53 protein-coding genes and 1 tRNA gene (2 of these 54 only partly in view) are annotated in these 56329 nt (G+C 62.8%); 19 read left to right on the forward strand and 35 right to left on the reverse strand.

Going from position 1 to position 56329, the window contains the following annotated elements; genetic code table 11:
* The 6 genes from zwf to CQ017_RS02225 all read left to right on the forward strand — a co-directional run.
* Positions 1–387, forward strand: the 3' end of a protein-coding gene (zwf, locus tag CQ017_RS02200; protein WP_105552302.1) for a glucose-6-phosphate dehydrogenase. It extends 1134 nt beyond the left edge of the window; only the last 387 of its 1521 coding nucleotides appear in the window; its start codon lies beyond the left edge, outside the window; it ends in the stop codon at positions 385–387.
* Positions 384–1325: a glucose-6-phosphate dehydrogenase assembly protein OpcA gene (locus CQ017_RS02205; RefSeq protein ID WP_105552303.1), complete on the forward strand. Its 942-nt coding sequence runs from the start codon at positions 384–386 to the stop codon at positions 1323–1325. Before zwf ends, CQ017_RS02205 begins: the two co-directional genes overlap by 4 nt.
* On the forward strand, positions 1315–2055 hold the full coding sequence (gene pgl / locus CQ017_RS02210; RefSeq protein WP_105552304.1) for a 6-phosphogluconolactonase: 741 nt from the start codon (positions 1315–1317) through the stop codon (positions 2053–2055). The genes CQ017_RS02205 and pgl overlap by 11 nt, the downstream gene beginning before the upstream one ends.
* A gap of 73 nt (positions 2056–2128) precedes the next feature.
* On the forward strand, positions 2129–3109 hold the full coding sequence (locus CQ017_RS02215; protein WP_105552305.1) for an FAD-dependent oxidoreductase: 981 nt from the start codon (positions 2129–2131) through the stop codon (positions 3107–3109).
* 212 nt (positions 3110–3321) lie between these two features.
* Entirely contained in the window at positions 3322–4689 is a 1368-nt protein-coding gene (locus CQ017_RS02220; RefSeq protein ID WP_105552306.1) for a TrkH family potassium uptake protein, read from the forward strand.
* Entirely contained in the window at positions 4682–5377 is a 696-nt protein-coding gene (locus tag CQ017_RS02225; protein ID WP_219843897.1) for a TrkA family potassium uptake protein, read from the forward strand. Before CQ017_RS02220 ends, CQ017_RS02225 begins: the two co-directional genes overlap by 8 nt.
* Positions 5378–5449: 72 nt before the next feature.
* Here CQ017_RS02225 and secG read toward each other — a convergent pair whose 3' ends face one another.
* The 12 genes from secG to uvrA form a co-directional block, all read right to left on the reverse strand.
* A complete protein-coding gene (gene secG / locus CQ017_RS02230; protein ID WP_096285146.1) occupies positions 5450–5701 on the reverse strand; it encodes a preprotein translocase subunit SecG in 252 nt (83 codons plus the stop codon).
* Between the two features lie 22 nt (positions 5702–5723).
* Positions 5724–6539: a triose-phosphate isomerase gene (gene tpiA, locus CQ017_RS02235; protein WP_105552307.1), complete on the reverse strand. Its 816-nt coding sequence runs from the start codon at positions 6537–6539 to the stop codon at positions 5724–5726.
* Positions 6540–6543: 4 nt separating this feature from the next.
* A complete protein-coding gene (locus tag CQ017_RS02240) occupies positions 6544–7770 on the reverse strand; it encodes a phosphoglycerate kinase (protein ID WP_105552308.1) in 1227 nt (408 codons plus the stop codon).
* A 16-nt stretch (positions 7771–7786) separates the two neighbouring features.
* Entirely contained in the window at positions 7787–8794 is a 1008-nt protein-coding gene (gene gap / locus CQ017_RS02245; RefSeq protein WP_096285152.1) for a type I glyceraldehyde-3-phosphate dehydrogenase, read from the reverse strand.
* 199 nt (positions 8795–8993) lie between these two features.
* Positions 8994–9623 (reverse strand): superoxide dismutase, encoded by a 630-nt coding sequence (locus tag CQ017_RS02250; RefSeq protein ID WP_105552309.1) that lies wholly within the window; start codon positions 9621–9623, stop codon positions 8994–8996.
* Between the two features lie 63 nt (positions 9624–9686).
* Positions 9687–10667, reverse strand: a complete 981-nt coding sequence (gene whiA / locus CQ017_RS02255; protein WP_105552310.1) for a DNA-binding protein WhiA — start codon at positions 10665–10667, stop codon at positions 9687–9689.
* A 27-nt stretch (positions 10668–10694) separates the two neighbouring features.
* Positions 10695–11720: a uridine diphosphate-N-acetylglucosamine-binding protein YvcK gene (gene yvcK, locus CQ017_RS02260; RefSeq protein ID WP_105552311.1), complete on the reverse strand. Its 1026-nt coding sequence runs from the start codon at positions 11718–11720 to the stop codon at positions 10695–10697.
* Positions 11721–11726: 6 nt separating this feature from the next.
* The gene (gene rapZ / locus CQ017_RS02265; RefSeq protein ID WP_096285160.1) at positions 11727–12620 is read right to left on the reverse strand and encodes an RNase adapter RapZ; all 894 of its coding nucleotides are present in this window, start codon (positions 12618–12620) and stop codon (positions 11727–11729) included.
* 9 nt (positions 12621–12629) lie between these two features.
* The gene (uvrC, locus tag CQ017_RS02270) at positions 12630–14567 is read right to left on the reverse strand and encodes an excinuclease ABC subunit UvrC (protein WP_105552312.1); all 1938 of its coding nucleotides are present in this window, start codon (positions 14565–14567) and stop codon (positions 12630–12632) included.
* Positions 14568–14569: 2 nt separating this feature from the next.
* Positions 14570–15241, reverse strand: coding sequence for a 1-acyl-sn-glycerol-3-phosphate acyltransferase (locus CQ017_RS02275; protein ID WP_105552313.1), 672 nt, complete (start codon positions 15239–15241; stop codon positions 14570–14572).
* Complete coding sequence (locus CQ017_RS02280) at positions 15241–15939, reverse strand: HAD hydrolase-like protein (RefSeq protein ID WP_258133478.1); 699 nt, start codon at positions 15937–15939, stop codon at positions 15241–15243. Before CQ017_RS02280 ends, CQ017_RS02275 begins: the two co-directional genes overlap by 1 nt.
* Before the next feature lie 97 nt (positions 15940–16036).
* On the reverse strand, positions 16037–18907 hold the full coding sequence (uvrA, locus tag CQ017_RS02285) for an excinuclease ABC subunit UvrA (RefSeq protein WP_105552314.1): 2871 nt from the start codon (positions 18905–18907) through the stop codon (positions 16037–16039).
* A gap of 397 nt (positions 18908–19304) precedes the next feature.
* Here uvrA and CQ017_RS02290 point away from each other — a divergent pair, with 397 nt between their 5' ends.
* Positions 19305–20135 carry an SDR family NAD(P)-dependent oxidoreductase gene (locus tag CQ017_RS02290; protein WP_105552315.1) on the forward strand — a complete coding sequence of 277 codons (831 nt, stop codon included), beginning with the start codon at positions 19305–19307 and terminating at the stop codon, positions 20133–20135.
* 166 nt (positions 20136–20301) lie between these two features.
* Here CQ017_RS02290 and CQ017_RS02295 read toward each other — a convergent pair whose 3' ends face one another.
* Positions 20302–20679: a GntR family transcriptional regulator gene (locus CQ017_RS02295; RefSeq protein WP_105552316.1), complete on the reverse strand. Its 378-nt coding sequence runs from the start codon at positions 20677–20679 to the stop codon at positions 20302–20304.
* Positions 20680–20761: 82 nt separating this feature from the next.
* Between CQ017_RS02295 and CQ017_RS02300 the strand changes: the two genes are divergently transcribed.
* Entirely contained in the window at positions 20762–21415 is a 654-nt protein-coding gene (locus tag CQ017_RS02300) for an MBL fold metallo-hydrolase (RefSeq protein ID WP_105552317.1), read from the forward strand.
* A 28-nt stretch (positions 21416–21443) separates the two neighbouring features.
* On the opposite strand, the gene CQ017_RS02305 is transcribed toward CQ017_RS02300, so the two are convergent.
* Complete coding sequence (locus CQ017_RS02305) at positions 21444–21923, reverse strand: GNAT family N-acetyltransferase (protein WP_105552505.1); 480 nt, start codon at positions 21921–21923, stop codon at positions 21444–21446.
* Positions 21924–21963: 40 nt separating this feature from the next.
* Positions 21964–22755 (reverse strand): methyltransferase domain-containing protein, encoded by a 792-nt coding sequence (locus CQ017_RS02310; RefSeq protein WP_105552318.1) that lies wholly within the window; start codon positions 22753–22755, stop codon positions 21964–21966.
* A gap of 77 nt (positions 22756–22832) precedes the next feature.
* Here CQ017_RS02310 and CQ017_RS02315 point away from each other — a divergent pair, with 77 nt between their 5' ends.
* Together CQ017_RS02315 and CQ017_RS02320 are read left to right on the forward strand one after the other, a co-directional pair.
* Positions 22833–25361 carry an RNA helicase gene (locus CQ017_RS02315; RefSeq protein ID WP_105552319.1) on the forward strand — a complete coding sequence of 843 codons (2529 nt, stop codon included), beginning with the start codon at positions 22833–22835 and terminating at the stop codon, positions 25359–25361.
* A gap of 245 nt (positions 25362–25606) precedes the next feature.
* On the forward strand, positions 25607–25810 hold the full coding sequence (locus CQ017_RS02320; protein ID WP_105552320.1) for a hypothetical protein: 204 nt from the start codon (positions 25607–25609) through the stop codon (positions 25808–25810).
* A 58-nt stretch (positions 25811–25868) separates the two neighbouring features.
* Here CQ017_RS02320 and CQ017_RS02325 read toward each other — a convergent pair whose 3' ends face one another.
* The gene (locus CQ017_RS02325) at positions 25869–26873 is read right to left on the reverse strand and encodes an NAD-dependent epimerase/dehydratase family protein (protein WP_105552321.1); all 1005 of its coding nucleotides are present in this window, start codon (positions 26871–26873) and stop codon (positions 25869–25871) included.
* Positions 26874–27023: 150 nt separating this feature from the next.
* Here CQ017_RS02325 and CQ017_RS02330 point away from each other — a divergent pair, with 150 nt between their 5' ends.
* Complete coding sequence (locus tag CQ017_RS02330) at positions 27024–27596, forward strand: dihydrofolate reductase family protein (RefSeq protein WP_105552322.1); 573 nt, start codon at positions 27024–27026, stop codon at positions 27594–27596.
* Here CQ017_RS02330 and CQ017_RS02335 read toward each other — a convergent pair.
* Positions 27593–28345, reverse strand: a complete 753-nt coding sequence (locus tag CQ017_RS02335; RefSeq protein ID WP_105552323.1) for a metal-dependent hydrolase — start codon at positions 28343–28345, stop codon at positions 27593–27595. The genes CQ017_RS02330 and CQ017_RS02335 overlap by 4 nt on opposite strands.
* A 62-nt stretch (positions 28346–28407) precedes the next feature.
* Between CQ017_RS02335 and CQ017_RS02340 the strand changes: the two genes are divergently transcribed.
* From CQ017_RS02340 to CQ017_RS02350, 3 genes are all read left to right on the forward strand, one after another.
* Complete coding sequence (locus CQ017_RS02340) at positions 28408–28884, forward strand: GNAT family N-acetyltransferase (protein ID WP_105552324.1); 477 nt, start codon at positions 28408–28410, stop codon at positions 28882–28884.
* Positions 28881–30167: an alpha/beta fold hydrolase gene (locus CQ017_RS02345; protein ID WP_105552325.1), complete on the forward strand. Its 1287-nt coding sequence runs from the start codon at positions 28881–28883 to the stop codon at positions 30165–30167. Before CQ017_RS02340 ends, CQ017_RS02345 begins: the two co-directional genes overlap by 4 nt.
* Positions 30168–30361: 194 nt before the next feature.
* On the forward strand, positions 30362–31033 hold the full coding sequence (locus CQ017_RS02350) for a hypothetical protein (protein WP_105552326.1): 672 nt from the start codon (positions 30362–30364) through the stop codon (positions 31031–31033).
* 74 nt (positions 31034–31107) lie between these two features.
* On the opposite strand, the gene CQ017_RS02355 is transcribed toward CQ017_RS02350, so the two are convergent.
* From CQ017_RS02355 to coaE, 6 genes are all read right to left on the reverse strand, one after another.
* The gene (locus CQ017_RS02355; protein ID WP_105552327.1) at positions 31108–32385 is read right to left on the reverse strand and encodes an MFS transporter; all 1278 of its coding nucleotides are present in this window, start codon (positions 32383–32385) and stop codon (positions 31108–31110) included.
* A 50-nt stretch (positions 32386–32435) separates the two neighbouring features.
* Positions 32436–32888, reverse strand: a complete 453-nt coding sequence (locus CQ017_RS02360) for a MarR family winged helix-turn-helix transcriptional regulator (protein WP_105552328.1) — start codon at positions 32886–32888, stop codon at positions 32436–32438.
* Between the two features lie 135 nt (positions 32889–33023).
* A complete protein-coding gene (locus tag CQ017_RS02365; protein WP_258133463.1) occupies positions 33024–34079 on the reverse strand; it encodes a TerC family protein in 1056 nt (351 codons plus the stop codon).
* Between the two features lie 292 nt (positions 34080–34371).
* A complete protein-coding gene (gene uvrB, locus CQ017_RS02370) occupies positions 34372–36453 on the reverse strand; it encodes an excinuclease ABC subunit UvrB (protein WP_096285200.1) in 2082 nt (693 codons plus the stop codon).
* Between the two features lie 62 nt (positions 36454–36515).
* The gene (locus CQ017_RS02375) at positions 36516–36773 is read right to left on the reverse strand and encodes a hypothetical protein (RefSeq protein ID WP_105552329.1); all 258 of its coding nucleotides are present in this window, start codon (positions 36771–36773) and stop codon (positions 36516–36518) included.
* The gene (gene coaE, locus CQ017_RS02380; RefSeq protein WP_105552507.1) at positions 36773–37363 is read right to left on the reverse strand and encodes a dephospho-CoA kinase; all 591 of its coding nucleotides are present in this window, start codon (positions 37361–37363) and stop codon (positions 36773–36775) included. The genes CQ017_RS02375 and coaE overlap by 1 nt, the downstream gene beginning before the upstream one ends.
* 26 nt (positions 37364–37389) lie before the next feature.
* Here coaE and CQ017_RS02385 point away from each other — a divergent pair, with 26 nt between their 5' ends.
* From CQ017_RS02385 to CQ017_RS02395, 3 genes are all read left to right on the forward strand, one after another.
* The gene (locus CQ017_RS02385) at positions 37390–38061 is read left to right on the forward strand and encodes a YigZ family protein (protein ID WP_105552330.1); all 672 of its coding nucleotides are present in this window, start codon (positions 37390–37392) and stop codon (positions 38059–38061) included.
* A complete protein-coding gene (locus tag CQ017_RS02390) occupies positions 38058–39176 on the forward strand; it encodes a class I SAM-dependent methyltransferase (RefSeq protein WP_181148235.1) in 1119 nt (372 codons plus the stop codon). Before CQ017_RS02385 ends, CQ017_RS02390 begins: the two co-directional genes overlap by 4 nt.
* A 62-nt stretch (positions 39177–39238) precedes the next feature.
* A complete protein-coding gene (locus tag CQ017_RS02395) occupies positions 39239–40858 on the forward strand; it encodes an HNH endonuclease signature motif containing protein (RefSeq protein ID WP_105552332.1) in 1620 nt (539 codons plus the stop codon).
* On the opposite strand, the gene CQ017_RS02400 is transcribed toward CQ017_RS02395, so the two are convergent.
* From CQ017_RS02400 to polA, 5 genes are all read right to left on the reverse strand, one after another.
* Positions 40855–42168: a hypothetical protein gene (locus tag CQ017_RS02400; protein WP_105552333.1), complete on the reverse strand. Its 1314-nt coding sequence runs from the start codon at positions 42166–42168 to the stop codon at positions 40855–40857. The two genes, CQ017_RS02395 and CQ017_RS02400, sit on opposite strands and share 4 nt — an antisense overlap.
* 232 nt (positions 42169–42400) lie before the next feature.
* A complete protein-coding gene (rpsA, locus tag CQ017_RS02405; RefSeq protein ID WP_105552334.1) occupies positions 42401–43882 on the reverse strand; it encodes a 30S ribosomal protein S1 in 1482 nt (493 codons plus the stop codon).
* Positions 43883–44100: 218 nt separating this feature from the next.
* Positions 44101–45414, reverse strand: coding sequence for a GNAT family N-acetyltransferase (locus CQ017_RS02410; RefSeq protein WP_105552335.1), 1314 nt, complete (start codon positions 45412–45414; stop codon positions 44101–44103).
* A 67-nt stretch (positions 45415–45481) separates the two neighbouring features.
* Positions 45482–46384, reverse strand: coding sequence for a polysaccharide deacetylase family protein (locus tag CQ017_RS02415; RefSeq protein ID WP_105552336.1), 903 nt, complete (start codon positions 46382–46384; stop codon positions 45482–45484).
* A 101-nt stretch (positions 46385–46485) separates the two neighbouring features.
* Positions 46486–49188 (reverse strand): DNA polymerase I, encoded by a 2703-nt coding sequence (gene polA / locus CQ017_RS02420; protein ID WP_105552337.1) that lies wholly within the window; start codon positions 49186–49188, stop codon positions 46486–46488.
* Between polA and CQ017_RS02425 the strand changes: the two genes are divergently transcribed.
* Positions 49187–49672 carry a hotdog fold thioesterase gene (locus tag CQ017_RS02425; protein ID WP_105552338.1) on the forward strand — a complete coding sequence of 162 codons (486 nt, stop codon included), beginning with the start codon at positions 49187–49189 and terminating at the stop codon, positions 49670–49672. The genes polA and CQ017_RS02425 overlap by 2 nt on opposite strands.
* Before the next feature lie 7 nt (positions 49673–49679).
* On the opposite strand, the gene CQ017_RS02430 is transcribed toward CQ017_RS02425, so the two are convergent.
* From CQ017_RS02430 to CQ017_RS02445, 4 genes are all read right to left on the reverse strand, one after another.
* Positions 49680–50225 (reverse strand): dihydrofolate reductase family protein, encoded by a 546-nt coding sequence (locus tag CQ017_RS02430; RefSeq protein ID WP_105552339.1) that lies wholly within the window; start codon positions 50223–50225, stop codon positions 49680–49682.
* 71 nt (positions 50226–50296) lie between these two features.
* Complete coding sequence (locus CQ017_RS02435) at positions 50297–50533, reverse strand: hypothetical protein (RefSeq protein ID WP_105552340.1); 237 nt, start codon at positions 50531–50533, stop codon at positions 50297–50299.
* Positions 50530–51771, reverse strand: coding sequence for an inorganic phosphate transporter (locus CQ017_RS02440; protein WP_105552341.1), 1242 nt, complete (start codon positions 51769–51771; stop codon positions 50530–50532). The genes CQ017_RS02435 and CQ017_RS02440 overlap by 4 nt, the downstream gene beginning before the upstream one ends.
* Before the next feature lie 310 nt (positions 51772–52081).
* A complete protein-coding gene (locus tag CQ017_RS02445; RefSeq protein WP_096285230.1) occupies positions 52082–52699 on the reverse strand; it encodes an ANTAR domain-containing response regulator in 618 nt (205 codons plus the stop codon).
* 188 nt (positions 52700–52887) lie between these two features.
* On the opposite strand from CQ017_RS02445, the gene CQ017_RS02450 reads away from it, so the two are divergent.
* Positions 52888–52969 (forward strand) — tRNA-Leu (locus CQ017_RS02450).
* Between the two features lie 183 nt (positions 52970–53152).
* Here CQ017_RS02450 and pyk read toward each other — a convergent pair.
* The 3 genes from pyk to gltB form a co-directional block, all read right to left on the reverse strand.
* The gene (gene pyk / locus CQ017_RS02455) at positions 53153–54664 is read right to left on the reverse strand and encodes a pyruvate kinase (protein ID WP_105552342.1); all 1512 of its coding nucleotides are present in this window, start codon (positions 54662–54664) and stop codon (positions 53153–53155) included.
* An 83-nt stretch (positions 54665–54747) separates the two neighbouring features.
* Positions 54748–56217 (reverse strand): glutamate synthase subunit beta, encoded by a 1470-nt coding sequence (locus CQ017_RS02460; RefSeq protein ID WP_105552343.1) that lies wholly within the window; start codon positions 56215–56217, stop codon positions 54748–54750.
* A protein-coding gene (gene gltB / locus CQ017_RS02465; protein ID WP_374954984.1) for a glutamate synthase large subunit crosses the window boundary here: on the reverse strand, positions 56210–56329 show its final stretch. Its footprint extends 4494 nt past the window's final position; the window shows 120 of its 4614 coding nt (coding positions 4495–4614); its start codon lies beyond the right edge, outside the window; it ends in the stop codon at positions 56210–56212. Before gltB ends, CQ017_RS02460 begins: the two co-directional genes overlap by 8 nt.

The following is a 56329-nucleotide window of genomic DNA, read 5'->3' on the forward strand; positions in this document are numbered from 1 at the left end:
ACCGACCACGCGGATGACGAGTTCGGGCAGAACGCCTTCGTGATCCGCGTGCAGCCCGATGAGGGCGCGACCATCCGCTTCTCCTCCAAGGTGCCCGGCACCCAGATGGAGATCCGCGACGTGACCATGGACTTCGGCTACGGCAACGCGTTCACCGAGTCCTCCCCGGAGGCCTACGAACGCCTGATCCTCGACGTGCTGCTCGGCGAACCGCCGTTGTTCCCGCGCCACGAAGAGGTCGAACAGTCCTGGCGCATCCTCGACCCGTTCGAGGATTACTGGGCCGCACAGCCCGAACAGCCAGACCCCTACCTGCCCGGCTCCTGGGGCCCGGCCAGCGGCGATGAGCTGATGGCCAAAGACGGAAGGACGTGGCGACGCCCATGATGATCGATCTTCCCAACACGACCACCTCGAAGGTGGCCAAGAAGCTGCTCTCCTCGCGCCGCACCCACGGGGTGGTGGCCCTGTCCCGGGTGCTGACCCTGGTGGTCATCACCCGCGAGGGGTTCGCGGAGAACGCCATCGAGGCGGCCAACCTGGCCAGCCGCGAACACCCCTGCCGCATCATCGTGGTGGTGCGCGGCTCGGAGAAGGGCGAGAACCGGCTCGACGTGCAGATCCGCGTCGGCGGTGACGCCGGCGCCTCCGAGGTCATCGTGATGCGCACGCATGGCCCGGATATGGCCGCCGACGAGGCGCTGATCTCCGCGCTGCTGCTGCCCGACGCGCCGATCGTGGCCTGGTGGCCGCACGGGGTCCCGGCCGACCCGTACAACACCGCGCTGGGCAAGCTGGCGCACCGGCGGATCACCGACTCGAACGAGACCAAGGATCCTACCGAGGCGCTCTTCCAGCGCGCGAGCACCTACCGCGCCGGGGACACCGACCTGGCGTGGACCCGCATCACCCTCTGGCGCGCCCAGCTGGCGAGCATTATCGATTTGATCGGTACCGAGGGCTTGAGCGGCATCACCGTGAAGGGTTCGGAGAACTCTCCGTCCACCTCGCTGCTGGCGGCCTGGCTGACCATGCGCCTGGACGTCCCGGTGACCATCGCGGCGGATAAGTCCACCGGCGGGCTCTCCAGCGTGCGTCTGGCTCGTGAGGATGGCGACGTGGAGCTTTCCCGTCCCTCCGGAGCCGTGGCCCACCTCTACCTGCCCGGCAGCGCGCCGCAGCGCATCTCGCTGCCGCGCCGCTCGGTGGCCGAATGCCTGGCCGAGGAGATGCGCCGCCTGGACGCGGACGATGTCTTCGGCGAGGTCATCACCCGCGGGCTGAACCTGACCAACCTAAGGAGCATCATTCCCAGTGATCGCTAGACAGATTGTCATCCATGAAGACACCGCCGCCACCGCGCACGGGGTCGCAGCCCGGCTGATCACCTCCATCGCCGATGCGATCGCCGCCCGCGGGGTCGCCCATGTGGTGGTTACCGGCGGCACGCTGGGCATCGCGGCGCTGGTTGCCGTGGCGCAGAACCCGGCGAAGGCTTCGGTGAATTGGTCCCAGGTGCACTTCTGGTGGGGAGATGAGCGCTTCGTCGCCGCCGGCAGCACCGAGCGCAACGCGGTGCAGGCCGAACCGCTGTTCGCCGCCCTGGACGAGCTGGGCCTTGACCGTGGCACCGTCCACGTGATGGGTGACAGCGACGCTTACGCCAGCGCCGAGGACGCGGCTGCCGCCTACACGCGGCTGCTCGCCGAGGAGGCCGGCGACGGCGCGGCGAACCCGGTCTTCGACGTGCTGATGCTCGGCATGGGCCCGGATTCGCACGTGGCCTCGCTGTTCCCGGACCACACGCGCTCCACCGAGCTCGGGGCGATCGCGGTGCACGACTCCCCCAAGCCGCCACCGCACCGGGTGTCGCTGACCATGAGCACCATCAACACGGCCCGCGAGGTCTGGTTGCTGGTCTCCGGTGCGGAGAAGGCGCCAGCCTTGGCCGCTGCACAGCACGAGGTCAACGAGGCCAAGGTGCCGGCAAGCGCCGTGCAAGGCACCGAGGCTACCCGCTGGCTGATCGACCGCAGCGCCGCGACGCTGCTCTAAGCATCACCGCAGACCGGTGCCGCCCCAAAGCAATGGGCGGCACCGGTCTTGGTGATTTGAAAGGACCCTAGACATGACCGCGCAGCAACAGCCGGCAGAGGCTCAGCGCATCACGGTGATCGGCGCCGGAGTGATCGGGCTGTCCACCGCCCACGAGCTGGCCCGCGCCGGCCACCGCGTCACCGTCATCTCGGATCAAGAACCATGGCAGACCGTCTCCGCCGTGGCCGCCGCCATCTGGTTCCCCTACCACTCGGAGAACTCCCCCGCCGCGGATCTGCTGCTGGCACGCTCGCTGGCGCGGTTCGAAGAACTGGCGTCCATCCCCGAAACCGGAGTGGACCTGCGTTCGGGTCTAAACGTGGATCACCTGCCCGGGGCCGACCGCTCCTGGACCAGAATCGTTGCGAAGACAATCGAAGCGCCAAAGGCAGAGCTGCCCGAAGGTGCCCACGCCGGAGTCTACGCGCGCCTCCCGATCATCACCATGACTACCTACCTTTCGTGGCTGCGCACTGAGGTCGAAGCGCTCGGGGTGGTTTTCATCCACGCTACGGTCAAGGAACTAACCGAGCTTAATGGCAGCGCAGATCTTGCGGTCATCGCCGGCGGGCTGCGCGGCGGACAGCTATTGGGCGATGATGATTCCGTCTACCCGATCCGCGGCCAGGTGGTACGCCTGGCCAACACGAAAAAGCTCACCGACTGGCTGTGCGACGACGACTACCCCGGCGGGGTCAGCTACATCATTCCCCGGCGCGAGGACATCATTGTCGGCGGCACCGACACGGCGCATGATTGGAACCGCGACGTCGAGCCGGAGACCGCGGCGGCAATTCTGCGCCGCGCCACCGAGCTGGTGCCAGAACTCGAAGGGCTGGAGGTCCTGGAGCACAAGGTGGGACTTCGCCCGGCGCGCGATGCCATCCGCCTCGAACACGTTACGGGACACCGGATTCCGGTCATCGCCGCCTACGGCCATGGCGGCGCGGGAGTCACCCTGTCGTGGGGCACCGCGCAGCGCGTCGTCGAGCTGGTCGGCGAAAGCCACTAGCCGCTCGCGTTCCCCGAAGATCCTCGAAGGCAAATCCCGATTATGCGGTTTGACTTCGGGGATCAACGCTTTAATCCCGATCGTCGACGCACCGGGCGGCCCGATTCGATGAGATGCATATCACGGATTAATACCTTGAAGACAGGCGTAGTATTTCATTCGTTACACGCGCTCGCGCTTCCGCACGGCGTCACTACGACCAATGTGAAATCATGCTCGCAAAGAAGTCCGGACTCCAAGTGAGCCCTCGCCACAATTCCCTGGCCCGGCCAGCGCAACTCGTCGCCCTGGGGTTTCTGGGCGCTATCCTGATCGGTGGCTTGCTGCTCGCCACACCGTGGGCACACACCGATGGAAAATTCACCCCACTGATCGACGCGCTCTTCACCGCCACCTCGGCGGTCTGCGTCACGGGCCTGACCGTGGTGGACACCGCAACCCACTACACGCTCTTCGGCAAGATCATCATCTTGGCGCTCATCCAGCTCGGCGGGTTGGGCATCATGCTTGTCGCCTCCCTGCTGAGCATGCTGCTCATGGGCAAGATCGGGCTGCTCACCCGGCAGTCCTCCCAGCGCGAAAGCAAGGCCCTGAGCGGACAGGACGTCCGCACAGCCACGAAAACCATTCTGCTCTTCTCCCTGTTCCTCGAAGCCATCACCGCGGTGCCACTGGCCCTGCGCTTCTGGTTGGGCTACGACTACGATGCCCCCTCGGCCCTGTGGCACGCGGTGTTCCATGCGGTGTCCGCGTTCAACAACGCAGGATTCGCGCTCTATTCGGACAGCCTCATGGGTTTCGTGGACGACCCCTGGATCAGCTTGCCGGTCAGCTTCGCGATCATCCTCGGCGGACTCGGCTTCCCGGTACTCGTTCAGCTGCGCCGCTACGGACGCAACACGCTCAAATGGAGCATGAACACCCGACTCGTGCTGCTCATGACCGCCCTGCTGTTGCTCGGCGGTACGGTGTTCATCACCGCCATGGAGTGGAACAATCCGGAAACCCTTGGCACCTTGGACCCGGCGGCACGCGTGCTTGCCGGCTTTTTCCACTCGGTGCAAACTCGTACCGCCGGGTTCAACTCCATCGATATCGGTGCCATGCACCCGGCCTCGTGGCTCGGCATGGATGTACTCATGTTCATCGGCGCCGGCCCGGCCGGCACCGCCGGTGGCATCAAGGTCACCACCGCGGCGGTGCTGCTATTTATCATCCTCACCGAGCTGCGCGGCGAAACGGCCGTCAATGTGCTGGGCAAACGGCTTTCGCGGTCCATTCATCGCCAAGCGCTGACGGTCACGCTCTTGGGCACCGCCGCGGTCTTCTCGGGCACCATGGGATTGTTGCTGCTGACGCCGTATTCGCTGGATCGTTGCCTCTTCGAGGCGACCTCGGCCTTCGCCACCGTTGGCCTGTCCACCGGCATCACCCCCGACCTGCCCGATGCCGGCAAAACCATTCTGATCGCGCTCATGTACTTAGGGCGCGTCGGAGTGCTCTCGCTCGGCTCGGCCCTCGCCTTGCGCGACCGCAAGGCCCTCTACGAACTCCCAAAAGAAAGGCCCGCAATTGGGTAAGCTACTGAATTTCCGCTCAGATTCGAAGAACATTGCCGCCGCGGACTCGGTCGCGGTGATTGGCTTGGGGCGCTTTGGCGCTTCGCTCGCCATGGAATTGATGAAATCGGGCACCCATGTGCTGGGCATCGACTTGAACGAGGATAATGTCCAGGCGTTGAACGGTGAGCTGACCCAGGTGGTGCGGGCGGACGCCGCACGCCGCGAGGTGCTCGAGCAGCTTTCAATTCACGACTTTGACCGCGTAGTGGTCGCCGTAGGCAGCCATCTGCAGTCCTCCATCCTGTGCTGCTCGCTGCTGGTCAGCATGAACATTCCATTGATTTGGGCGAAGGCTCAGGATGACCGGCACGGGCTGATCCTCGAACAACTTGGGGTGCACCACATTGTCTACCCCGAAAAGGATATGGGCCGGCGCGTAGCGCATCTGGTGCGCGGCTCGATCATGGATTACGTGGAGGTCGACCCGGGCTACGCCCTGGTGAAGATGACCGCACCGGCTAGCCTGCATGGGATGCGGTTGAGCGAGATGGGGGTCCGGAAGAAGTACCGGGTCACCATCGCCGCGAAAGCCAATGCGTCCGGCGTTTGGCAGAATACCGATGCGGACACGGTGCTGGTCGAAGGGGACCGCGTGCTGGTGCTTGGATCCACCGCGGACACCGATCGCTTCGGCCAGCTGCGCTAGGCGGCAAAAGCGAATCCAGGCTTAACTAGGAAAGGGGACCCACTGTCGTGGGTCCCCTTTCCTAGTTGTCTGCTATGACTCGATGCTGAAGCGCATGACCAGGGCTAGGCCGATAATGACCGCGCCCCAGACCAGACCAAGAACAATGGTGATGCGATTCAGGTTGCGCTCGGCAACACCGGACGAACCCATCGAGCTGGTCATGCCGCCACCGAACATGTCGGACATACCGCCGCCTCGACCCTTATGGAGAAGGATCAATAGGGTGAGCAGGACACTGGTGATACCCAGCAGTACCTGCAGAATGATCTTGATGATATCCAAGTCGACGGTTCCTTAATTAGATTCAGTCGGTGACGAGATGGTGCTCGAACCTAACAATATTAGCAAACTCTTCGGCATCCAAACTAGCACCGCCGACCAGCAGGCCATCAACATCGCGTTCACGCATGATCTGCGCGGCATTTGCGGCCTTGACGCTTCCGCCATAGAGCAGGCGCGCCTTCTGCGCAATCTCCTCGCCGAAGCGCTCGACCAATGCTCCGCGAATCGCGGCGCACAGCTCCTGCGCATCGGCCGGGCCCGCCACCTCGCCGGTTCCGATAGCCCACACCGGCTCATAGGCGATGACCAGCGTTTCGGCCTGTTCGGCGGTGACGCCTTCCAGGGACTCGGCAAGCTGGTTCAGCGTGTAAGCAACATGCTCGTTCGCCTGGCGTACCTCAAGGCCTTCGCCGACGCAAAGCACCGGGGTCAGCTCGTGGCGGTACGCGGCGGCAAGCTTCGCGGCAATCACGGCGTTGGACTCGTTGTGGTACTCGCGGCGCTCCGAGTGGCCGACCAGCACGTAGCTGCAGCCAAGCTTATTCAGGAACTGGCCGGAGATCTCCCCGGTATAGGCTCCCGAGTCCTGTGCGGACAGGTCCTGTGCCCCGTAGACGACGTCCAGCTTGTCGCCCAGGGTCAGGGTCTGCACACCGCGGATGTCGGTGAACGGTGGGAACACCGCAACCTCGGCACGGTCGTAATCGTGCTGCGCATCCTTCAGCGTCCACGCGAGCTTCTGCACCAGGGTGATGCCCTGGACGTGGTCCATGTTCATCTTCCAGTTGCCCGCAATCAGCGGCTGGCGCACGTAGGCGCCGTTATTCGACATCGTCATAAATTTAGCCTTCCAAAGCGGCAACACCCGGCAGGGTCTTGCCTTCAAGGTATTCGAGCGACGCTCCGCCACCGGTGGAGATGTGGCCGAAGTCGTCCTCCGAGAAGCCCAGGGCACGTACCGCGGCGGCTGAGTCGCCACCGCCTACGACGCTAAACGCCTCGGAACCTGCCAATGCCTGGGCCACCGTGCGGGTGCCCTCGGCGAAGGCCGGGATCTCGAAGACGCCCATTGGGCCATTCCAGAACACGGTGTTTGCGCTCGTGATGTAGCTTGCGAACAGTTCGGCGGACTTCGGTCCGATATCGAGGCCGAGTCCGTTCGAGCCGAAGCTGGCTTCTTCGATCTTGTCGGCGGCAAGCACCTCGTGCTCGGCGTCTGCCCCGAACTTGCTGGCAACGACGACGTCCGATGGAACGATGATGTCGCAACCGAGCTTTTCGGCGCGGGCCAGGTATTCCTGGCAGACCGAGATCTGGTCTTCTTCAAGCAGCGAGCCGCCGATGGCGTATCCCTGGGCCTTGAGGAAGGTGAATGCCATGCCGCCACCGATCAGCAGCTGATCGGCCTTGCCTAGCAGGTTGTCGATGACCGCGAGCTTGTCCGAAACCTTCGACCCGCCCAGTACGACCACGTAGGGACGCTTTGGCGCTTCGGTCAGGGTCTTGAGGACCTTGACCTCGGTTGCCACCAGGTCGCCCTGGTAGCTTGGCAGCAAGGCTGCGATGTCGAATACCGAGGCATGCTTGCGGTGCACCGCACCGAAGGCATCGTTGACGTAGGCGCCGTTGTCACCGGTCAGTGCGGCCAGCGCCGTGGCGAATTCTTCACGCTCGGCGTCGGCCTTGGAGGTCTCGCGGGCGTCGAAGCGCACGTTCTCGAGGACCAGCACCGCACCCTCGGCCAACGCGGCGGCGGATTCGCGAGCCGAAGCTCCTACTACGTCCGTTGCCACGGTGACATCGAAGTCTGCAAGTTCGTTCAAGCGGCGAGCGGCAGGCTCGATGGAGTACTTCGAATCGACCTGGCCCTTAGGGCGACCCAGGTGTGCCATCACGATGACCTTGGCGCCAGCCTCGGTCAGTTTGGTGATGACCGGAAGGGACGCGCGCACGCGTCCGTCATCGGTTACGGTCGCCCCGTCGAGCGGTACGTTCAGGTCGCTTCGGACCAAAACGTACCGCCCGCGGACACCGTCAGCGAGTAATTCGTCGAGAGTGTGAGAAGACATGTCTCTAGGTTATCGACTAGAGGCTTGATCCCACGAATTCAACAAGGTCAACAAGTCGCGAGGAGTAGCCCCACTCGTTGTCGTACCAAGCCACAACCTTGACGGTGTTGCCAATCACGGAGGTCAGGCCGGAGTCGAAAATGGCGGAGTGCTTGTTCGTCACAATGTCGGAGGAAACCAGCGGATCGGTCGAGTACTCGAGGTAGTCGGCCAGCTTGCCTTCGGTGGCAGCCTTTTCGAAGGCGGCGTTGATTTCTTCAACGGTCGCGGTGCGAGCCAGGTTGACGGTCAGGTCGGTGGCCGAGCCGGTTGGTACCGGTACGCGCATTGCGTAACCGTTAAGCTTGCCCTTCAATTCCGGAAGCACCACGCCGATGGCCTTAGCGGCACCGGTGGAGGTCGGGATCAGGTTCAGCGCTGCGGCGCGGGCACGGCGCGGGTCGCTGTGCGGTGCATCCTGCAGGCGCTGGTCGGCGGTGTATGCGTGGATGGTGGTCATCAGGCCGTCGACAATGCCGAATTCATCGTTCAGAACCTTGGCCATTGGGGCCAGGCAGTTAGTGGTGCACGATGCGTTCGAGATGATGTTGTGCGTGGCTGGATCGTACTTGTCGTGGTTGGCGCCCATCACGATGGTGATGTCTTCATCGCTGGCCGGAGCCGAGATGATGACTTTCTTTGCACCGGCGGTGATGTGCTTGCCAGCGTCGGCAGCCTTGGTGAAGAATCCGGTCGATTCGATGACAACGTCGACGTTCAATTCGCCCCATGGCAGGTTTGCCGGGTCGCGCTCCGAGAGCACCTTGATGCGGCGCTCTCCGACGACGATGGTGTCGCCATCTACGGATACCGCTTCGCCGACTGGGCCCAGAACGCTATCGAACTTCACCAGGTGAGCCAGTGCATCGATGGAACCGAGGTCGTTGACTGCAACGATTTCGATGTCTGCCTTGTGCGCCAGAGTGGCACGCAGGAAGTTGCGTCCGATACGACCGAAACCATTGATTCCAACACGAGTAGTCATGTGGCTATCTCCTCTAAATGGGATGATTGCGCCACTGCCGTGCTTTTCACGGAAGTGGCCTGCTTATCTAAGAGGACACTCCGTTGTGTCGTGAGTTGCAGACCTCGTGAAACACGAGGTCTGCAACACACCTGATACATCCTACGCGAAATTCGCGGAGAATGTGAGCTGAATTACCAGAAGGTTAATTCGGCAATAATTACTTACCTGGAACCACCAGCGAAGCAGCGCCAGTGCGAGCGGCTTCGAAGCGAGCCTGGACGTCGGCCCAGTTCACGATGTTCCAGAAGGCCTTGACGTAGTCAGCCTTGACGTTGACGTAGTCCAGGTAGAAGGCGTGCTCCCACATGTCCAGCATCAGCAGCGGGATGGTTCCCACTGGGACGTTGCCCTGCTGATCGTACAGCTGCTCGATGACCAGCTGGCCACCTAGCGGCTCGTAGGCCAGAATTGCCCAGCCCGAGCCCTGCAGGCTCATGGCCGAAGCGGTGAAGTGACCGCGGAATCCGTCGAAGGAGCCGAAGAACTCGTCGATGGCCGCTGCCAACTCGCCTACTGGCTTGTCGCCACCCTCTGGTGAGAGGTTGTTCCAGAAGATCGAGTGGTTGGTGTGTCCACCCAAGTGGAACGCCAGGTCCTTCGAAAGCTTCGGGATGTTGCCGAATTCGCCCTTTTCGCGGGCTTCTGCCAGCTGCTCCAACGCCGAGTTAGCGCCTGCAACGTAGGTTGCGTGGTGCTTCGAGTGGTGCAGCTCCATGATGCGAGCCGAGATGTTCGGCTCCAGTGCAGCGTAGTCATACTGCAGTTCTGGCAGTGAATAGACAGCCATGATTCTCCTCAATCTTCTCAATTGGTTGAATCTCCGCGGAAGGTCTGCCGCGGGGACACTTTTTTACTGTTCCAGTTCATCTACTGGAACACTGGACTCGGTACCAGGTATTCCCAGATCACCAGCTTTTTTATCCGCCATAGCTAAGAGCCTGCGGATCCGGCCGGCAATCGCGTCCTTGGTCATTGGAGGTTCGGCCATGCGGCCCAATTCATCCAGCGACGCTTGCTTGTGCTCCAGGCGAAGCACCCCGGCGTAACGCAGGTGCTCAGGCACCTCGTCGCCAAGAATCTCCAGTGCGCGCTCCACGCGTGCACCGGCAGCCACAGCAGCTTGCGCGCTGCGGCGCAGGTTCGCATCGTCGAAGTTCGCCAGCCGATTTGCGGTGGCGCGGACTTCTTTGCGCATGCGGCGTTCTTCCCACACCATCAGTGCGTCGTGTGCGCCCATGCGTGTCAGGAGTTGGGCGATGGCATCGCCATCGCGAATCACCACTCGGTCCACCCCGCGTACCTCACGCGCCTTGACGGTCAGGTCCAGGCGTCGAGCCGCACCGACCAGGGCGAGTGCGGCCTCTGGGCCGGGACAGGTAATTTCAAGTGCCGAACTGCGACCCGGTTCGGTTAGTGAACCGTGGGACAAGAACGCGCCACGCCACACCGCTTCGGCGTCGGCCGTGGAACCGTTGACGATGACCGAGGGCAGACCACGTACCGGCCGTCCACGTTGGTCGAGAAGCCCGGTTTGGCGTGCCAAAACTTCGCCGTCCTTAGCGACGCGCACGATGTATCGGCTGCCCTTACGGATGCCGGAACCGGAGACCATGACAATCTCCGCGTCGTGTCCGTAGAGCTCGCCAATGGCGACCTTGAGCCTGCGAGCGGTCGCAGCTAAGTCAACCTCAGCCTCGATTACTATTCGCCCGGAGACAATATGCAGTCCGCCGCTGAAGCGGAGCATGGTCGAAACCTCGGCTTTGCGCACCGATGGCTTGCGAATCTCAACCCGCGACAGCTCGTCTTTGACGGAAGCCGTCAATGCCATGAATCAAACTCCCTTACATAGATCCGATTAGGATCCTATTGCGGTAAACACCTCATGATAGGCCGCCGCTAAGCGCAACGGGTCGTGCTCGGCACGACCGTCAGATACACCTACTCTACTAAAGAAGACACGTGCCCCGAGTTTTTGCGCTGCCAGCTCAAATCTCTCCTTGTTACGAACCCGCGATTCATCAGCGATAATCGCGTCGAATTGAACGTTCGGGGCGTAACGTCCCAAAACCTCTAGATGCGCGGCGGCATCCATTCCGGAGGTCTCGGCAGTATCGACGGATAGATTCATGGTCAACAGTTTTTTCGCCGTGGTATCTGCGATGGCTTGACGCATATCGGGCAGCAACAAGTGCGGAAGCACCGAGGTGTACCACGACCCTGGACCCAGAATGATCCAGTCGGCCAATTCGATCGCGTCCAACGCCTCGGGGCAGGCCGGAGCTCCGTCAGGTTCCAAATACACCTTGGAGACCAGTCCCCCGCCACCCGCCGCGGCCAACTGCGCCTGGCCATCTATGCGACGCTTGATCAGGGTATCGGTGACTTCGTCCGCTTCAAGAACTTCACCATGGATCGACAGCGGAACGGTGCTCATGGGCAGCACCTGGCCACGTGCGCCCAGCAACGCGCCGGCCCAGCGCAGTCCAGCTACCGGGCTATCAAGCAATTCCCAGAGCGCGAGAATCAGCAGGTTGCCCACCGCATGGCCGTTCAGCGGCTCTTCTGGATGCTCATCCGATTGGAACCGGTGCTGCATGACATCGCGCCAGGTGCGGCCCCAGTCATTATCGTCACATAAGGCGGCCAGCGCCATGCGCAGGTCCCCCGGGGGAAGCACATCGAAGGAACCGCGCAGCCTTCCGGAACTTCCACCGTCATCGGCCACGGTCACCACGGCGGTCAGTTCCGTGGTGAGCCGGCGGAGCGCCGAAAGCGAGGCAGACAGGCCATGCCCACCACCCAACGCAACCACCGAGGGGTTGCGCATATCATCGGGCCGGGTAAGACCCTGAATCGGGATTGGTCCCGTTGCGAATGCCATCGAAGACTACTCCCGGCCTAAATCACGGTGCGTGATATTCACTCGCACATTGGGCAGCTGCGCCAGTCGGCGCCCCAATTCAATGGTCGTTGCCACGGAGCGGTGCTTGCCGCCGGTGCAGCCAACGGCAATCGTCGCGTAGTGCTTATTCTCTCGCCGATACCCCTCGAACACTGGCTCCAGTGCCTTAAGGTAGTTTTCGATAAATTCATTGGTCCCCGGCTGACGCAGGACGTAGTCCGAGACTTCCTTGTCCTTGCCGGTTTGCGGACGCAATTCCGGAACCCAGTGCGGGTTCGGAATGAAGCGCACGTCGGCCACGTAGTTGGCGTCGGTGGGCAGGCCGTATTTGAACCCGAAGCTCATAACGTTGATCCGCAAAATGATCGGACCCGATTCGGCAAATAGCTCATTCGCCGAACGCGCCAGGTCATGCACCGACATGGATGAGGAGTCCAGAATGAGTTCAGCGGCTTCACGCAACGGTCCAGTCACGTCCCGCTCTCGCTTGATGCCGTCGACGATCCGCCCGTCGCCCTGCAACGGGTGCGGACGGCGACCCTGTTCGAAGCGCCGGACCAGGACCTCATCGCTGGCGTCCAAGTAGACCAGGCGGTACTTCACCCCGCCGCTGGTGAGCAGCGCCAGAGATTCACGAATCTCTGGAAAGAGATCTTTGGAGCGCACATCCATGACCACTGCCAATCGTGGAATGGTTCCTTGGGAACGGCTCATCAGCTCGGTGAGCATACCCAGCATGGATGGCGGCAGGTTCTCCACCACATACCAGCCAAGGTCTTCGAGTGCGTGGGCCACCGTGGTTCGACCGGCGCCTGACATGCCGGTGACGATCACGAGTTCGGATTCCGGAGGTTTTACAGCTTCATACTCGGTGGTCATACCTCAAGGCTAGTCGAGAATTTCACCGGCAGTCATGTTCACACCCGCACGTGAAGTATCTTCCAAGGATTCTTTGATGGAAGTCGCAAGCTTTTCCCCGACTCCAGAGACCTCCATGAGCTGCTCCAAGGACGCGGCCCGGATCTTTTTCATCGATCCAAAGTGCTTACGGAGCGCTTCCTGTTTCGATTTGCCTAAGCCCGGAACGGCATCCAAATCCGAGGAAATCATCGACTTCGAACGCTTGGCGCGGTGGAAGGTAATGGCAAAGCGGTGTGCCTCATCGCGCAGGCGCTGCACCAGGTACAACGCCGCCGAAGCACGCGGCAAGATCACCGGGAATGGGTCCTCCGGCAGCCAAAGCTCTTCGAGCCGCTTCGCCAAGCCAACGACGGGAATATCATCAATCCCCAAGTCATCGAGGGCTTTTTGAGCCGCGGCCACCTGCGGCGGGCCACCGTCGACGATCACCAAGGACGGCGGGTAAGCAAATTTCTTCACTTCGCTGGTTCCGGGCTCAACCTCGCCGGTGCTGAAAGTGTCCGGGTCGATTTTTTCCTTCAGGTACCGGCTAAAGCGTCGGTGGATCACGTCGTACATGCTCGCGGTGTCATCACGCGCGGCATCACCGGTAATCGAGAATTTTCGGTATTCGCTCTTCTTGGGCAGCCCGTCCTCGAAAACCACCATCGAGGCGACAACGTTGGTCCCCTGCGTATGCGACGCGTCGTAACATTCGATGCGCAACAGGGCGGTTTCGGCACCGAGCGCTTCTTGCAGTTCCTGCATCGCGGCCGAACGGGTCGAAATATCACCGGCACGTTTGGACTTGTGCAGGCGCAGCGCCTGCTCGGCGTTCTCCACCACGGTTGAGGCCAGCGCCGCCTTGTCACCACGCTGCGCAACGCGCAGGGAAACCTTCGAGCCACGCAGTTCGGTCAGCCAGGTGGTGACATCTTCAATGTCATCGGGCAAGGTGGGCACCAGAACTTCACGCGGGATCCGGTCGGCATGATCGGCATAAACCTGGGTGAGCAGCTGCTCGACGAATTCAGCGTCCGTCAGGTCGGCGACCTTTTCGACCACCCATCCGCGTTGCGAGCGGATACGGCCGTCGCGCACGTGGAAGACCTGCACCGCGGCTTCAAGCTCATCGGCATGAATGCCGAAGATATCCGCTTCGGTGCTCTCGGCAAGCACCACCGCATTGCGCTCGAAAACCCTGTTCAGGGCGGCGATGTCGTCACGGTAGCGGGCTGCTTGTTCGTATTCAAGATTGGCGACGGCAGCCTGCATCTGCGCGGTCAGCTCGCGGGTGAACTTCCCTGCTTCGCCACCCATGAAGGTACACAGGTCATCGGCCAGGGCTCGGTGGTCTTCTGGAGAGATCCGACCGACGCAAGGCGCGGAGCATTTATCGATATACCCCAGCAAGCACGGGCGGCCCGAGGCTTCGGCACGCTTGAAGACCCCTGGCGCACAGGTGCGTACCGGGAAGACGCGCAAAAGCGTATCGAGAGTTTCGCGGATCGCCTTGGCCGGATAAAACGGGCCGAAATACTTCACGCCCTTGCGCTTGTCCCCGCGCATGACCAGGGCGCGCGGGAATTGTTCGTCCATCGTGATGGCCAGGTACGGATAGGTCTTATCGTCGCGGAAGACAATATTGAATCTCGGGGTGTATTCCTTGATCCAGGTGTACTCGAGCTGAAGCGCCTCCAGCTCGGATCCGACGGTTGTCCATTCGACGCTGGCCGCGGAGAACACCATCGTGCGGGTTTTAGCGGTCAGGCGTTCCGGGTTGATGAAATATGAGGCCAAACGATTGCGCAGGACACGGGCCTTGCCCACATAGATGACCCGGCCGTGCTCGTCGCGGAAGCGGTAGACACCCGGTTTAGTGGGGATATCCGATGATTTCGGACGGTAGCTGGCTGGATCTGCCATGGCTACTTCGCGTCCGGTGGCAACTGGTTGTACGAGTCCACACGTTCCTGACCGCTCAGCTCGGCGATCGCGTCAACGATCCGGTCCGTCGCGCGGCGGCGTTCGGGCAGCGGATGCTTGCGGCCCAGCTGGTCAAAGTACAGCGGCTCCCCGTAGTGAATGGAGAACTTCGTCGGGCGAATGCCCTTGGTGTCGGCCGGCTGCAGCTTCTCGGTGCCGATCAGTCCCACCGGGATCACCGGGACACCCGTGGTCAGGGCCAGCCAGCCCACTCCGGTCCGGCCACGGTAGAGCTTGCCGTCGCGTGACCGGGTGCCCTCCGGGTAGATTCCGATGCCGCTTCCGTTTTCGATGATCTCCACCAGCGAGTCCAGGGCCGCCACGGAGGCCGCCTGCTCACCGCGCTGCACCGGGATGGACCCTACGGATTCGAAAAAGGTCTTCATGGCTTTGCCTTTGAGGCCGGGGGTGGTGAAGTATTCGGCCTTGGCGAAGAACGCGACATCGCGTGGGGTCAACGCCTGCACGATAATCGAGTCGAGGAACGACAAGTGGTTGGAGGCGACGATGAAGCCGCCTTCCTTGGGAACGTTGTGGACCCCGGTAATCTCCGGACGGCACAGGGTGTGCAGCATGCCGCGGATCGAGGAGCGGGTCATGGTGTAGAGGCTCATTAGTTCAGGCCCTCCTGCATCGGCTGTCCGTTGAGCGCCGCAGCACGTTCTTCACCCAGCAATAGGACGGCGAGCTCAGGCACGCTATCGGCCAGGTGGTCTGCCGCGTCCAACTCGTTGGGAAGCGCAAAACCCCAGCTGACACCAATCGATGCCACCGAGTTTTCACGCGCCGCATCCAGGTCGTAGTAGCGATCGCCGACGACCACGGTGCGTGCCGGATCCAGCTCGCCCGCCTGGAGCGCGGCCCGGACGATATGCGTCTTGCTCGAACCCAAGGATCCGTGCTCCGAGGCGTTGCCGAAGATGGCGTCCAGCGCGGAATCCAGCCCCTGCTTGGCGATCAGGTCCCGTGCAATGGGCTCCGGCTTGGCCGTCGTCACTGCCACGTAGATTCCGGCCGCGCGGAGCGCAGCCAACAGTTCGCGCAGTCCCGGGTAAACCCGCGAGGCGGCCATGCCCACCGCCGCGTACCTGGCACGGTATGCGGCGATGATCTGATCGATATTCTCGTCGGTGACACCGTCCAGGGTGCGCAGACCGATTTGCAGCGGTGGACCCACCAACGCCTCGACGGCTTCCTCTCCGGGATCGGTGACATCATGCGCCACGAGGGCATGACGAATTCCGGAAGTAATGGAACCTGCGGGGTCCACGAGAGTCCCGTCCAGATCAAAGAGCACGCTTGTTACCGACATATTCACTTAGACATCATCCCATGAAGCGGACTCACGTTAGGAATCCATAACTGAAAACGCATATTCAGCGGGTCCGCCTCGCTCGGGATTTGAGGTTCTAGAGAATTTCGGCCAGGTACTTTCCGGTGTGCGATTCGTCGACCTTCGCCACGGATTCCGGGCTTCCGGTGGCCAAAATCGTTCCGCCGCCCGAGCCGCCTTCCGGCCCCAGATCGATCACCCAGTCGGCCGACTTGATGACGTCCAAGTTGTGCTCGATGGTCAACACGGTGTTTCCCTTGTCCACCAGTCCTTGCAGAACCAGCAGCAGCTTGCGGATGTCTTCGAAGTGCAGACCGGTGGTCGGTTCGTCGAGCACGTAGATGGAGCGGCCGTTTGAACGCTTCTGCAATTCCGCGGCGAGCTTCACACGCTGCGCCTCGCCGCCGGAAAGCGTGGTGGCCGGCTGCCCCAGTCGCACATAGCCCAGTCCCACATCGACCAGGGTCTTCAGGTGGCGGGCGATCGGGGTGAACGCGGCGAAGAACTCGGCGCCCTCGGAGATCGGCATATTCAGCACGTCCGAGATGTTCTTGCCCTTGTAGAGCACCTGCAGGGTTTCGCGGTTGTAGCGCTGGCCCTGGCAGACCTCGCACGGCACGTAGACATCCGGCAGGAAGTTCATTTCGATCTTCAGCGTGCCGTCACCCGAGCAGGACTCGCAGCGCCCGCCCTTGACGTTGAAGGAGAATCGGCCCGGCTGGTAGCCGCGCAGCTTCGCCTCATTGGTCTCTGCAAAGAGCTTGCGGATGTTGTCGAAGACCCCGGTGTAGGTGGCAGGGTTCGACCGCGGGGTGCGCCCGATGGGCGACTGGTCCACGTGCACGACCTTGTCCAGGTGCTCCAGGCCCAGCACCCGGGTGTGGCGTCCGGGAACCTGCTTGGCGCCGTTGAGCTTATTGGCCAGCACCTTGTACAGGATGTCGTTGACCAGCGTCGACTTGCCCGAACCCGAGACACCGGTAATCGCGGTCAGCACGCCCAGCGGGAACTCCACGGTGACGTCCCGCAGGTTGTTTTCCTTCGCGCCCACCAGCTTGAGCATGCGCTTCTTGTCGGCCTTGCGGCGCTTTTTCGGCAGCTCGATCTGCTTGCGTCCGGAGAGGTAGTCGCCGGTCAGCGAGCGGGTGTTCTCCTTCAGCCCCTCCAGCGAGCCGGAATGGACTACCTCGCCGCCGTGCTCCCCGGCACCCGGACCGATATCCACGATCCAATCCGCCTCGGCGATGGTGTCCTCATCGTGTTCGACGACGATCAGCGTATTGCCCAGCGAACGCAGATGCAGCAGGGTTTCGATCAGCCGGCGGTTGTCGCGCTGATGCAGGCCGATGGAGGGCTCGTCCAGCACGTAGAGCACGCCGACCAGGCCGGAACCGATCTGCGTGGCCAGGCGGATGCGCTGCGCCTCGCCACCGGACAGGGTGCCCGCGGCGCGTTCCAGGGTCAGGTATTCCAGGCCCACGTCCAGCAGGAACTTCATGCGCGCGCCAATTTCCTTCAGCACCTGGGTGGCGATCTGCGCCTCGCGGTCGCTCAGCTCCAAGGTGGTGAGGAATTCGGCCGCCGCGCGCAAATCCATGGCCGCCACCGCCGCGATCGACTTGCCGCCGATCAGCACCGACAGCGAGGCCGGGTTCAGCCGGGCGCCGCCGCAGGTAGGGCACGGAATCTGGCGCATGTACTGCTCGTAGCGATCGCGCGCGTGATCCGATTCGGTTTCCTCATGCTTGCGGTGCACGTAGGAGATGACGCCTTCGAACCCGGTGGAGTACTTGCGCTCCCGGCCGAAACGGTTCTTGTACTGCACCACGACCTTGTGGTCCTTGCCGTTCAGGATCGCCTGGCGCGCCGGTGCCGGCAGGTCCTTCCAGGCGGTGTCCATGCTGAAGCCCAGCTCCTTGCCGAGCCCCTCGATCAACCGGTTCCAGTATTCGGTGGTCGCCTTGCCCAAGGACCACGGCGCGATGGCCCCGTCGGCCAGTTTGACCTCGGCATCCGGGACGATCAGGTGCTCATCGACTTCGAGCTTGGTGCCGATGCCGCTGCAGGCCGAACAGGCGCCGAAGGGGTTATTGAAGGAGAAGGTTCGGGGTTCGATCTCATCGATGGCCAGCGGGTGCTCGTTCGGGCAGGCGAGGTTCTCGGAGAACGCGCGGACGCGCTTCGGGTCGTCCTCTTCCAGATCCACGAAGTCCACCAGCACGCGGCCCTCGGCCAGGTTCAGTGCGGTTTCCACCGAGTCGGTCAGCCGCTGGTGCACCGTGTCGTTAATGGCGAGGCGGTCAACGACCACCTCGATGGTGTGCTTGACCTGCTTGGCCAGCTTGGGCGGCTCGGTCAGCTGAATGGTCTTGCCGTCGACCCGGGCACGGGAGAATCCCTTGGAGGATAGCTCGGCGAACAGGTCCACGAACTCGCCCTTACGGGCGCGCACCACCGGGGCAAGCACCTGGAAGCGGGTCTTCTCCGGCATCTCCAGCAGCTGGTCGACGATCTGCTGCGGCGACTGCTTCGAAATGGGTTCCCCGCATTCGGGGCAGTGCGGGCGTCCTACGCGGGCCCAGAGCAGGCGCATGTAGTCATACACCTCGGTGATGGTGCCCACGGTGGACCGCGGGTTGCGGCTCGTGGACTTCTGGTCGATCGACACGGCCGGGGAAAGCCCTTCGATGAAGTCCACATCCGGCTTGTCGACCTGGCCCAGGAACATGCGCGCATAGGCGGACAGGGATTCGACATAGCGGCGCTGCCCCTCGGCGAAAATCGTGTCGAAGGCCAGCGATGACTTGCCCGATCCGGACAAGCCGGTAAAGACGATCATCGCGTCGCGCGGAAGATCCACGTCTACGTTCTTCAGGTTGTGCTCGCGCGCACCCTTGACGATCAGACGGGACAAATCCAGTTTTTTGCTTTCTGCAGTAATAGCCACGAAGTAATACTAATCGAAAACTACTTCGAATAAACGTGGTGCTTGGCACAAATGCGCGTTACTTTCGCGCAGGGCGATATCCCGGGCATTTCCAGCCCTGAAGATTTGCTGGTCGGCGGCCGTTTCGAGGCTCGGACGGAGCGAACAGGAAGAGCACGATGATTAGCCGACAAGTAGGCGACAGCGCCGGCAGGGCGCATTTTCTTCGCATGTTCCCCACAAAAGTTTCCCGACGAGCCATGTGGCCGGTGCCTCCCGGCGTGGTACTCCAGCCCGGCCCCGGAACCCTTGGCCTTCAACTAAATACTGCCACCGGCGTCCGCTAGGATGACTTGCCAGTTCGATCCGAGAATGGGAGGCTGAGCTCCCGCGCCGGCATTGAGGAAATGAATTCAACATGAGCAAAACCATTATCATCACCGGCGGCAGCGACGGCATCGGCGCGGCCGCCGCGCGCACGCTGGTTGGCCGTGGCCATCGCGTCGTCATCGTGGGGCGCTCGGAGGGCAAAACCAAAAGCATCGCCGCAGAGCTGTCCGTTCCTTACTATGTCGCTGACTTCGCTGAGCTGACCCAAGTTAGAAAGCTGGCAGATGATCTGCTGGAGGCGTACCCCGTAATCAACGTGCTCGCGAATAATGCAGGCGGCATCATGGGTGAGCGAACCCAGACCGTTGATGGGCATGAAATTACTTTCCAGGTCAACCACCTTGCTCCGTTCCTGCTCACCAGCTTGCTCATGCCAGCGCTGCTTGCCGGCAAGGCAACGATTATCCAGACAGCCAGCAAGGCCGCCCGGATCTTCGGGCGGCTGGATATCGAAGACCTGCAGAATACCGAGGGCTACGCCCCGCAGAAAGCCTATGGCAACGCGAAACTCGCTAATATCCTCTTCACTCAGGAATTGCAGCACCGGTTCGGACCACGAGGCATCACCGCCGTTGCTTTCCATCCGGGTATCGTCGCCAGCAGCTTCGCCAGCGAAACCACACATTTCATGCGGCGCATTTACCACGGCCCGCTCAAACGTCTTTTTACCGTCACTCCCGAAAAAGGGTCAGATCAGCTTGTTTGGCTCGCGGAAGGGACTCCTGGAACGTCTTTCCTGCCGGGTTCCTACTATGAATCCCGCAGGATAGCGACAAGGGTAAGTGCCGAAATGCACAATCCGAAGTTTGCAGAGCAGCTCTGGAAGAAATCGGCTTCACTGCTCCGAACCGCTAGCTGACAGAATTTCCCCGAGTTATCTGAGCGTGGCGCAGAATCTGCCGATGGTTCTGGTGCAGTGCGGTTTGGGCCCAACCGGCATGAACCGACCTTTAGGGACACTCAAATCGCGTTTCGGGTTAGCTCGCCTCGCACAGCCCGGTACCCCATGGCCCGAAGGCCACTGATTAACGCGGCAGCGAGCTGAACGCGGCGCGCAAATACTTAACCGCGGTTTCTTCATCTACCGACCAGGTCTGGGCTACGCGTGCCAGATCGGCTGCGGCGTCGCCGACTTCTTGCTGGGCACGATCCTCGGCTGCTTGCACGATGGTTCCGTGTCGCCCGCGGGTCACGACCGCGCCTTGGGCTTCCAGCTCCTTATAGACCTTCGCCACCGTGTTCACCGCAAGATCCAGGTCACCGGCGAGCGCCCGCACCGAGGGAAGCTTGGTTCCGGGGGCCAAGTCTCCACCCGCAATACTTGCCAGGATTTGCTCACGTACCTGCTGGTACGGGGCAACGGCCGATTTCGGGTCGATACGGATGAAATCCAGATTGGCCATGGGCGCTCCATTCGGTGCAATACTTCGGTTGATTCACTGAGCCTATCGCGTTCAAGCCAATCGCCGCCGTAGGGTAATAAGCATGAGTGAACTTCTACTAGCCGACGTCACGATTCGTTCGGTGAGCGTCTCCGAAATGAACAACAACATTTACTTGGTCACCGAACGGGCCAGCGGCAAACAACTACTGATCGATGCGGCCGACGAAACTCCCGCGATTCTAGAACTCGTGGCCAGCGCCGCCAAGGATGGCCCCGAACCAGAGGTCGTTGGCATCGCCACGACCCATGAGCATTGGGACCACGTGCGAGCCCTGGCCGAGGTCGTCGAACGCTTCGCCGTTCCAACGTATGCAGGCGCCGAAGATATCAACGGTATCGCCAAGGAGTCCGGCGTGAAGATCAGCCACGGGCTGACCCATGGTGATCGAGTTTCCGTTGGCAAGGTGGAACTTGAGGCCATCCACCTTCGCGGGCACACCGCGGGCTCGATCGCATATGCATTGCAGGACTCCTCGGGACAGCAGGTCATCTTCAGCGGAGACAGCCTTTTCCCCGGGGGTGTAGGCAATACCTGGGAGGACCCGGAGCGCTTCGAGTCGTTGCTCAACGACGTATCCGAACGTATCTTCGAAAAGTTCCCGGATGATACCGTCGTCCTGCCCGGTCACGGTGGCTCCACCACCGTGGGCACCGAGCGCCCGCACCTCGATGCATGGCGACAGCGCGGCTGGTAATCCATCATTTGCAGCATTGCCCATCAGGTTACGGCCCGGTGGGCAATTCTTGCAGGTAGAGCAGCATCCGCCATTCACTGCCCGGTTCGTGGTTCACAAACCCGCGGTCCTCGTAAAAGCGACGAGCCTGCGCATCGTCTTCATCCACGTTGATGTGCATTTCGCTGCCTCCGCGCTCGGCCAGCTGGCGCAGGACATGATCAAGGATAGCGCCGCCGATGCCTTGGCCGCGCAGTGGAGGACGCACATACAGCTCATCAAGCACCGCGAGCGGTCCGTCGGAATAGATGGTTGGCCGCAGGGTCACGATGGCGTGGCCCGACGGCTCAGATGCAGGACCGGCGAGCACCGCATAACAGTGTGGGCCAGCGAGCATGCCCCGCAACCGCCTGGCTAGTATCTGCTCCGTGGGGCAGGGAGAACCGAACTCCGCATTGAAGTCAGCCTGCAGCTTCGCCAGCTGCGCGCAATGTTCCGCCGTGGCTACGTAGGTGCGCCGTTTTTCCATGCGGCCATTGTCCTCCATGTCCAGCGCCGGCACCAGTGATTCAGCCCTGCTTGCGTGCCACCATAAAGATGCGCCGGAAGGGAAAGTTCGTCAGCTTGGCACCGTCCGGTGCCGTGAATGACGGGTAATGCTCGGCGACGGCAGCGGAGTAGTCCGCTTCGAAATCCAGGTATTCGTCCTCGGGCAGTGTTGCCTTGATGGGCAGCAACGCGGTGCCTCGCACCCAGTCAAGGATCGGGCTCTCCCCCACCATCACCTGGTGGTAGGTCGTCTCCCACACATTTGCCTGGAACCCTGCCTCTAGCAATAGCCGCTGGTACTCTTGTGGTTCGCCCACCACGTCTTCGTGCCGCAGCACGCCGCCGAGCCTGCCTGCCCACTTCTGAGAGTCGGCCACCTGGCGCATCACCGCATGGGAGGCAGCGCCGAAGTTTCCCGGCATCTGGATTGCGACGTAGGCACCGGCCTTCAAATCACCCAACCAGCTTTTGAGCAGTTCGCGGTGTTCGGGGAGCCACTGCAGCATGGCGTTGGAAAAGAGCAGGTCGATCTCGGGTCGCGGGTGCCAATGGCGTGCGTCGAGCAGCTCGAAGCCCAGATTCGGCTGCTGCACCGCGCCGTTGGCTTGGGCGATCATCTCCGGGGAAGAATCCAATCCGGTCACCTGCGCCTGCGGCCACCGCTCGGCCAGCAAGCTCGTCTTGTCTCCCGGCCCGCAGCCCAGATCGACAATCTGCTTGGGGATGATTCCGCCTAGCTGGCCCAGCAGGTCTTCGTAGGGTCGTCCGCGGTAATCCGCGAATTCGGCGTATTTGTTCGGGTTCCACTTCATATTTCCGAGCCTAGTACCACGGCTCAGCGTTCAGCTAGCCTCCGGTCGCAGTTCTCAACGGATAGGCTTAGAACATCATGTTGCTCACCGATTACCTGCCTGCAGATGCGAAGAACGTTTCCGACGACGAGATTTACGAGTCCTTTGGCCGCTGGGTAACCACCCGCGGCATCGACCTATACCCTGCCCAGGACGAGGCTTCGATGGCCTTGGCCGCCGGAAGCAACGTCATTTTGGCGACGCCCACCGGCTCGGGCAAGTCGCTGGTCGCCATTGCCGCGCACTTCTACGCGATGTCCCGCGACCAGATCAGCTTCTATACCGCCCCGATCAAGGCCCTGGTGTCGGAGAAGTTCTTCGACCTGTGCAAGATCTTCGGCGCCGAAAACGTCGGCATGGTCACCGGCGATTCCTCGGTGAATGCCGACGCGCCGATCATCTGCTGCACCGCCGAGATCCTGGCCAACATCGCCCTGCGCGAAGGCTCGCGCGCAGATGCGGGTGTGGTCATCATGGACGAGTTCCACTTCTACGCAGATCCGCAGCGCGGCTGGGCCTGGCAATTGCCGCTCATCGAGCTGCCGCAGTCGCAGTTCCTGCTGATGAGCGCCACCCTGGGCGACGTCAGCCGTTTCGAGAAGGAGCTTGAAGACCGCACCGGCAAAACCACCGTGACGGTGGCGCACTCCGAGCGTCCCATCCCGCTGCACTTCTACTACTCGATGGAACCGGTCCAGGAAGCCGTCGAGGAACTGATCAAAACCCAGCAGGTCCCGATCTACATCGTGCACTTCTCCCAGCTGGACGCCATCGATCGCGCCACCGGCTTGATGAGCGTCAACGTGTGCACCCGCGAGGAAAAGGACCGCATCGCCGAGCTGGTGGCCGGATTCCGCTTCGCCGCAGGGTTCGGCAAGACGCTGAACCGGCTGGTGCGCCACGGCATCGGCGTGCACCACGCCGGCATGCTGCCCAAGTACCGCCGGCTGGTCGAACAGCTCGCACAGGCCGGACTGCTCAAGGTCATCTGCGGCACCGACACCCTGGGCGTGGGCATCAACGTGCCGATCCGCACGGTGCTGATCACCGCGCTGTCCAAGTTCGACGGCACCCGCACCCGCACCCTCAACGCCCGCGAATTCCATCAGATTGCCGGCCGCGCCGGGCGCGCCGGCTTCGACACCGCCGGCACCGTGCTGGTCCAGGCCCCCGAGCATGCGATCGAAAACCACAAGGCCATGGAAAAGGCCCTGAAGAAGCACGGCGAGGGCTCCTCAAAGCTCAGGCAGATCCCGAAGAAGAAGCCGCCGCAGAACTTCGTCACCTGGGGCGAGAAGACCTACGACAAGATCGTGCATGCCGATCCGGAAACGCTGAAGTCCTCCTTCCAGGTCTCCCACTCGATGCTGCTGAACCTGCTCGAACGCGAGGACAATGCCTTCGAGGCGGCCATGCGCCTGCTCACCGAGAACCATGAGACCCCCGCCTCGCAGCGCAAGCTGAAGCTGCGCGCCCTGGGCATTCTGCGCGAGCTGATCGCCACCGGCGTGGTGGTGCGGCGCGCGGAACCCGATGAATACGGCAACTACTACGAGCTGACCGTGCACCTGCAGCAGAACTTCGCGCTGAACCAGCCGCTGTCGCCATTTGCCCTGGCGGCCTTGGAACTCTTCGAACCAGAATCCCCCAGCTACGCGTTGGATGTCGTCTCGGTGATCGAGGCGACCCTGGAGAAGCCGCGCCAGGTACTTTCGGGCCAGGAGAAGAAGGCCCGCGGCGAGGCAATTGCCGCGATGAAGGCCGACGGCCTGGACTACGACGCGCGCATGGCGGCCCTGGATGAGGTCACCTACCCGCAGCCGCTGGCGGAGAAGCTCGAGGCGGCCTTCGAACAGTACCGTTCCGGTGCCCCCTGGTTGGCGGACTTCGAGCTTCAGCCCAAGTCCGTCGTGCGCGACATGTACGAACGCGCCATGGGTTTCTCGGACTTCGTCCAGTACTACCAGCTGGCTCGCTCCGAAGGTGTGCTGCTGCGCTACCTCACCGACGCGTACAAGGCCCTGCGCCAGACCGTCCCGCAGGATTCGCTGCGCGAAGACCTCGAAGACCTCATCGAATGGCTGGGCGAATTAATCCGCCAGATTGACTCTTCGCTGCTCGACGAATGGGAGGAGCTCTCGCGCGGCGAGCTGCACGAAGAAACCGAGATCACTCCCCCTGCCCCGGAGAGGCTCACCACGAATATGCGTGCCTTCCGCGTGATGGTTCGCAACGAGATGTTCCGCCGGGTCAAGCTCTTCGCCGATGAACAAGATCAGGCCTTGGGCGAACTCGATGGGCATAGCGGTTTTGCTGCCGATGCCTGGGCCGAGGCCATGGATGACTACTTCGAGGAACACGAGGACATCGATGACGGCCCGAACGGCCGCGGCTCGAACCTATTTGTGGTCACCGAGAAGCCGAACCGGATCTGGGAGGTCCGCCAGATCTTCGCCGATCCGGAAGAGCACCATGACTGGGGAATCAACGCCACCATATCCTTGGACGACTCCGATGAACTCGGCGCCCCGGTAGTTACGGTCACCGCGGTCGGACGAATGGACTAGTTCTCTTCGGCAGTCGATTGCCTTGCCTTTAGCTCACCTAGTGGCGGTTGTCATACACCTGGTTCAGGTGCATGAGAACCGCCACTTTTGTGGCAGCAAGGTTTTTCCATATCTCCTAGTCCGGCCGGCTATCAGATAGCTCTAGCGGGTACTTGCCCACGGTCAAACGCAGCCGAAAAAAATTCGGCGGAAATTAACCCGTCACGGCTAACCTTTTGCGTGGATTCGACGGTATTGTTTGTCCCATGAATCCAATCAGGCTGCGCAAGATCGGCAGTTTCGTCATGTTCCTCGCATGGCTGAGTCTCATTAGCAATCACGCGGTGCTGTTCACCGCCGAAGGTCTGCTGGCCACGCTGCTGCAGGTGGCATTGACCGTTGCGGGTACGTGGTTGCTGTACCAGAGCTGGAAACCACGGTCCCAGGCGCAAGGGTTGCCTCAGCCCTAAACCGGCGAACCGCCCCGTCCGGGGAATAATTAATACGCGGTTCGCTACGGCGCGTGGCCTAGCGGCTGGTTCCGCGCGCGGCGGCGGCCAAATTTTCCAGGACGCCTACCTCCTCTTCACGGCTCAGACCGGTCCGTGCGCGGTCTGTTCCGTTGAGCCATTGAAGCGTGTCAAGACTAGTCCGCGCTAAGGGCCGGGTGCGCAGCCCCGCTTGCCGAGCCGGACGATGATCGCGATCAAGCATGCCGGCCACCGCCGGATCCGGGAGCCACAGCGGAAGCGAGCGTTCCCCGCTCCATGGCACCACGCCCTGCTCGTGCAGCGACGCAGCATCGGCCCAGTGCACCCTTGGCTCGACTTCCAGCGCCTCGAAGATCTGCGCGATGAATTCGCGGCGCGAAGTTGCCGGGCCCACCGCGTCAAAGGTTCCGGTGGATTTATTCTCGGCGAGCTCGATGAGCCAGGTTGCCAGATCGCGCGCGTCCAGTACCTGCACCGGGTCTTCGGCGGCAAGCGGCACCAATAGTTCCAAGCCGTCCGCTAGGCTGCGCGCCGCATGCTCCGGCCAATAACTGAACCTGCCGGTGGGATCCTCGGGCCCGACGAGCAGTCCCGGCCGGATGATCGCGGCCGGCGCGTGAAGTTCTCCAATGAGTTGCTCGCAGGCAATCTTCATCGCCCCATAGGATTCGGCCGTTGATTGCCCGCCGTCGCTTTCCAGCGGTTCGAATAGTTTGGTGTCGGCTGGTGTTCCGCCGGGGTGCGACAGATCGGCATACACGGAGATGGTGGACACGAAGACCCAATGATCGGCGCGGAGCTCTTGCGTGGCCCGGCGCACGTGCGCCGGGGTCCGCGAGACATCAATAACTGAGTCGAATTGCTCGGCGGTGAGTTCGACTGGCGCCGGCTCGTTCCGGTCCCAATAAATGAACTCGCAGCCCTGCGGAGCCACCCCGCTTTCCCCGCGGGCCGCGCAAGTGACCCGGTGCCCGGCATCCGACGCGAATTGGGCAACGTACTGCGATAGGAACATCGTTCCGCCAAGCACAAGAAGTTTCATGCTCCCAAGTACAGCAGTGGCAGAGGCCGCAACAAAGGGCTTTCACTCTGGGCACACCGCCCAGGCCCGGTTCCCTAGCGGCCGTATTCCGTGCGTGTTAGCATGTGAAAATTACCGGGCCGAGAACCGGTTCGCAGAAGGGTGTGCGCGATGGGTCGAAAGCTTGTTTACTATGTGGCGGTGAGCCTGGACGGTTATATCGCGGCGCCCGATGGCGGTTTTGCGGCGTTTCCCACCGAGGGAGACCACATGCAACCGATCCTTGGCGAATACGCCGACGCGGTACCCGCACATATTCACCAGGCCCTTAGAACCAGCGCTCCGGGTACAAAATTCGACACCGTGCTGATGGGCTGGAATACCTACAATCCCGACATCTACGGCGGCCTAGACAGCCCCTACACCCATCTTCGGCAGATTGTGGTCTCGCGTTCCGCGCGCACGGTCCCGGAGCACATTGAACTCACCGGCGACCCGGTGGGCAAGGTACGCGAATTGAAACAGGATGCCGGGCTGGATATCTACCTTTGCGGCGGCGGGCAATTGGCCGGAGCACTCAGCGAGGAAATCGACACGCTCATCCTCAAACGCCACCCGCTGGTCTTCGGCTCGGGGATCGCGTTGTTCGGTGCCGCCGGCTACGCCGCGTTGCCCTTTGTCCCGGTGCGCACTCGGACCTTTGATTCCGGAGTGAGCATCATCGAGTACGAGCGCACGCGCTAAGCCAAGATGATCGCAATGGCCACATAGGATGTCATCAGGCTGGCAAGGATCCATTCGGCCTTCGAACCGGTTTCGGCGAGGACCGGCAAGGCGACCCGCCCGTTAGCTTTCCAGCAGTCCCCGATGACCGGTATTCTGCGGAACCACCGCGGGGCACCGATCTTGATCGGCCACAGCAAGTTGCACCCGCCGATGGTGAGCATATCCCCCAGAATGTGCACGATCACCCCGGCGGTGACCGCCAGCGGGAACCAGGCCCGTTCGAGCGGAGCGTTCATGCCGACAAACGCCCCGGCGGCCAGGGCAATCACCCAGCACAGCAAGGGCGGCATGAATTTCACGCTTTTCACCGCGAAGGAAATCAGCAGGATCGCAAAGAGCGCTGCGCCGGGATACACCACCCCGAGCTGGGACACTTCCATCGACCACGAGTCGGCCAGCCAGGCCACAAAAATGAAGAACAAGATGCCCAGGATCGAGTGCGTCCCGTTGCGGTGGCCGCCGGCGACCTTCCCGATGATCCGCGCGAGGATATTGGAAATCGGCGGCAGGGAACGGGCGATCGTGGCGTTGTGATGGTCGGCGTCGGGCAGCAGGGCCGCCCCTGCGCAGAGGATCGCCCCGGCGAGGGTTTCCCACCGCTCCATGTGCAATGCGCCGAATCCCAGGTTCACGGATCCAACGGTCACCGGAGTTGTTATTGCTAGCCATGCGGCTGCGCCGCTCATGGCGTGGTGTCCACCCATCATGGATTCCACCTTAGGACTGGTCACCGACGTTATAGCCGCACGACGGCGGTAAGCTTAAGCACATGTCACGAATCAGAGAAGCGCGCCTTGCGGACTGCCCGCGAATCCTCGACTTGATCCACGAGCTGGCGGTGTATGAAAAAGAACCAGACGCCGTGAAGAACACGGTCGCGGACTTGGAAGAACACCTCTTCGGCGCGGATCCGAAGGTCTTCACCCACGTCGCCGAGGACGAGTCCGGGCTGCTTGTCGGAATCGCGATGTGGTTCCCGACCTACTCCACCTGGGAAGGGCGCCACGGCATCCACCTGGAGGATCTGTACGTGCAGGAAAGCGAGCGCGGCAAAGGCACCGGCACTGCGCTGCTCAGAACCTTGGCGCAGATCTGCGTGGCGCGCGGCTACCGCCGGTTGGAGTGGGCGGTCCTTGACTGGAATGCCCCGGCGATCGCCTTCTACGATTCGATTCATTCCTCCACCATGGACGGTTGGAGCACTCGCCGCCTGGACGGCCCCGCACTAGAGGAGTTGGCCCGATGATTCACTACCGCGGCATGGACGTCACCGAGCACCGCGTCGAAGTCCCGCTGGTGCATGGGACCGCAGGCGGCGAGAAGATCACCGTCTTCGCCCGCGAAATCAGCACCGATGCGGGCAAGCCATGGTTGCTGTTCCTGCAGGGCGGCCCGGGCGGGAAGGCCCCGCGCCCCGGCTCCCTGTCCGGCTGGCTGGCCGAAGCGACCAAGCACTTCCGGGTGCTGCTGCTCGATCAGCGCGGCACCGGCCTGTCCACCCCGGCGACCCACCAGACGCTGGGTTTGCGGGGCGACGCGGCCGCCCAAGCGCGCTACCTCACGCACTTCCGCGCCGACTCGATCGTGCGCGACGCCGAGGCGCTGCGTGAGCAGCTGGGCATCGAGAAGTGGAGCACCTTCGGGCAGAGCTACGGCGGGTTCTGCACGCTGACCTACCTGTCGATGTTCCCCGAATCCCTCGAACGCAGCCTGGTCACCGGCGGGCTCGCCTCCCTGGATGCCGATGCGCAGACCGTGTACCGGGCCACCTACCAGCGCATGGCCGAACGGAACCGCGAATACTTCTCCTGGTACCCGCAAGACTTCGAGACCCTGCACAAGATCTACGAGCACCTGCGGCACAATGACGACGAGCTGCTGCCCGACGGGCGCAAGGTCACCGTGCAGCTAGTGCAAATGCTCGGCATGTTCCTAGGCGGCAACACCCGCGTACACCTGCTGCACCACGTCTTCGAGGAGGCCTTCGCACCGACTCCGGGAGGCCCCCGGCTCTCGGATGCCTTCCTGTCGGCCCTGTACGCCCAGGCCTCCTTTGCCACCAATCCGCTCTACGCGCTGATGCACGAAACCATCTACGCCCAAGGTTCGGCGACCCATTGGGCCGCGGAACAGGTGCTGGAGGAGTATCCGGACTTCGCCGAGCAGGCGGACACCCCGCTGCTCACCGGTGAGATGGTCTACCGCTGGCATTTCACCGAAGATCCCGCGCTGCGCCCGCTCGAAGAGGTGGCGCGGATTTTAGCCGAGCACGAACATTTCGGCCCGCTCTACGACCTCGATGTGCTGGCGCGCAACACCGTCCCGGTCGCTGCCGCCGTCTACCACGATGACGTCTATGTTGACCGCGAGCTGTCGTTGCGCACCGCTTCCCAAGTCAAGGGGCTGCAACCCTGGGTAACCGAGGACTTCCACCACGACGGAATCGGCGATGACGGTCCGGCCATCTTCCGTCGGCTGCTGGCGATGACCAACGGCGAAGATCCGGAAGCCACCGCGGCCAGCGACTGAGCACTATCGCCGGTGCTCCGCGGTGGCTAGACTGGCACACAAGCAAAGGCGCCAACCAACCTCGAAGTTGCTTGGCGCCGTTGCTTTGGCGGGCCTTGGCGCAATTGGTGTGGCGGATGCTGTTCGCGCACACCGCGCGTGCTAGGTTTTCGCTCAAGGGCAACTAGCCCGATGTAAAGGTCGAAAGGAACACTATGGGAAACAGTACTAATGGTGTCGATGTTCCAGACGATCTGGTCTCGAAGGTCGAAGAATTTGACGGCATCATCGCAGCCGCACACCTGCCATACAACATGACGATCGATCGCGCCGATGAGGACGCGTTGGTCTACAAGTTCGTCGAGTCCGAGATTGACTTCGCCCTGGTTCTGCACGGTGAAGCAATTTTCGCCACGACCTCCGCATTGGATGATTCGGACGCGGATTTCGAGCCGGTATATACCTTCGACCCGGAGTTCCCGCTCACCGCCGAGGACTTCGCCGAACGGCTCACCGACTTCGTGACCCTGGCGCAGAATTGGCAGGAAGTTTCCGAACTGCCCTTCGTAGCCGAGCACCCCGAGTACTTCGGTCCCTCGGACAAGCCGAACAGCGTGCTGCTCTACGAGGATGGCTACCGCTACGAGCTGTTGTTCGTGGAGAACGGCGACCATTTGGTTCTGGCGCGTCCCATCGATACCGAGGCCTACGAGGTTGACCCCGAAGAGGACGAAGATGAAATCCCGTTGATCTACACCAACCACCACATGCTGCACCCCACCATGGGCGGAGCGTTCATCGTGATGTTGGCGGAAACCTTCGGACTGCCGGCCGAGGAAGAGGCGCTGCTCGCGCCACTGCGCATCATCCTCACTCCGACGAACTAAGCATCAACTTAACACGGCTGGGGCCTGAGTTACCTTAAGTGGTAAGTCAGGCCCCAGCATCGTTTTAAGCCCGGCTAGCGGGTCGAACCGGTGGGAGCCACCGTATCGGCGGCGGCTATGCCTTCGGGCCCCGTGTGCGCGCCGGCACCGAGGTGGGACAGATGCCCACCAAGCAGTCCCAGCACCAGGATCGAGGCGAACACGGCCGCGGCGCCGAACCAGTAGGGCGCGCCGGCCCCCATGGCCGCAGCGATCGGCCCGGCCACCGCAGGGGCGATCGCGCCTCCCAGGAAACGCACTCCCGAGTAGGTGGAGCTTGCCACGTTGCGCGGCAGCTCGGTGGCTTCCATCACCGCCTCGGTCAGCGCGGTGTTGAGGATGCCCAGCACCAGCCCGGCGACGACGATCAGCGCGATGAGCGCGCGCAGCTGCGTGTGGAACACCGCCATCGAGGCGAGCAGCAGTCCCAGCAGGCTCAGCGCGACAAACATGATGGGGCGCAGGCCGAAACGCCGGGTCAGCAACGGGGCGACAAGCACCGAGGTGATCGCCAGCGACAGTCCCCAGCCGAAGAACACCCAACCAAGTTCCGCGGCGCCAAATTCGATTCCCTGCGTCGCGGCGGCGGCCTCCAGCGGGTAGGGCGAATAGGCCAGCAGCACGAAGAACCCGAAGTTGTACAGCACCGCGGTGATCGCCATGGTGCGCAGGGCGGGGTTCCGCAGGGCCGCAAAGCTTGCCCACGGGGAGATCTTCAGCTGGCCCGCGGGCTTGTCCGGCAGGCTGAGGAACGCGAGGATCGCAATGAGTCCGATCGCCATCAGCGTTGCGGTGCCGAAGAACGGTCCGCGCCAGGACAGGCTGCCGAGCACCCCGCCCAGCAGCGGCCCGACCGCCATGCCCACGCCCAGCGCCGCTTCGTAAAGCACGATCGCCTGCCGGCTGCCGCCGCTGGCGGCGCCGACGATGGCGGCCAAAGCCGTGGAGATGAACAGCGCGTTGCCCAGTCCCCAGCCGGCGCGGTAGGCGAGGATCTGGTTGATCGAGCCGCTGGCGCCGGCCAGCGCGGCGAACGCCACGATCAGCACCAGTCCCCCGAGCAGGGTCTGCTTCACGCCGATCAGCGTGGAGACCCAGCTGGTGAAGAACATCGCCAACCCGGTGATGAACAGGTAGCTGGTGAACAGCAGCATGGTTTGCGAGGCAGTGGCTTCCAGATCCCGGCTAATGGCCGGAAGAATCGGATCGACCAGCCCGATTCCCATGAACGAGACCATGCAGGCGAAGGCGATCGCCCACACGGATTTTGGTTGGTGCAACAGCGAGTTGCTTGGTTGAGTATTTTTCGTCATAAGGCCAGCTTCTGCGTATTCCTAGTTGTTGTGGCAGGTGCGGCGCAGAGCTAGCGATCCAGGTTTTCGGTCAGCTCCGCCACCATGCGCTCGAGCAGCGGCAGCGCCTGGTTGAGCGTTTCCCGCTCCGGCTCGGTCATCGCTTCGATGCTGCCGGTCAACGCGTTGATCGCCCGTTGCTTATACGCCGTGAGATCGTGTACCCCGAGCTCGGTCACCGAGACAAGCGAGGCGCGGCCATCTTGCGGATCGGCGGCACGCTGCACCAGTCCGTCCTTTTCCAGACGCATCACCAACCCGGTCATGCTCGGTTGGGCGATGCGCTGCTGCACGGCCAGATCCCCTACGCGTTGCGGTCCCTGCCGGTGGAGCACGGACAGCACGCGCCATGCGGTGACCGACCGCCCGTCGCCAGCGGCCTGGCCGAGCAGTCGGGACATCGCGCCGGAAAAGAGCGTCAGGCCTCCCGCGAGGCCAGCCAGGGGATCTTCTTCGCTTGTCATAGTTACAACATAGCAGAATTACATAGGCTACCTATGTAACTTGCTGATTTATGTTACCCAGGGAACAGAAAAAACCCGCCGTATTCCATCCGAAAGGATGGAATACGGCGGGTAATTTACCGGTTCGGGTGCGGACTACTTGCCCGAATCCTGATCGCGTTCGATCGAAGCATGGGATTCAGCCTTTTCGGCCTCCGCAGCCTCGGCCTTGGCGGCCGCGTTGCGACCGAATGGGGTCCAAAGCGACATCACCGTGGCAATAACGATGGTGGCCAGGATGACGATCAGCGAAATGCTAGTCGGAATCTCCGGCGCCCAAGCAAATCCTTCGCCGCCGTTGACGAACGGCAGTTCATTGGTGTGCAGCGCGTGCAGTACGAGCTTGACGCCAATGAAGGCCAGAATGAAGCTCAAAGCGTGCTTCAGGAAGACCAAGCGGTTCATCAAACCACCCAGCAGGAAGTACAGCTGGCGCAGGCCCATCAGCGCGAAGATGTTCGCGGTGAAGACGATGAACGCCGAATCGGTCAGCCCGAAGATCGCCGGAATGGAATCGACCGCGAACAGCAAGTCGGTCATGCCGATGGTAATGAAAACCATGACCATCGGGGTGAACAGCTTCTTGCCATCCACCACGGTGCGCAGCTTGTTGCCGTCATACTCCTTGGCGAATGGCATCTTGCTGGTCAGCTTCTTGACCAGGCCGTTTTCGCTGCCTTCGTCCTCATCGTCGTCCTTGAGCTGGTGCCAAGCGGTCCAGAGCAGGAAGGCGCCGAAGATGTAGAAGACCCACGAGAAGTGTTCGATCATGGCAGCACCGGCGATAATGAAGATCGCACGCAGCACCAGCGCGATGATGATGCCGAACATCAGCACCTCTTGTTGGTACTTACGGGGCACCGCGAAGCGGGTCATGATGATGATGAAGACGAACAGGTTGTCGATCGACAACGAGTACTCGGTAATCCAGCCGGCGTAGAACTCCTGGCCGATCTGGGAGCCGGCCTGCCACCAGACAATGCCGCCGAAGATCAGCGCCAAGGTGATGTAGAAACCGACAAAGAGCCCGGCTTCCTTCATCGATGGTTCGTGCGGTCGACGCACAACGTACAACAAATCAAGCAGCAGGATGACGCACAGCGCCACCAAGGCAATGATTTCAAATTGGATAGTTAACCCTGTAGTGCCCACAGAAGAGCAGCCTTTCGTCGTAAGGGTAGGACAAAGATTCGCAAGTCTCTCCGCCGTCACAAATCAATTCGTGTTCGGCTGCTGCGCCCGGCGAAACTTCAATGGTCCGCGTGTTGACGTTCACAGCATTTGGGATACTCCCCTACGTACGAGATTTAATTGTAGCCTACAGGCCGTCCCGCGCGCGCCTCAAGTGGCACGCCCCACCCCCGGCAGACCGCCCTTCCGGCGCCCCCAGCGCCCGCATCCGCGCTAGTCAGCGGGCCGTCGGACGGCGCCGATTAACATTGTGTTAAGCGTGGCCGGCGTCCTTCATCTGGCGTAGCTCCTTCTTCAGCTCCCCCACCTCGTCGCGGATGCGCGCGGCCAGCTCGAACTGCAGCTCGGCGGCCGCTGCATGCATCTGCTCGGTCATCTGCTCGATCTGCCCGAGCAGGTCTTCCGCCGGCGCGGCGGCCAACCCGTCCTTGCGGATCGGCGCGGCCTTGCGCTTGGCGTCCTTGGCCAAGCGGTTGTTGCTCAGCAGCTCCTGGGTGTCGGCATCCTCGCGGGCCAGCTGATCGGTGATATCGGCGATCTTCTTGCGCAACGGGGTCGGATCGATCCCATGCTTCTCGTTGTGCGCCCGCTGGATCTCCCGGCGGCGGTTGGTTTCTTCGATGGCCTTCTCCATCGCGTCGGTGACCTTGTCCGCGTACATGATCACCTGGCCGGACACGTTGCGCGCGGCACGGCCGATCGTCTGGATCAGGCTGGTCGCCGAACGCAAAAAGCCCTGCTTGTCCGCATCCAGGATCGTCACCAGCGACACCTCGGGAAGGTCGAGCCCCTCACGCAGCAGGTTGATGCCCACCAGCACGTCGAAGGAGCCCATGCGCAATTCGCGCAGCAGCTCCACGCGGCGGATCGTGTCCACATCCGAGTGCAGGTATTGCACGCGGATCTGGTGCTCGGTCAGGTAGTCGGTCAGATCCTCGGCCATCCGCTTGGTCAGCGTGGTCACCAGCACGCGCTCGTTGCGCGCCACACGCACGCGGATCTCGTCGAGCAGGTCATCGATCTGCCCCTTGGTGGGCTTGACGATGATCTCCGGGTCGATCAGCCCGGTGGGGCGAATGATCTGCTCCACGAAGCCATCGGCCTTGCCCAGCTCGTATTTGCCCGGGGTCGCCGAAAGGTACACGGTCTGCCCGACGCGCTCCAGGAATTCATCCCACTTCAGCGGTCGGTTGTCCATGGCCGAAGGGAGCCGGAAGCCGTGCTCCACCAGGTTGCGCTTGCGCGACATATCGCCTTCGTACATGGCGCCGATCTGCGGCACCGTCACATGCGACTCGTCGATCACCAGCAGGAAGTCATCGGGGAAATAGTCGATCAAGCAGTGCGGGGCGCTGCCCGACTCGCGGCCGTCGATATGCCGCGAATAATTCTCGATGCCGTTGCAGAAGCCCATCTGCTCCATCATTTCCAGGTCATAGGTGGTGCGCATGCGCAAGCGCTGGGCCTCGACGAGCTTATTCTGCGACTCCAGCTCCTTCAGCCGCGCCGCCAGCTCGTCCTCGATGGTCTTGATCGCCTTGTGCATGCGCTCGGCGCCGGCGACATAGTGGCTGGCCGGGAAGATATACATTTCGGTTTCCTCGCGGATGACCTCCCCGGTCACCGGGTGCAGCGTATAGATCGCCTCCACCTCGTCGCCGAAGAACTCGATGCGCAGCGCCTGCTCCTCGTACATCGGGATGATCTCCACGGTGTCCCCGCGCACCCGGAAGGTGCCGCGGTGGAAGTCCATGTCATTTCGGGTGTACTGCATGGCCACGAACTGGCGCAGCATCGCGTCGCGGTTCAGCTCCTCGCCCCGGCGCACCGTGACCATGCCCTCCACGTACTCCTCTGGGGTGCCCAAGCCGTAGATGCAGGACACCGTGGCGACGACGATCACGTCCCGGCGGGTGAGCAGCGAGTTGGTCGCCGAGTGGCGCAGCCGCTCGACCTCCTCGTTGACCGAGGAATCCTTTTCGATGAAGGTATCGGTCTGCGCGACATAGGCTTCGGGCTGGTAGTAGTCGTAGTAGGAGACGAAGTACTCGATCGCGTTATTCGGCATCAGCTCGCGGAATTCGTTGGCCAGCTGCGCGGCGAGCGTCTTGTTCTGCACCAGCACCAGGGTGGGGCGCTGCACCTGCTCCACCAGCCAGGCGGTGGTCGCCGACTTGCCGGTACCGGTGGCGCCGAGCAGCACGATGTCCTTCTCGCCGCCGTTGAGCCTTTGGGTCAGCTCCGCGATGGCGGTGGGCTGATCTCCGGCGGGGGTGTATTCGCTGACGACTTCGAAGGGGGCGACGACGCGCTTGATCGGCTGTGCAAGGCTCATGCCTCCAGCATAACGAGGCGCACCGACACTCGCCTACGCTTGGGGGCATGCCGATCGCGAAATTACCTGCCGCGGCCCAGCCGGGTGCCGGTGCGCACCGCATTGCGCGCCGCGGTCCGGCGGATCTGCGCGCCGAAGAACCCGACGGTCAGCGCCGTGGCGGCGATCAGCCCGAGCAGGGCGATCCAGCCGGAGAGATACACCACCGGCGAGTAGGGGCCATTGGAGGCAACATATTCCGCCCGGCCCCCGAAGCCCAGCCAGAGCACCAGCGCGAGCGCGAAGCTCGCCAGCATCGTCCACTTCGAAATTTTCAGCATCAGCGGCGCAGTTCCTTCTCAAATAGTTCGGTCACCCGGGCGCGGAGCTCTTCGAGTGTCCCCTCATTATGCAGCAGATGATCGGCGATCTGCGCACGCTGCGCGTCGCTGGCCTGGGCGGCCATCCGGGATTCGGCATCCGCCCGGGTCCACCCGCGGTCCTCGATCATCCGGCGGATCCGCTCCGCGCGGGGGGCCTGCACGACGATGACGGTGTCAAAATCCTGCGCCTGCCCGGATTCGGCGAGCAGCGGAATGTCCTCCACCACGATCGCCTGCTGCCCCGCGGCCGCGCGCAGCTCCTGCGCCCGGGCGCGCACCAGCGGGTGCACGATCGCGTTGAGCTTGCGCCGCTGGGCCTCGTCGCCGAAGACCAGCGCACCGAGCGCCGCCCGGTCCAGCGACCCGTCGGCGGAGAAAACTCCCTCCCCGAAGGCCGTCCGGATTGCTTCCAGGCCCGGGGTTCCGGGCGCAACAACCTCCCGGGCGAGCTTGTCCGCGTCGATCAGCACCGCGCCGAGTTCGACCAGACGCGCCGCCACTGCCGATTTGCCGGAAGCCACGCCGCCGGTCAGTCCCACATGGATCATGTCTACCACCCTATAAACTAAGTACGATGAACACCAACGACTCGGCCGCCACCCGCTACACCACGCTCGGCGGCGACAGCGTGCACGAGGTCGAGATCAAGCGTTCGCGCTTCATCACCTACCTCTTCCGCGTCGAATCCGAGGCCGCCGCCCGGACGCATCTCGCGGCGCTGCGCAAAACCCATTTCGACGCCCGCCACCACTGCAGCGCGTTCATCATCGGCCCGGATCGGATGACCCAGCGTTCGAACGACGACGGGGAGCCCTCGGGCACCGCCGGCATCCCGATGCTCGAGGCGCTGGCCAAACGCGATACCGGGCAGGGCGCTGACCTCTCCGATGTCCTCGCCGTCTGCGTGCGCTACTTCGGCGGCATCAAGCTCGGCGCCGGCGGCCTGGTCCGCGCCTATTCCGACTCCGTCTCCCAGGCGCTGAACCACGCGGCCCTGCGCACCCGCCAACGGCTGCGCCTCTTCGAGCTGCCCGCCGCGCATGCGCTGGCCGCCCGCTGGGAGAACGAGCTGCGCTCCGCCGGCTACCAGCTGGGCGACACGCTCTGGCGGGAGACCGACGCGGTGCTGCGCATCGGCATCAACGACGAGCCCGGTGACGCCCAGGCGCTGCGCACCGCCATCGCCACACTGACCTCCGGCGCCGGAATGCTGCGCCCGATCGACACCAGATGGGTGGACCTATGAGCCGCGAACTCCTGGCGCAGCTGCGCCGCTGGCCCGATATCGAGGCGGAGAACCTCTTCGCCGCCGATGCCGCGGACCGGCTGATCCTGGACACCGTCACGCACTGGCCGGAAACGGTGGCCGTGATCGGGGACCATTACGGCGCGCTGGCCCTCGGGGCGCTGGCCTCCGGCGCAAGCCGGGTGCAGGTGCACACCGACTCGCTGACCTCCGCGCGGGCGATCAGCGCGAACCTGCAACGGCTGGCCCCGGACTGGGCGGACCGTCTGGAATTCCGCGCGCTCGATGAGGTAGCCCGCGGCGCGACCCTGGTGCTGCTCTGCCTGCCGCGCGGGCTGGATGTGCTCGAGGAGCAGGCCGCCGCCATCGCCGCACAGTGCGACGCGCACACCATCGTGCACGCCGGCGGCATGCTCAAGCATATGAACCGCACGATGAACGAGCTGCTGGCCAAGCGCTTCGCCGCCCTGGAGGTCTCGCACGCCCGGCAGAAGGCCCGCGTGCTCACCGTGCACACCCCCTTGCCCGGGGCACCGTCGGGCGCCTACCCGCTCGCGGCCACGCATTCGGTGAACGGGACCGAATTCACCCTGCGCGCCGGGGCGGCCACCTTCGGCGCGCAACGCCTGGACCCGGGCACCCGGCTGCTGCTGGAGAACCTGCCGGAGCTCTCCGACCATGCCACGCTGCTCGATCTGGCCTGCGGCAACGGCTCCATCGGAGTCTACGCCGCGCTCACCCACCGCGCGCTGCGCGTGGACGCCTCGGATCATTCGGCCTCGGCGGTCGCCTCCACCCGGCTTTCGGCCGCCGCCAATGGGCTCGAAGGACGGATCAGCGCCGTGCAGGACGACGGCCTGGCCCGGCACCCCGCGGCCAGCGCCACGCTGGTCACGCTCAATCCGCCCTTCCACATCGGGAACACGGTCCACGCCGGCATCGCGCTGAAATTGATCGACGAGGCGGCCCGCGTGCTGGCCGAGGGCGGGATCCTGCTCTGCGTCTTCAACTCGCACCTGCGCTACCGCGGCGAGCTCGCCCGGCGCATCGGCCCCACCGAGCAGCTCGCCCGCAACTCCACCTTCACCGTCACCCGCTCCGTTCGCCGCCGCTGACCTTATCCACACCCCGGACCCCGGCCGCGCGCTTCGGGCCGCGCCCCGGGCACACTGGAGCCATGAGTACGAGGATCGAGCAGACCGTCGCGGATCTGCAAGCGCAGCTGGCCGGCTCGGGGGAACTTTCCACCCCCGAGCTGCTGGCCCTGTCCTCGCTCGCCGCCGGCATCCTGCCCGCCCTGCGCACCGCCAGCACCACGCTCACCGACCCGCGGGCCGCGCTGGCCCTGAGCGCGCACACCGAACGGCTGGCCCATGAGGCGGTCCGCACCCAAACCCACTGCGCCCACCTGGTCGAAGCCAGCGGCGCGCACCGCTTGGACATCGCCACCCTCGACGCGCTGCGCGCGCAGGCCATCGACTACGCCACCGCCCCTGCCTTCGCCGAGTCCCGCCCCAGCTACAAGGGCGCGACGGAACTCCTCGCCGCCTGGCTGAACCTCGACATTTTCGAGGCCCGCCGCCGGGTGGAGGACGCGCACCTGGTCATCTGCCAATTCGACCAGCAGGGAAACCGCTACCCGGCGCAATTCCCCCGCCTCGCCCAACGCTTCGCGACCCGCGGCGCCGACCCGCGCGAAACGCTGAGCGCCGCCCGCCGGCTGCATAAGCTCGAACCGGTTCCGGGAGAATTCGACGCACCCGGCACGGCCTGTGCGCAGGATGCCAGCGGGCAGCTGGTCGAAGAAGCCGCCGTGGAACTGCTGGAGGAGCCGGAACCGAAAACCCGGTCCAAGAAGTTGAACCAGCTGATCAAATCCGCCAAGGCCACTGCTGCCGAGCTCGAGCCGGAGTCGGCTGCCGGAATCTACCGCCAGGGTGAAAAGGATGGGCTCATCGTCTACCAGGTCCGGCTCTCCGCCTTGGACGCCGATGCCTTCGAATCGCTGCTTTCGCAGGCGGACAATCCGCGCACCGAGGCCGGCGCCGCCAGCCGCCAAGTCGAATCGGCCCACGCATCGGGCGCCATCCCGGAGCACCCGGATTTCGTCTCCGACGAACAGGCCGCGGCGAGCACCTGGAACCCGCTGGTGGAGGCGACGGTCGCCCGGCGCCGACTGCAGGGGCTGATGAACCTGTTGACGGTCAATAGCCAGAAGCTCAGCCGGCTGCTGACCGCCCGCACCGCGCAGAAGCCCTCCGCGGGCACACCCGGCGAGGCGCTCGCCCCGGCGGACCCCGAGATCCCGGTGGTTCAGCCCACCATCATGGTCCATCTGACCTTGGCGGAGCTGACCGGATTGGCCAAAACCCACGGGGTGACCGACAGCGGCTTTGAAATGCGGCCCACCGACCTGAGACAGGCCCTGGCCAAAGCGAAGATCATTCCCCTGGTGCTCGGCGGCCGCGGAGAAATCCTGGACATCGGCCGCGAACAACGAAACTTCCCCAAGTACATGCGCCGGGCGATCAAAGCCAGAGACCGTGGCTGCATTGTGCCCGGTTGCACCGTGCCGCCCGAGCACTGCGAACTCCACCACATCTGGTGGTGGTCAAACGGCGGACCCACCGCGGTGTACCTGGGCTGCTGCCTGTGCACCGGGCATCATCACGACGTGCATGCCGGAGTGCTGAAGGTTGCCTCCAACGGCGGCGTCCCGCAGGTCATCCTGCCCAAATTCGTCGATCCGACGCAGACTCCGCAACGCAACAGCATCAATGCCCGCCGCGCGGCCTAGCCTACCGGGTGCCCGCAGATAAACGGCCGCTTGCTGCGCACCCGCACCGCATAGCCATCGATCCCGGCGCCAGCCAAGGAGATCCGCTCGAACTCCGGCAGTGCGGCCGGGTCAAACTGTTCGACCTGCATGGTGTTATCCGCTCCATCGCGCCAATGCAGTCCACGCGCCTGGCGTTTGCGCGGTTCCGCGGCCCGGCGCGGCAGGTAGTTCGCGGCCGCTTGGCGGCCCTGGCCGAACACCGTACGCACCTCCAAACGCACCGGCATCGAGTCCCAGCCGCTGAGCCCGGCGATCACCATCCGGTCCCCGCGCCGCACCAGACGGTCGCTGACATGCTCGCCCCAGACCCATGGCTGATCGGCCACGCGCAAGAATTCGGCGGGGCTCAAGTTATTAACCGCCGCGATCCCATGCACCCGGCAGTTATCGAGGCATTCGGCGAATTGCCCGTATTCCAGCGTCTTGGGCTCCCGGCCCGGATCCGTGCAGTCGCATCCGCCCCCGGACAGCGGCTCGGCCGGCACCACCTTGCCCACCGCGGTGAAACTCAGCGGTCCATATCCCCGGGCCAGCGGGATCTCCAGTGCAAGGTGCCCGGCCAGCCGTTGTTCGATGAACCGCACGAGCACCACGACCAGGCACAGAGCCAATGCCATGACTCCGATGACCAGGGAGTCGATGCGATCCCGATCCAGCGCGTTGACCACCTGCTTCGCATCGGTGAAAAACTGCCAGACCAGCTTCAGCAAGGGGTAGATCATCGAGCCCAGCGCCAGATACCACAACGTTTTCGGCAATTGCCGGTAGGCGTGCAACCGCGAGCGCTGCTCGGGCGGAATATCGACCGTGGAGGTTGAAAGAGCACGCCAACGACGCAACCTGGCGATAAAGCGCAGCTGATTGAACAGTCCCGTCAGCGCCAGCAGCCCGAAGAAGGCGCCGCTGCCCAGCAGCACCAGCTGCGGCACACCCACTGGCTGCAGGATCAGATACAGCGCGGCCGTCGCCGTCAAAGCCAGCCAGGGCGCGATCCGGCAGGCGGCCCACATCACCGCAACGCATGCGGCGATCACCGAGAAGGTCAGCAGTCCGCCCAGTTCGAGCTCTTCCCGATCGCGGTAGGCGAAGCGGAACAGGTAAACGTTCAACGCGATCAGCGGCAGCCAGCTCGCGAGCAGGACGATCACATTGGGGATGTCGCGCGGGATGCTGCGCCACTCTTCCTCGGTCACCGAGTAGAACGGCACAGGCTTGCTTTGCGCCGCCCGCACTCCCTCCGAGGCGTATCTCGCCTTCAACTGAGCCATTGCTTATCCTCACCGGCCTCGACTACCCGCTAACAATGATTTAGTCTATAGGCCGGACTTTATGCTTGCACTCCACCTTTGGGTTGATCTTCAATACGCCCCCTACGCAGCCTGGATGAACCGCATCTGGAAAAGAGCAGTTAAATGAAGGAAAGGCCCAACCCGGAGCGGGTTGGACCTTTCCTCTCAGTACTTGCCTAGCTTGACGCTAAGCTCAGCGCAGCAACAGAAATTAGTTGCCGGTCAGCTTCTCGCGCAGGGCAGCCAGTGCTTCGTCCGAAGCCAGGGTGCCTGCATCGGTGGCTGGAGCCTCCGAGGAGTACGATGCTGGAGCAGCAGCTGCGGCAGTTTCGCCGGCAGCAGCAGGCTCTGCTTCTGCGTCGGCAGCGATTGCGGCAACAACCTGCTTCTTGTGAGCTTCCCAACGCTCCTGAGCGGCAGCGTACTGTGCCTCCCAAGCGGCGCGCTGGGTGTCGAAGCCCTCGAGCCATTCGTTCGACTCTGGGTCGAAGCCCTCTGGGTACTTGTAGTTGCCCTCTTCGTCGTACTCTGCGGCCATGCCGTACAGAGCTGGATCGAATTCGGTACCCTCTGGGTCCACGCCTTCGTTAGCCTGCTTGAGCGACAGCGAGATGCGGCGGCGTTCCAGGTCGATGTCGATGACCTTGACGAACAGCTCGTCGCCCACGGAGACAACCTGCTCGGCCAGTTCAACGTGGCGCACTGCAAGCTCGGAGATGTGGACAAGGCCTTCGATGCCGTCTTCGACGCGAACGAACGCACCGAATGGAACCAACTTGGTGACCTTACCTGGTACAACCTGGCCCAGCGCGTGAGTGCGGGCGAAGGTCTGCCAAGGATCTTCCTGGGTAGCCTTCAGCGACAGCGAAACGCGCTCGCGGTCCAGATCGACTTCGAGAACCTCGACGGTGACTTCCTGGCCAACTTCGACAACCTCGGATGGGTGGTCGATGTGCTTCCAGGACAGCTCGGAAACGTGGACGAGACCGTCTACGCCGCCAAGGTCCACGAATGCACCGAAGTTGACGATGGAGGAAACGACGCCCGGACGAACCTGGCCCTTTTCCAGCTTGTTGAGGAAGGTCGAGCGGACCTCGGACTGGGTCTGCTCGAGCCATGCACGGCGGGAAAGCACAACGTTGTTGCGGTTCTTGTCCAGCTCGATGATCTTGGCTTCGATTTCCTGGCCGATGTACGGAGCCAGGTCGCGCACACGGCGCATCTCGACGAGCGATGCTGGCAAGAAGCCACGCAGGCCGATGTCCAGGATGAGGCCACCCTTGACAACCTCGATGACGGTACCGGTAACGACGCCGTCTTCTTCCTTGATCTTCTCAATGTCGCCCCAGGCACGCTCGTACTGAGCGCGCTTCTTGGACAAGATCAGACGGCCTTCCTTGTCTTCCTTGGTCAGGACCAAGGCTTCGACGCTGTCGCCAACGGTGACAACTTCACCTGGGTCAACGTCGTGCTTGATGGAAAGCTCGCGGGAAGGGATGACACCTTCGGTCTTGTAACCGATATCGAGCAGAACTTCGTCGTGGTCAACCTTGACGACGGTGCCTTCGACGAGGTCACCATCGTTGAAGTACTTGATGGTGGCATCGACTGCGGCCAAGAAGTCCTCAGCGGATCCGATGTCGTTAATTGCGACAACTGGTGCGCTGCTGTTCTCGTTCGAGGTGATGGTCATGTAGTAGGGACTCCGATGTGGATAGATTTGATCAGTCGAAACCCCGGAAGTCCCGGAATTTCGAAGGGGGTAGAACATGAATGCGGACACGACAAAGCCATGGCACGCTGTTCAAGTCTACGCGCCTAGCACACGGCGGGTCAAAGCGTAACCCGCCAACATCCTCGCAAGCGTTTTGTGAACTTCGTCATATCTGCCGGTTAATGCGACCCGTCCCACTAGAAACCGTGCGGAGTGAATCCCTCGCAAGCCGTGCTGAATAAGTCCAGCCACGGCCCTGCTGTTCCTCCGCCTTCCAGTTCAGCGCGTCCTGACGCAAGCAGGAGGTCCAGCTGAACAGTGCCCAGATACAGTCCAGCCAGATCCCGCTCCGACAGCGCCACCCGCGGCAGATCGGATTCGGCCTGCCCTTCCTCGATTCGGCTCACCGTGGCGCGGGAATCGGACACGTCGAACAGGTAGGTTCCGGAGATCAGGTTCATCGGATCATTCACGCACAACAGCAGACGGCCGTCACGCTGGTAGCCGCGGGCTTCGAAGGCAGCGGCAACGTCAAGCACCCGAAGCCACAGCACATCATCGATCGAACGCACCTGGTAGTCCCGCACGTTATCCAGTACATTGCGCAGTGGATCCGCCACAGGGCCTTGGCCGTGCACTTCCTCGACCAGGTCATGGTTGCCCAGGTACTCGAAGAGCTTGAAGCGGGCGGCGTCGCTCGTGGCCACCAGCTTTTGCACGACCAGCTTTGCCTTGGGCTCATCCCATCCGCCGAACTTGTAGGCGGCGAAACCACCGAGCTGGCCGGCGCCGTCGTAATAAGCGGCGAAGCGCAGGTTCTTCGGCTTATCCAAGGTCTCCCAAGTGTCCCAGCGTCCCAGGGCGAAGCCGTTGTCGTACTCGGTGCTGTCCACGGAACCGAAGGTTTGCTCCAGCGCACGCACGGCCAGCGCAGCATACTCGGCTCCGAACTGCTTCGGATCGATGTCGATCACCTGTCCAGGCACCTGCACCCGCAGCTTGACCCCGTGGGCGCACTTGAGCGTGAATCGGCTTTGGTAGGTGGCTGGCTCGAAGCCGTACCGCCCGTAAATGGTCGCCTCCGACGCGGTCAACGCCGCAATCGGGAATCCCGCCTGCTGGGCATAAGCCAGTTCGGCAGTGATCTGCCTCGACAGGATTCCGCGCCGCCGATAGCTCGGAGCGACCGTGACCGCAGTAATCTTGTGCGCTGCAACGGGCGCCTGGCCGCCGGCATTGAGCAGCCCTGGGAACGCGCCATAGGTGTGCACCGGGTGCGCGGCATGTCGCGAGTGCGGCTCGGCAGCTGGATCGAACACCAGTGAAAAGCGCATTTTCAGCGCGTAGGTCAGATCCAGGTAGTTCGACCACTGGTTCTCTTCGGGCAGCTGCTCATAGAAGCCGATCCCGGTGGCCTGGTGGAACAGCTTGATCGATTCATCGAGCTCGGGGCTGCGGACGGTGGCCTGGTAGGTCCGGGTTTCCAGCTTCGGCTTGCTTGCTAATTCCATCGTGCTCCTCGGCAGGAAATATGTGGCTGATCACAGTCTATGCTAGCGCAGGTGCGGCGCAAGGGGTTCACCAGGCTTCGGAGAGCTTAACGAACTCCAGTCCGTCCTGGAGGGCACCAGCCAGTCCGCGAGCGATCCCCCGGGCCGTGCCTGACGCCGGTTGGTTGAAATGCCCGATCCCCACGCCGCCGTCCTTCAGCAACTGAAATTGTGCGGCCACCGTTGCTGCCGGGAAGGTCGCGCCCGCATCCAGATTCACCGTGAAGTTCATCGGGATCAGTCCCAGCTGGCGGCACAGCGCCGCTGAGACCTCATCCATATGCGCGGTGCCCGATCGGAAAAACCGCGCCGCCACCCCGAACTCATCGTTCAGATACCGCTGGTTGCCCATGACCTCGTCGTAGGCTTCGCCCACCGAACGAGTTCCGGAAATTCCGTAGGCCGCTTGCCCATCTATGGTCAATGGAACATGCGAGGTTCCATGATTTGCGATTTCAAACAATGGATCGTCTACCAGCTGCGCCAAGTATCTGCCGTTGCTCCTGGCCCATCGCTGGTTGACGAACAATGTTGCGGGCATCTCGCGCTCGCGCAAGGCATCGATCAGGGCATGGTCGATAGCCGAACCATGCGCTCCCCCGCAGGCGTCAAAGGTCAGCGCCACCCTATTTTTCCCGGTGGGCATCGCCAGTTCGATCCCCTTGGCCTCCAAACCGAACTCGCCTGCCGGAGCATTCTTGAATTGCTCGATGATCTGCGCGCGCGTGGGGTACTGCTGCGCGGGGCTGGCAACGGACGAGGGCGCGTTGGTTGCAGGGGTACTGGTTGTCGAAACAGGCGAGGATGCAGCCATCGATTCCGACGCACCCTTGGGCACCTGTGCAGCGCAGCTGCTAAGCAGCCCCGCTGCGGCTGCCCCGAAGCCCAAGGCTCCGGCCTTCAAAGCCCAGCGGCGCGAGCGCTGTTCCATGTTCGTCTCTTCCATCATGCACAGTGGTTCGCACCGAGGGGCAGGTGCACCATCAGATGCCCCTGCCCCGCGGTGTTTGCTTCGCTTCGGGAGCAGGGCTCCTAATGCTCGGCCTCATGCCAGGACTTGCCGATTCCCGGCTGGACGTCCAAGGGGACCTTCAGCTCGGCGGCCCGGCTCATCTCGCCCGTCACCAGTTCCTGCACCGCGTCGAGTTCACCGGCGGCTATTTCCAGCACCAGCTCATCGTGCACCTGCAAAAGCATCCGGGATTTGTACTTCCCCTCTGCCAGCAGCTTGGCAATGTTCAGCATCGCGACCTTCAGCAGATCCGCGGCGGATCCCTGGATCGGCGCGTTCAGCGCCGCGCGTTCGGCGATATCGCGCAGCCTGCGATCGGAGCTGTTGAGCTCCGGCAGGTAGCGCCGGCGGCCGAAGATCGTTTCGGTGTAGCCGTCCTTGCGCGCCTGGTCGACGACGGAACGCAGATAGGTGCGCACCGCGCCAAAGCGTGCGAAGTAGTCCTTCATCAGCGTGCGCGCCTCGTCGACGGAGATCTTCAGCTGCTTGGACAGCCCGAAGGAGCTCAGCCCGTAGGCCAGGCCGTAGCTCATCGCCTTCACCTTCGAACGCATCTCGCTGGTGACCTCTTCGGGGGCCACATCGAAGACATGCGAACCGACGAACCGGTGCAGGTCCTCGCCGCTCTGGTAGGCCTCGATCAGGCCCTCGTCGCCGGACAGATGCGCCATGATGCGCATTTCGATCTGCGAGTAGTCCACGGTCAGCAGGGTTTCGTATCCCTCGCCGACGACGAACACGTCGCGGATGCGCCGGCCCTCTTCAGAGCGGATCGGGATGTTCTGCAGGTTCGGGTTCAGGCTGGACAAGCGTCCGGTCGCGGCCACCGTCTGCGCATAGGTGGTGTGGATCCGGCCATCGTCGCCGATCGATTTGAGCAGCCCCTCAACGGTCTGGCGCAGCTTGATCGCCTCGCGGTACGCCATCAACGCCACCAGGAACGGGTGCTGGGTCTTGACCAGCAAATCCTGCAGGGATTCGGCATCGGTGGTGAAACCGGTTTTGATCTTCTTGGTTTTCGGAAGGTCGAGCTCTTCGAAGAGCACCACCTGCAGCTGCTTCGGACTGGAGAGGTTCACCTCGTGCCCGATGGAATCGTAGGCTTCCTTGGTGGCCTGGTCCACCTGCGAGGTGAAGTGCGCGTGCAGCTCGTCCAGGCGTTCCCGGCTCACCGCGATGCCCGCACGCTCCATCTCGAAGAGCACGTCGATCAGCGGCAGCTCCATGTCCTTGGCCAGCTCCGCGGCATGCTTTTCGGCGAGCTTGGTGGCGAGGAACGCGGACAGATCAAAAATCGCCTGTGCCTGCGCCAGCGTCGGCTCGATCAGGTCCGCGGTGAGACCCAGATCCAGTTCGCCCTTCTTCGCCGGCTTGAGCACCGGAACCGTGTACTTCAGGTGGTATTGCACCAGATCCACCAGCTCGTGGCTGCGCCGGTCCGGCTGGATCAGGTAGGCGCTGATCAACGTGTCATCGCCTAGGCCGGCGACGCGGAAGCCACGCTCGTAGAGCCGGTGCATGGCGAGTTTCGCGTCGTGGAAGATCTTCGGTGCCTGCGCGTCGGCCAGGAAGCCGGCAAGCACCTTCTCGGTGTCTTCGCCCAGGCTGGACAGTTCCAGCCAGAGCGCCTTGCCCTCACGGAACAGTGCCACCCCGACGGCTTCGCCCGCGGTCACCGCCGCTTGCACCGCAATCGGCGCTCCCTCGCCCTGGGCGATGAATTCGCCCAGTGCCTTCGCATCCTTCGCTTCAAGTCGCTCGAACGCCGCCGCTTCAGGCTGCTCTTCGTCCTCCTGCGCGGCAAAGAGATCGAAGAGCCGCTTGCGCAGGGTGTTGAATTCCAGGGCGTCAAAGAGGTTTTCGATCTCGTCGCGGTTCGGCGCGACCAGTTCGGCTTCGTCCAGGGTCACCGGCAGTTCCAGATCGTGGCGCAACTGGTTCAGCCGCCGGTTGCGGGTGACGTTGTCCAGGTGGGCGCGCAGGCTCTCGCCGACCTTGCCCTTGATCGCGTCGGCATTTTCCAGGATGCCGTTGAGGTCGCCGTAGAGGTTCAGCCATTTCGCGGCGGTCTTCGGTCCCACGCCGGGCACGCCCGGCAGGTTGTCGGCGGTCTCCCCCACCAGCGCGGCCAGATCCGAGTAGCGCTCGGGGCGCACGAAATACTTGGTTTCTACCGCTTCGGCGTCCATCGGCGGGATATCGCTAATGCCCTTCTTCGGATAGAGCACCATGGTCTTGTCGGTGATCAGCTGGAAGGCATCGCGGTCACCGGAGACGACAAGGACTTCGAAGCCCTGCGCTTCGCCCTGGGTTGCCAGGGTGGCCAGGATGTCGTCGGCCTCAAAGCTTTCAAGGGTGATGCTGGGAATGTTCATCGCCTTCATGACCTCTTGAATCAGGTCGATCTGGCCATAGAATTCTTCCGGAGTCTTATTTCGTCCGCCCTTGTATTCGGTGTATTCCAGGGAACGGAACGTTGGGGTGTCCAGGTCGAAGGCCACCGCAACGTGCGTGGGCTTCTGCTGGCGGATCATCGTCAATAGCATGGAGACGAATCCGTGGACGGCATTGGTGTGCTGGCCGGTACTTGTCGCAAAGTTTTCGGCTGGCAGCGCATAGAACGCGCGGAAGGCCATCGAGTGTCCGTCGATGATCAGAAGTTTCTTGTCCGACGTGAATGTCGTTTTGGTAGTTTCGCTCACACCTGAAAGCCTAGTTGCCATGAGCGACAATTTCACTTCTCACGACGAGCAATCTTCAGCACACCCCTTTGCCCAGCAGTTGACTAGGCATGGTGTCCCGCAGGCGATGTGGCCTTTTCTCCAGGGACACGGGGTGGGCACCCTGGTCGAAAAGCTTGATATCCACTTCACCGAGTTTGGCGCCGACCGAGTTTGCGCGACCATGCCGGTAGCAGGAAACGCTCAGGTGGTGGGCATCCTGCACGGCGGGGCATCCGCCGCGCTGGCCGAAACCTTGGGCTCGATGGCTGCCGCCCTGCACGCACGGGGCAAGGCAAACCCGGTTGGAGTCGACCTGAATGTCACCCACCACAAGGCCGCGCGCCAGGGCTTGGTCAGCGCCGTGTGCACGCCGCTGCATTTGGGCCGGCGCATCACCACCCATGAGATCGTCATCACCAACGAGGCAGGCCAACGCGTGGCCACGGCCCGAATCACCAATATGCTCCTGCCCATCGAGGGCTAGCCGAGCGCTAGGAGACGGCGTAGCTTGCGGCGAATATATCGTCGCCGAGTTCACGGATTTTCAGTCCGGATAGCTGCGCGTTGGCATCGCGGCCGAAAATGTTCACCCCGCCGCCGAGGAACACCGGCACCGTCACCACGGTGAGTTCGTCGAGCATTCCGGCCTCGATAAAGCCGCCGGCCAGATCCGCACCGCCCACGAGCCAGACATCTCCGGCTCCGGCGCTTTTGGCAATGTCACGGCTCCAGAAACTGATTTCACCGCGGATGAAGGTCAGGTCCGTGTCGGGCAACGAGGGAAGCTCATGGTGCGTGAAGATCCACACCGGCTTCGCGCCGAATGGCCATTGCAGGTGCCCTTCGCCGATATCCCGCACGATCGTTTCGTAGGTTTTGCCGCCGATGACCACCGCGCCGATGCTGTCGAAGAACTCGCGAAGGTCGGCCTGGTAGCCGGGCAGCTCGGTAAATGGGCGTAGCCAATGCGTGTCGCCCGACTGATCGGCCACAAAGCCGTCGATGGAGGCACCCACGTAGTACTTGAAGCTAGTCATAGCTCCAGTCTAGGGGTGCCTCCATCGAAGGCAATATCTAGTTTTTGCCGCCCACCGGGCGTGCCGGATGCCTAGAGGCCCAAGATCGCTTCGCTCAGCTGCGGAACGATGAGCACCACGCCGAAGAGCACGATCAGCCCGCACAGTCCGAAGCAGAGGTAGGCGCCGTACTTATTAACCTGGGTATTGCGGTGCTCGTCGCGGGCCACCGCCAGCAGGCGCACGCCAAAGGAGTATGCGACGACGATGCACATGGCAGCTACCCAGCTGACCAGCGCGACGATGAGAAAAGCTGACCATTCGATCATGAGATATCCGCTTCCTTGTCCATGGCTTCCTGCGCAAGCTTCCGGGCCGCCGTTGCTTCGGCCTTGGCGCGGGCGCGACGCTCCTTCTTCGAAAGGATATTGACCGCGGCTCCCGAATTATCGATGTCGGACATCGCGGTATCGTGCCCCACATGGTCCTTGCGGGACATGTACCAGAACAGCAGCAGGGTTCCCACGCCGACGACGGCGACGATCCCGACGCCGACTGCGCCGATATGGGTCAGCGCCGCGGCGGCACCGCCAACGATGGCGGCCGCCGGAAGGGTGAACAGCCACCCCAGGGCAATGCGGCCCGCGGTGCCCCAGCGCACTTCTGCGCCCTTGCGTCCCAGGCCGGAACCGATGACCGAGCCGGATGCCACCTGCGTGGTGGACAAGGCGAAGCCCAGGTGCGATGAGGTGAGAATTGCCGAGGCGGTCGAAACCTCGGCGGCGAAGCCCTGCGCGGGCTTCACATCGGTGAGCCCCGAACCCATGGTGCGGATAATGCGCCAGCCACCGGTGTAGGTGCCCAAGGCAATGGCCACCGCACAGGTTGCAACGACCCACAGGTGCGGGCCGGTGCCGGCGCTCTGCATCCCCGAAGCGACCAGAGTCAGGGTGATAACACCCATGGTCTTCTGCGCGTCATTGGTGCCGTGCGCCAGCGCCACGAGCGAGGAAGAGAAGATCTGTCCGTAGCGGAAGCCTCCGCGTTTAGGCGAGGCGCCGTTCTGCCGTTTCGTGATCGAGTACGCAAGCTTCGTGCATAGATACGCGGAAATGCCCGCAATCAGCGGGGCGCACAATGCCGGCAGAAGCACCTTGGAGAGCAACACCCCGTAGTCGATGGCGCCGAACCCGGCACCGACGATCGCGGCGCCAACCAGCCCACCGAACAGGGCGTGGGAGGAGCTTGAAGGCAGGCCGAGCATCCAGGTGAATACGTTCCAGATCACCGCGCCCATAAGTCCCGCAAAGATCATTTCCGGCATGATCTGCACGCCGGTGGTGGGATCTTCGTTGATAATGCCGCCAGAAATCGTCTTGGCTACCTCCGTAGAGAGGAAAGCACCGACGAGGTTCAAAACCGCAGCGAGAGCTACAGCCTTTTTCGGAGTGATTGCTCCGGTTGCGATTGGGGTGGCCATCGCATTGGCCGTGTCATGAAAACCATTGGTGAAGTCGAAAAACAACGCCAAGGCGATGACCAGGACGACGATTAGCGTCAAATCCATTGAATACCAGCCTGAGGGTCGAACGGCAAGGAAAAAGAACTTGGGCCGAGAGCTGCAAAATCCAGCGAAGATGATGGCGTGCGGGATTGGGCTCAAAGCGCAATTTCAATCTTATGCCCCTGAACAGATACGTCAATCCGGCCAGTCAACCAACCCCGGGCAAATTCCGCATGAACTTTTGGTGCCCAAGTAGGCAATTACCGCGTTCATGCCGGATCGCGCTTTTGCGGGCAGAGAAAATGTGCGCCAAACCATAGGTGGCTTGGCGCACATTCGCGCGGCTCGCTGCGCCGCAGGCAATGGCGGGAGGCTACTTAACCTGATCGATCACGGTGTCCGCGACCTGCCGCATGCTCAGTCGACGGTCCATCGAGGTCTTCTGGATCCAGCGGAATGCTTCCGGTTCGGTCAACCCCATCTTGGTGATGAGCAGCGACTTGGCCCGGTCCACAAGCTTTCGAGTCTCGAACTGCTCGGCGAGGTTGCTGACCTCGGACTCCAGGGCACGCAGCTCGTCGTTGCGCGAAATCGCGATTTCGATCGCCGGGGTCAGGTCGGCCGGGGTGAAGGGCTTGACCACGTAGGCCATGGCGCCGGCTTCGCGCGCCCGCTCCACCAATTCCTTTTGGCTGAATGCGGTGAGCAGCACGACGGGGGCGATGCGCTCCTTGACGATCGACTCGGCGGCGGTAATGCCATCCATCACCGGCATCTTTACATCCATCAGCACCAGATCCGGCTTCAACTCACGCGCCTTCTCCAGCGCGCTCTGGCCGTTGTCGACCTCGGCCACCACGTCATAGCCTTCGGAGCGCAAGATCTCAACGATATCCAGGCGGATCAGCGTCTCGTCTTCGGCTACGAGCACGCGTCGCGCCGCGGAAGGCGCCTCGGAAGGGATTTTGGTAATTTCTGGTAGCTCGCTCATAGGGCGCCTTCCTTAGTGGTCTGCGTACCTGCCTCGTTAGCCGGCAGAATTCAAGATGTATTTCGCGGCGAGCCGCGCTGCTCCCGTTTCGTATCTAAGCCTACTTGCATGTACCCTTATTAGGGCGATGACGCGAGGTTATCGATTAGGAAATCTACGAAACCTCTAGTAAACTCGTCAATGTGCTCGCCCAAGTGGCGGAATCGGTAGACGCGCCGCACTCAAAATGCGGTATCGAAAGATGTGTGGGTTCGAGTCCCACCTTGGGCACATCATGAATGCCGTCGGAGAAAGTGAAAACTCTCTCCGGCGGCATTTTTTCTTTTAATTATTCGCCCCTGTGATGCATCTCGCAGCGAGGATGGATTGGTTCCAAACGCGAATGAGCCTGCCCGCAGGATCGATGAAACGATCTTGCGGGCAGGCTCACTTTTGTTGGCTCAAAGCTACGGCTTAGAGATCCTTGGGCGTCGAAACGTTCGCAGGATCCCATGGCCCGACAACTTCGCGCGCCGGCATTGGCTTGCCGTCGACCAGCTGACCGGCATCAGCCAGGTCCCCGACCTTGTGCACGCGCAGCGAATTGGTCGAACCGGCTTGCCCCGGAGGGGAACCGGCAGCGATGCAAACCAGATCGTTGATCTGGGCCAGGCCTTCGCTGAGCAGCTGCTCATCGACCTGTGCGGTCATCTTGTCGGTGTGGTCCGCGTAGGCCACCAGGCGTGCCTGCACTCCCCACATCAGGGTCATGATGTTGTAGGTCTGCTGCAGCGGGGTGAAGGCCAGCACCGGGCGCTTCGGGCGCAGGCGCGAAAGGCGTCGTGCGGAGTCACCGGACTGGGTGAAGGCGACGATGTATTTCGCGTCGAGCTGATCGGCGATTTCCACGGCCGCACGGGTAATCGCGCCGCCACGGGTCTTCGGCTGCGAGCCGAGACGTGGAATGCGATCCAGCCCGTGCTGCTCGGTGGAGGAAATAATGCGCGACATGGTTTCCACGGTCTCCACCGGGTAGGCGCCCACCGAGGTCTCCCCCGAAAGCATCACCGCGTCGGCGCCGTCGAGCACCGCGTTGGCGCAGTCCGAAGCCTCGGCACGGGTTGGGGTCGGCGATTCGATCATCGATTCGAGCACCTGGGTGGCGACGATGACCGGCTTGGCCCAGCGGCGCGCGAGCTCCACCGCACGTTTCTGCACCACCGGAACGTCTTCCAGCGGCAGCTCCACGCCCAGGTCGCCACGGGCAACCATGATCGCGTCGAAGGCGTTGATGATTTCTTCCAGCGCGGCAACTGCCTGCGGCTTCTCGATCTTTGCGATCACCGGAAGGCGGCGGCCTTCCTCGTCCATGATTTCGTGCACGCGCTCGATATCGCTGGCATTGCGCACGAAGGACAACGCGATCATGTCGACGCCGGCACGAATGGCCCAGCGCAGATCGTCCTCGTCCTTTTCGCTCAGCGCCGGCACGTTGACCGCAACGCCGGGCAGGTTGATGCCCTTGTTATTGGAGACCTCGCCGCCGACCACGACCTCGGAGCGCACCTCGGTATCGGTGACCTCGATGGCTTTGAGCTTCACCTTGCCGTCGTTGATCAGCAGGAAGTCCCCCGGCTTCACATCGGTTGGCAAGCCCTTGAAGGTGGTCGAGCACAGGTTGCGAGTACCCTGGATGTCCTCGATGGTAATGGTGAATTCTTCGCCGACTTCCAAGATGTACTTGGCGTCGTCCTTGAAACGACCCAGGCGGATCTTCGGGCCTTGCAGGTCTGCGAAAATGCCGACCGCGCGCCCCACCTCGGTCGCCGCGTTACGTACGTTTGCCAAGGATTGAGCATGCATGGAGTAGTCTCCATGGCTCATGTTCAGTCGGGCGACGTCTACGCCCGCTTGAAGTACCGCTACGGTGTTTTCATAGCTCGCTAGGGCCGGGCCCCATGTTGCCACAATTTTTGCGCGTCTCATACCGTCAGCCAAATGCCTTTCATGTTTGCATAGGCAAAATGCGGCGAACCCGTTTGGGTTCGCCGCATCAAAGCCTATGCCACTCAAATGATGCTGATGGCTCTATCTGTTGGAGCAACTGGTGCAGGAAGGTTCGTCGTTTCCATCAGGAACTTATCGACTCCGGCGGCGCAAGCGCGGCCTTCGGCGATAGCCCAGACGATCAGCGACTGCCCCCGACCGGCATCTCCGGCGGCGAACACCGATTCGGAGTTCGTCATGTAGTAGCCATCTCGGGCGACGTTGCCCCGGTTGTCGAATTCGATGCTGAGCTGCTCATCGAGCCCGGAAGGTTCCGGACCGGTGAAGCCAAGAGCCAGGAGAACCAGATCCGCTTTGATAACGCGTTCCGTCCCAGGCTTCGGCAGGCGCTTGCCGGCAACGAATTCTGTCTCTGCAACTGTAACACCGATCACCTTATTCTGCTCGGCTCCCTCGCCGGAAACGAAGTTCACGGTCGAGGCCAGATAGCTGCGTTCGCCGCCCTCCTCATGCGAGGACTGCACCTCGAAGAGCAGCGGCATCGTGGGCCACGGCTGGGTGTCGGCGCGTTCGGTCGGCGGCTTCTGGCCGATGGCCAAGGTGGTCACCGAAGCGGCTCCCTGGCGCAGCGCGGTGCCGATGCAGTCGGATCCGGTGTCGCCACCGCCGAGCACGATCACGTGCTTGCCCTTCGCATCGATGCGCGCAGCGTCCAGGGTTCCGGCCACCACGCGGTTGTTCTCTGTGAGGAACTCCATGGCGTGGTGCACGCCATCCAGGTCATGGCCCGGGATGGGCAGCTCCCGCGGGATGGTGGCGCCGGTGGCGACGATCACCGCGTCATAATCGCGACGCAATTGATCCCAGCTGATCTCCTTGCCGATCTCGATGCCGGTGCGGAAGATCGTGCCTTCCTCACGCATCTGGTCCAGGCGGCGGTCGATGATCTGCTTTTCGAGTTTGAAGTCCGGGATGCCGAAGCGCAGCAGGCCGCCGATCTGCTCGTCGCGCTCGTAGACCGCCACGGTGTGGCCCACCCGGGTCAGCTGCTGGGCGGCAGCCAGTCCGGCCGGACCGGAACCGACGATGGCCACGCGCTTCTCGGTGTGGCGCGCCGGCGGCTGCGCGATGAAGTCGCCCGCGTCCATCAGATGCTCGGCCAGCTCGGCCTCGACCTGCTTGATGGTGACCGCGGGCTGGTTGATGCTCAGCACGCAGGCCGCCTCGCAGGGGGCGGGGCACAGCTTACCGGTCAGTTCCGGGAAGTTGTTGGTGCTCAGCAGCCGGGCCGCGGCATCGTCCATCCGCCCGCGGTAGGTCAGGTCGTTGAACTCCGGGATCAGGTTGCCCAGCGGGCAGCCCTGGTGGCAGAACGGGATGCCGCAGTCCATGCAGCGCGAGGCCTGCTCCTGCAGCGTACCTGCCTGCTGGCGCTCAAGGACCTCCTTGTAGTCCATCAGGCGCACCGGCACCGGGCGCTTGGGTTGGGTGACGCGTTCGGTCACCTTCAAGAATCCGCGTGGATCAGCCACGGGTCACCTCCAAAATCTTGTCCCATACCTGCGGCGAATCCGGATTCTCTCCGGCAGCCGCCGCTTCGGCACGGATATTTTCAACCGCGGCGAAATCGCGCGGGATGATGCT

Origin of the sequence: Arthrobacter sp. MYb224, from assembly GCF_002975455.1 — a bacterium.
Classification (GTDB): Bacteria; Actinomycetota; Actinomycetes; order Actinomycetales; family Micrococcaceae; genus Glutamicibacter.

Bases quoted from the DNA above. Each gene is read 5' to 3' on its own strand.
- CQ017_RS02325 (WP_105552321.1), bottom strand. From the start codon at position 26,873: ATGAAACTTCTTGTGCTTGGCGGAACGATGTTCCTATCGCAGTACGTT.
- CQ017_RS02425 (WP_105552338.1), top strand. From the start codon at position 49,187: ATGAGCGACAATTTCACTTCTCACGACGAGCAATCTTCAGCACACCCC.
- CQ017_RS02315 (WP_105552319.1), top strand. From the start codon at position 22,833: ATGTTGCTCACCGATTACCTGCCTGCAGATGCGAAGAACGTTTCCGAC.
- CQ017_RS02350 (WP_105552326.1), top strand. From the start codon at position 30,362: ATGGGAAACAGTACTAATGGTGTCGATGTTCCAGACGATCTGGTCTCG.
- whiA (WP_105552310.1), bottom strand. From the start codon at position 10,667: ATGGCATTGACGGCTTCCGTCAAAGACGAGCTGTCGCGGGTTGAGATT.
- CQ017_RS02435 (WP_105552340.1), bottom strand. From the start codon at position 50,533: ATGATCGAATGGTCAGCTTTTCTCATCGTCGCGCTGGTCAGCTGGGTA.
- CQ017_RS02345 (WP_105552325.1), top strand. From the start codon at position 28,881: ATGATTCACTACCGCGGCATGGACGTCACCGAGCACCGCGTCGAAGTC.
- CQ017_RS02390 (WP_181148235.1), top strand. From the start codon at position 38,058: ATGAGCCGCGAACTCCTGGCGCAGCTGCGCCGCTGGCCCGATATCGAG.
- rpsA (WP_105552334.1), bottom strand. From the start codon at position 43,882: ATGACCATCACCTCGAACGAGAACAGCAGCGCACCAGTTGTCGCAATT.
- CQ017_RS02410 (WP_105552335.1), bottom strand. From the start codon at position 45,414: ATGGAATTAGCAAGCAAGCCGAAGCTGGAAACCCGGACCTACCAGGCC.
- tpiA (WP_105552307.1), bottom strand. From the start codon at position 6,539: ATGACGATGTCGAATAACGGCGCCTACGTGCGCCAGCCGCTGATTGCG.
- CQ017_RS02355 (WP_105552327.1), bottom strand. From the start codon at position 32,385: ATGACGAAAAATACTCAACCAAGCAACTCGCTGTTGCACCAACCAAAA.
- CQ017_RS02330 (WP_105552322.1), top strand. From the start codon at position 27,024: ATGGGTCGAAAGCTTGTTTACTATGTGGCGGTGAGCCTGGACGGTTAT.
- CQ017_RS02440 (WP_105552341.1), bottom strand. From the start codon at position 51,771: ATGGATTTGACGCTAATCGTCGTCCTGGTCATCGCCTTGGCGTTGTTT.
- pyk (WP_105552342.1), bottom strand. From the start codon at position 54,664: ATGAGACGCGCAAAAATTGTGGCAACATGGGGCCCGGCCCTAGCGAGC.
- CQ017_RS02335 (WP_105552323.1), bottom strand. From the start codon at position 28,345: ATGATGGGTGGACACCACGCCATGAGCGGCGCAGCCGCATGGCTAGCA.
- CQ017_RS02220 (WP_105552306.1), top strand. From the start codon at position 3,322: ATGCTCGCAAAGAAGTCCGGACTCCAAGTGAGCCCTCGCCACAATTCC.
- CQ017_RS02375 (WP_105552329.1), bottom strand. From the start codon at position 36,773: ATGCTGAAAATTTCGAAGTGGACGATGCTGGCGAGCTTCGCGCTCGCG.
- CQ017_RS02240 (WP_105552308.1), bottom strand. From the start codon at position 7,770: ATGTCTTCTCACACTCTCGACGAATTACTCGCTGACGGTGTCCGCGGG.
- polA (WP_105552337.1), bottom strand. From the start codon at position 49,188: ATGGCAACTAGGCTTTCAGGTGTGAGCGAAACTACCAAAACGACATTC.
- CQ017_RS02305 (WP_105552505.1), bottom strand. From the start codon at position 21,923: ATGGAAAAACGGCGCACCTACGTAGCCACGGCGGAACATTGCGCGCAG.
- yvcK (WP_105552311.1), bottom strand. From the start codon at position 11,720: ATGGCATTCGCAACGGGACCAATCCCGATTCAGGGTCTTACCCGGCCC.
- CQ017_RS02205 (WP_105552303.1), top strand. From the start codon at position 384: ATGATGATCGATCTTCCCAACACGACCACCTCGAAGGTGGCCAAGAAG.
- CQ017_RS02385 (WP_105552330.1), top strand. From the start codon at position 37,390: ATGAACACCAACGACTCGGCCGCCACCCGCTACACCACGCTCGGCGGC.
- CQ017_RS02250 (WP_105552309.1), bottom strand. From the start codon at position 9,623: ATGGCTGTCTATTCACTGCCAGAACTGCAGTATGACTACGCTGCACTG.
- CQ017_RS02415 (WP_105552336.1), bottom strand. From the start codon at position 46,384: ATGGAACAGCGCTCGCGCCGCTGGGCTTTGAAGGCCGGAGCCTTGGGC.
- CQ017_RS02360 (WP_105552328.1), bottom strand. From the start codon at position 32,888: ATGACAAGCGAAGAAGATCCCCTGGCTGGCCTCGCGGGAGGCCTGACG.
- CQ017_RS02215 (WP_105552305.1), top strand. From the start codon at position 2,129: ATGACCGCGCAGCAACAGCCGGCAGAGGCTCAGCGCATCACGGTGATC.
- CQ017_RS02280 (WP_258133478.1), bottom strand. From the start codon at position 15,939: ATGTCGGTAACAAGCGTGCTCTTTGATCTGGACGGGACTCTCGTGGAC.
- CQ017_RS02395 (WP_105552332.1), top strand. From the start codon at position 39,239: ATGAGTACGAGGATCGAGCAGACCGTCGCGGATCTGCAAGCGCAGCTG.
- rapZ (WP_096285160.1), bottom strand. From the start codon at position 12,620: ATGACCACCGAGTATGAAGCTGTAAAACCTCCGGAATCCGAACTCGTG.
- uvrC (WP_105552312.1), bottom strand. From the start codon at position 14,567: ATGGCAGATCCAGCCAGCTACCGTCCGAAATCATCGGATATCCCCACT.
- CQ017_RS02400 (WP_105552333.1), bottom strand. From the start codon at position 42,168: ATGGCTCAGTTGAAGGCGAGATACGCCTCGGAGGGAGTGCGGGCGGCG.
- CQ017_RS02445 (WP_096285230.1), bottom strand. From the start codon at position 52,699: ATGAGCGAGCTACCAGAAATTACCAAAATCCCTTCCGAGGCGCCTTCC.
- CQ017_RS02275 (WP_105552313.1), bottom strand. From the start codon at position 15,241: ATGAGCCTCTACACCATGACCCGCTCCTCGATCCGCGGCATGCTGCAC.
- CQ017_RS02430 (WP_105552339.1), bottom strand. From the start codon at position 50,225: ATGACTAGCTTCAAGTACTACGTGGGTGCCTCCATCGACGGCTTTGTG.
- CQ017_RS02300 (WP_105552317.1), top strand. From the start codon at position 20,762: ATGAGTGAACTTCTACTAGCCGACGTCACGATTCGTTCGGTGAGCGTC.
- CQ017_RS02310 (WP_105552318.1), bottom strand. From the start codon at position 22,755: ATGAAGTGGAACCCGAACAAATACGCCGAATTCGCGGATTACCGCGGA.
- CQ017_RS02295 (WP_105552316.1), bottom strand. From the start codon at position 20,679: ATGGCCAATCTGGATTTCATCCGTATCGACCCGAAATCGGCCGTTGCC.
- CQ017_RS02320 (WP_105552320.1), top strand. From the start codon at position 25,607: ATGAATCCAATCAGGCTGCGCAAGATCGGCAGTTTCGTCATGTTCCTC.
- uvrB (WP_096285200.1), bottom strand. From the start codon at position 36,453: ATGAGCCTTGCACAGCCGATCAAGCGCGTCGTCGCCCCCTTCGAAGTC.
- gap (WP_096285152.1), bottom strand. From the start codon at position 8,794: ATGACTACTCGTGTTGGAATCAATGGTTTCGGTCGTATCGGACGCAAC.
- coaE (WP_105552507.1), bottom strand. From the start codon at position 37,363: ATGATCCATGTGGGACTGACCGGCGGCGTGGCTTCCGGCAAATCGGCA.
- CQ017_RS02340 (WP_105552324.1), top strand. From the start codon at position 28,408: ATGTCACGAATCAGAGAAGCGCGCCTTGCGGACTGCCCGCGAATCCTC.
- CQ017_RS02290 (WP_105552315.1), top strand. From the start codon at position 19,305: ATGAGCAAAACCATTATCATCACCGGCGGCAGCGACGGCATCGGCGCG.